The following is a 54,735-nucleotide window of genomic DNA, read 5'->3' as shown; positions in this document are numbered from 1 at the left end:
GAGTCCTCGGCGGTGACGGCGATCGCCAACGACTACGGCGTGGACGAGGTGTTCGCCCGGCAGGTCGAGGCGCACGGCCGGCCCGGTGACGTGCTGCTGCTGGTCTCGACCAGCGGGCGCAGCACGAACCTGCTGCGGGCCGCCGAGCGTGCCCGGGCCTGCGGGGTGCGGGTGTGGGCGCTGACGTCGACGGCGAACAGCCCGTTGCGCGCGCTGGCCGACGACACGCTGGGGTTCCCCGGGCCGAGCACGTCGGCGATCCAGGAGGGGCACCTGATGGCCGTCCACGCGCTGTGCGTGGCGGTCGAGGCGCACCTGCCGGCCCAGCGACCGGTTCGGCGTCCGCAGACGGTCGACCTGACGGCCGTCGAGGAGGGGGTGGTCTCGTGACCAAGCACGTGGTGGTCGTCGGGGACGTGGTGCTGGACCGGGAGGTGCTGGGTTCCTCCTCGCGGTTGGCGCCCGACGCGCCGGTCCCGGTGGTCGACGTCGCCGAGACGCGTGAATCTCCCGGTGGGGCGGCGCTGACGGCGCTGCTGGCCGCGCTCGACCCGGCCGTGTCGGTGACGCTGGTGGCTCCGGTGGCCCAGGACGAGGCCGGGGACCGGTTGCGGCAGTTGCTGTCCGGGGTGCAGGTGCACGCGTTGCCGCACACCGGGGCGACGCGTACCAAGACGCGGATCCGCACCGACGGGCACGTGCTGACCCGGTTGGACGAGGGCGGGCCGGGAACTCCGGGCGAGTTCACGTTCGACGCGGACCTGCTCGCCACGGCCGACGTCGTGCTGGTCTCGGACTACGGGGCCGGCACGACCCGGGACCCGCGGCTGCGCGCCGCGCTGACGGAGGCGGCCCGCCGGGTTCCGGTCGTGTGGGACCCCCACCCGCGGGGCGGTGATCCCGTGCCCGGCTGCGCGCTGGTGACCCCGAACCTGGCCGAGGCCGGTGGCGCGGGCCCGGAGGAGCTGCGCGAGCGCTGGGGGGTGCGCGCCGTGTGCGTGACGGCCGGGAGCGACGGGGCGTACTGCGCCTCCGGCGGCGAGGTGCTGCACCTGCCGGCCGTTCCCGCCGCGGGTGACCCGTGCGGGGCCGGTGACCGGTTCGCGGCGACGTGCGCCGTCGAGATCGCCCGCAACGGGTCGTTGACCCCGGCGCTGGACCGGGCCGTGCGCGACGCGTCGGCCTGGGTCGCCGGCGGCGGCACGAACGGGTTCTTCGCCCCCGCTCCCCTTCCCGTGCAGCGCTCGGGGCGTGAGTCGGCGGCCGAGGTGGCCGCGCGGGTCCGGGCCGCCGGCGGGACGCTGGTGGCCACCGGCGGGTGCTTCGACGTGCTGCACGCCGGGCACATCGGCTGCCTGGAGGCCGCCCGCGGTCTCGGCGACGCCCTCGTCGTGCTGCTGAACTCCGACTCCTCGGTGCGCCGGCTCAAGGGCCCGGGGCGCCCCGTGGTTCCCCAGGACGACCGGGAACGGGTGCTGCGGGCGCTGTCCAGCGTCGACGGGGTGCTGGTGTTCGAGGAGGACGACCCGCGCGCCGCGCTGGCCGAACTGCGCCCGGACGTGTGGGCCAAGGGCGGTGACTACGGCGGTGCCGAGCTGCCCGAGGCCGACCTCGTGCGCAGCTGGGGCGGCCGGGTCGTCCTGCTGCCCTACCTCGACGGCCGGTCGACGACGAGCATCCTGGCGGCGGGGCGTTCGTGACGCGTCAGCTCGGCGCGGGTGATCTGCTGGTGCTGCGGGCGCTGGGGCTGGGTGACCTGCTCGCCGGGGTTCCCGCGCTGCGCGGGCTGCGGCGGCGGTTTCCCGGGCACCGGCTCGTCCTGGCCGCACCGCAGGGCACCGGGGGTTTCCTGCAGCGCCGCGGTGTCGTCGACGAGGTGCTCGTCTCGCACTGGCTGGATCCGCTGGACGCCAAGGGGTCCGGGCACCTCGCGGTCGATCTGCACGGCAAGGGGTTCGAGAGCCGGCGGTTGCTGGCGGACACGGACCCGGCCGACCTGCTGGGTTTCGCGACCGAGGGTTTCGAGGGGCCGACGTGGGTCCGCCACGAGCACGAGGTGCTGCGCTGGTGCCGGCTCGTCGCAGCGTGGGGCGCGCGGTGCGGGCCGCAGGACCTGCGGCTGGGCGGCCGGGTGGCCACCGACGGTCCCGTGGTGGTGCACCCGGGGGCCGCGTTCGAGGCCCGCCGCTGGCCGCTGGAGCGGTGGCGCGCGGTGGTGGCCGAACTCGTCGGCTCCGGGCACGACGTCGTCGTGACCGGCACCGCGGACGAAGCGGGACTGGGTGCCGACCTGGCCACCGCGGGGGCGCGGAACCGTTGCGGCGCCTCGACCCTGGAGGAACTGGCCGACCTGGTGGCCTCGGCGCGGTTGGTCCTGTCCGGGGACACCGGGACCGCGCACCTGGCGACGGCGTTCGCCGTCCCCTCGGTCGTGCTGTTCGGTCCCACTCCGCCCGCCTGGTGGGGGCCGGCGGTCGACACCGACCTGCACACGGTGCTCTGGCACGGCGATCCGGCCGCGGAGGACTACGTGGGGGATCCGCACGGCCGCGAGGTGGATCCGACGCTGGCGCGGATCACCGTCGCCGAGGTCCTGGAGGCGGCTGACCCGTTCCTCGCGGTCACCGGCTGATGCGAGGCTGCTCCGTCGTCCGGCTGTTCAACCGGCGGAGCAGGGACGGGGCCCCCCCGAGGACCTCGTCCGGGGCCGTTCGACACCGCCGGCCGCGCCTGGAGGCCCGCTGCGCTCGATGCGGTTTCGTGCAGGGGTGGCTGTCTCGCTTCCGGGGGGGTCGAACGCGCAGGCTACTTGCGCGGAGTTCCACTGGGTGACTCGCCGTACTCGTCGCGGTGGTGCTCGACGAATCGGCTGGAGCGGCCGAAGCCACGGACCACCTCACGGTGACCAGCGGTCGCGTCCTGCGTCACCCCTCGTCGGCGCGGCCGACGCCCAGCTGCGTCCGGTTCCTGCCGGGTCTTCCTGTTCCCAGCCGGGCCACGCCGGGTGAGACTCGTCGACCGATGAACGTCCTGGTCGTCTACGAATCGATGTTCGGTGCCACCCGTGACCTCGCGGACGCCATGACGGCCGCGCTGCGCGAGCAGCCGGGCGTGCAGGTGACCTGCCTGGAGGTCGGGGCCGCACCGGAACGGGTGCCCGACGACGTCGACCTGCTGGTGATCGGTCTGCCCACGCACGCGTTCGGGTTGAGTTCCCCCGAATCCCGGGCCGAGGCCGCGCTCCTCAGCCACCGACCGCTGGTCTCCGAGGGGCCCGGGGTGCGGGAGTGGCTCGACCGCCTCAGCGCCGCGGACCCCGCGGCCGTGCGGGTCGCCGTGTTCGACACGCGGCTGACCCTGCCGGGGCGGACCGGTTCGCTGGTGCAGCACCGCCTGGAGGGCATGGGCTTCGACGTCAGTCCGGGCCGGGCCGGGTTCCTGGTCACGGCGATGACCGGTCCGCTCGAGGCCGGGGCCCTGGAGCGCGCGCGGGCCTGGGCCCGCTCGCTGGTGACCGGCGTCAGCGGCGCAACGTCTCGCGGGGAGTCACCCCGTACGCACGTCGATAGTTCTGGCTGAAGCGGTCCAGGCTCGCGAACCCCCACCGCCGGGCGATGCCCGCGACCGTGTCGCCCCGGCCCGGATCAGCCGCCCGCAGGTCCTGGTGCGCGCGCTGCAACCGCACCTGCCGCAGGTGGGCCATGGGCGTGGTGCCCAGGTGCCGGCGGAAGGCCGCCTGCAGGGCCCGGTCCCCCACGCCCGCCGCGAGCGCGACGTCGTGCACGGTCAGCGGCTGGTGGGCGTTGGCCTCGATGTGGGCCACCGCGCGGCGCACCACCGCCGGGGCCGACCACGAGGTGTCGTGCGGACTGTGCGTGAGCGTGCTGTTGGGGAACGCTGCGAGCATCGCGGTCAGCAGGACGTTCAGTTCGCCCTGCCGCAGCAACGCGTCGTCCTCGGGGGTGGCCTCGAGCATCGACTGGGTGAAGAAGGCCTGCGTGGCGTTCCAGTGCTTCGCCGCGCGCGACGAGACCGGGGTGCCCCCGGCGAACCGCACGTCGCCGGCGGCCAGCCCGGTCAGGGCCGAGCCCACCCGGCGCAGCGACTCCACGGGAACCTGGACGATCGAGGCCGACGGGGCGTGCACGCGGCCGGCGACCTCCTGGCCCACCGGCAGCATGAACGCCTCGGTGGGCCCCAGGACGACGCCCCCGGGCGAGCCGACCACGGCCCTGCCGCTGGTCAGGGTCACCACGGCGACGTCGTCGAACGGCACCGAACGCACGGCGTGCGACAGCGTGGCCCGCAGGCGGTCGACCGTCACGTGCGGGGACGCCAGCCGCACGACGTCGAACTGGAACGGGCCTTGGGAGGTCAGCGGTTCCGGGCGGTGGCCGGTGTACGTCGAGGCCACGAAGTCGTAGGCCTCGTCCAGGTCCGTGGTCGCGAACCGGTGGCGGACGGTCGTACCCGGGGGGACCACCGCGACCTCCTGCGGGCAACGCCCACGCACGCACCGTCACACGTCGACCGGACCCCCGCGGCTCATGTCCTCGGCGAGCTGGTGGAGCTTGATGTTGCGTTCCTGGCTCCACCTCGTCAAGAGGGCGAACGCCTGGTCGTCGGTCATCTGCAGGCGCTCCTTGAGCATCCCCTTCGCCTGGCCGATCACGTCACGACGGGACAGGGCCAGGGTGAGGTGCTCCTGCTTGCTGAGGGCCGTGACCGCCGCACCCGCGTGCCGCGCCAGTGCCACCGCGATGGCGTGCGCCCGGGCGTCGAAGGCGTCCGGCTGCGGCGAGCTCAGCGTCAGCGACGTCGCACGGTGGCGGCTGGAGGTCAGCCGGAGGACCAGGACGCTGCGCACGCCCGCCGTCAGGCTCCACCGGGACAGCGCGGGCCACCGGGGGTCGGCCGTCAGGTCGGGGACGCTGATCACCGGTTCGTCCAGGACCGTGTGCGCGACCGGTCCCTGGTCCAGGTCGCCCTGCACCGTGTCGAGGGCGCGCGCCGCCGCGTCGCTCGCGGCGACGATCAGCGGGCCGTGTCCGCGGTGCGTGGTGGACGTGGCCGCGTGCACCGCCGCGCCGACGAGCCCGAGGGCTGCGGCGGGTACCAGGCCCAGGACGTCGGCCGCGGTCGGCTGCTCGTGCCAGGAGGTGACGTGCTCGGCGAGCCGCAACAACTCGGACAACCCGGACAACCCGGGCAGTTCGGACAGCTCGGACAGCTCGGTCGGTCTGGTCAGTGGTTCCGTGGTCACCGTTCGCTCCCTGCGCACGTTCTCGAGGTCCCCGACCGGCCCGCTGGCTCGAGGCGTCGGCGGGCCGGTCGTGGTCTCGAAGCTAACCGTGGCGCACCTGTGCCCCACATCGTCGCGGTGGCGCTGTTCGGTTGCGGGCCGGGACGTCTCGTTTCGGGGCGCCGGGATGCGTTCGGCGCGGGGATGACCTCGTTCCGGGGCGGATCCGTTCCGCCGTCCGTGACGGTGCTACTGCGGTGCGCCGTCCCCGGCGGTCCCTGCGGCGGACGTGACGAGCTCCTCGGCGATGTCGCGCACCTTGCGGTTCCGGTGCTGCGACATCGTCGTCAGCATCTCGAACGCGCGGTCGGCGTCGACGCGGTGCCGGGCGACGAGAACGCCCTTGGCCTGTTCGATGACGGCGCGGGACTGCATCGCGATGTGCAGGTTCTGCGCCCGGTCGCCGGCCTCGGCCAGGGCCGCGGCGTTGTCGAGGGTCACGGCGACGAGCTGCGCGAACCGCACCAGGGCCGCCTCGACCTCGGCCGCGGTGCGGGGATCGGCCTCCTCGCCGCAGCAGTAGCCGGTGAGGGAACCCTGCCAGCGGTCCGAGGCGGGCAGCCCGACGCTGACGACGCTGCGCACGCCGCGGCGGACGGCCAGTTCGCAGAAGTCCGGGAAGGCGTCGTCGCGCGCGGTGTCGCCGATGCGGACCACCCGAGCCGACTGCGCGGCCGTGAGGCAGGGCCCGGAACCCGGCGCGTACTGCCGCTCGTCGAGGGTGGAGGCCAGGTCGCCGTGGAAGGCCACGGTGTGCGCGCGGCGGCCGCGCAGCAGGGCGACCGAGACGTCGTCGGCACCGGGGACGCACTGGACCGCGAGATCGGCGACCCGCTTCAGGACCGACGACAGCGGTTGCGAGAGCGGGATCTGCCCCAGCTGCAGGTGTGCCGCCTCGAGCGCCAACGGCATCGGGTTCCCCTCCTGCCCGGCCCGCCGGCGGAGCGACGGGAGGGCAGGAGTCAGTGCGGGACCAGGCAGGCAGCCCTCCTGACGCCACCGTTCCTCGTGGATCGCGCCAGGAGTCGAGCGGACGTGCGTGGTGGAGGCTGGGAGTTCAACCCGGGTACGAGAACCTACACGACCACCGTCACCCCACGATCACGCAGGGTCGTCGTCCTGGGAGTCCGTGTCGTCGGCCGCCTCGGCCTCCGCCGCGAACCCGGTGTCGTTGCCGTAACCGTTCTTCGTCGGTTCCTCGGCGGCCTGGCCGGTGCCCGGCTCCTCGGACGGTGTGGTCATCGTCGGTCCTCCTCGCGTCTGGGTGCTCCGACGACCGTAGGCGGTGCCGGCCGGGCTCGCCCGCCGGAGGCTCGGACGAGCCCGGCCGCAACCCGTCACCGGCCGGTGTCGAGGGTTCCCGTGCGCACCAGCTCCTCGGCCAGGTCGTGCAGCTTCACGTTGCGGTTCTGGCTGATCCGGGTCAGCAGCGCGAACGCCTGGTCGGCGTCGATCTTGAAGCGCTCCATGAGGATCCCCTTGGCCTGCCCGATGACGTCCCGCGTGGTCAGGGCGGTGGTCAGGTCGGAGAACTGCTGCGTGTCGGCCAGCGCGACCGCCGCGTGGGCCGCGACCGCGGCACCGACCAGTTCGGCCTCCTCGTCGAACGCCCCGGCCCGGGCCGCGAAGAGGTTCAGCCCGCCGAGGGTCCCGCGGTGCACGAACAGCTGGAAGCACAGCAGGCTGCGCACCCCCAGCTGCACCGAGCGCGTCGCCAGGACGGGCCAGCGCGGATCACCGGACAGGTCCTCGGACCGGACCACCTGCTCGCTGTACATGGCGTCCAGGCACGGCCCCTCGCCGAGCTCCTCCTGGGAGGCGTCGAAGGTCCGGGCCACCTCGTCGGTGACCGCCGCCGACCAGACCTCGCGGTGCCGGCGGACCAGGCTGATCGAGGCGTGGTCCGCGCCGACCATGGCGACGGCGCTGACCGCGATCTGCTGCATGACGTCCTGCGGCCGGCGTTCCTGCTGCAGGTCGCGCGCCAGGGCCGCCAGGTCCGCCGCGAGGGACGACTTCCCCCCGACGACGAGCGGCTCGTCCGGATCGCGCACCACGCTCAGGCGGGGCACGGCGGGCCGGGTTCTCGACTCGGATCCGGGCATGGGTTCCTCGCAGGGGCAGCGACGGCGGGCCGTCGTCTCGACCTCGCGACGCGCCCACCCTAGTCCTTCACGCGACGGGGGGAACCGCCTCGGACGGCTCGCGCAGGTCCAGCGTCCTGCTGGTCGTCCCGCTCGTCGTCGCGCTGCTGTGCGCCTCCTCCTGCGCCGCGGCGGCCAGCTCGTCGCGGAACCACTGCACGGTGCGGGCCAGCCCGTCGGCCCAGCTCACCCGGGGCTCCCAGCCGAGGACGGAACGCGCCAGGGTCGTGTCCGGCCGGCGCACCTGCGGGTCGTCGACGGGCCGGCCGACGAACTCGATCGGCGAGTCCGACCCGGCCGCGGCGATGACGTCCTGCGCGATCGCCTTGACGCTGAGCTCCCACGGGTTGCCGATGTTCATCGGGCCGGAGTGCCCGCTGGCGGCCAGCTGCAGGATCCCGGCCACGAGGTCGGAGACGTAGCAGATCGAGCGGGTCTGCTCCCCGTCCCCGGCCACCGTCACCGGCTCACCCGCCAGCGCCTGCCGGATGAACGTCGGGATGGCGCGACCGTCGGCGGCGCGCATCCGCGGACCGTAGGTGTTGAAGATCCGCACGATCGCCGTGTCGACGCCGTGGGTGGTGCGGTAGGCGGTCGTCAGGGCCTCGGCGTAGCGCTTGGACTCGTCGTAGACCCCGCGCGGCCCGACGGGGTTGACGTGGCCCCAGTAGGTCTCCGGCTGCGGGTGCACCTGCGGGTCGCCGTAGGTCTCCGAGGTGGAGGCCAGCACGAACCGCGCCTGCTTCTCCTTGGCCAGCCCCAGCGCGTGCCAGGTCCCCGTCGCCCCGACCTTGAGGGTCTCCAGCGGCAGCTTCAGGTAGTCCACCGGGGAGGCCGGTGAGGCGAAGTGCAGGACCAGGTCCACCGGGCCGGGCACGTGGACGTACTCGGTGATGTCGCACCGCCGCAGGTGGAAACCGGGGTGCTCCATGAGGTGGGCGACGTTGGCGGGGGTCCCGGTGAGGAAGCTGTCGAGGCAGACGACCTCGACACCGGCGTCGAGGAGGGCTTCGCACAGGTGCGAACCGAGGAACCCGGCGCCACCGGTGACCACGGCCCTGCGGAAGTCGAGCGGGAGGGGAAGATCGGGCACGCCCCGATGCAACCACCGCGCGGTGGTTTCCGCTCGTCGGTACCGTCCGCTGCATGACCACGCCACCCGGCCCACCACGCGTCACGGTCGTCGTGGCCACCCGCGACCGCGCCGAGGACCTGCGCTCGTCCCTGCCCCGCCACGAGGCCGAGGTGGTCGTGGTCGACAACGGCTCGACCGACGCGACGGCGTCGGTGGTCGCCGACGAGGCCGCCCGCCGGGCCGGGGCCGGGCTGCCGCAGCTGCGCCTGATCCGCCCGGGCGGCAACCTCGGCGCGACCGCGCGCAACCTCGGCGTCCGCGCCGCGCGCACCCCGTGGGTGGCCTTCGCCGACGACGACTCCTGGTGGGCGCCGGGTGCGCTGGACCGGGCGGCCGACGTCTTCGAGGCGCACCCCCGGCTGGCGCTGCTGGCCGCGCGCACGCTCGTCGGGCCGCAGCAGGACCTGGACCCGGTCTGCGAGGACATGGCCTCGGCCCCCTGGGGACGCGACGAGGACCTGCCCGGCCCGCACGTGCTGGGGTTCGTGGCCTGCGCCACCGTCGTGCGCCGCGAGGCGTTCCTGGCCACGGGTGGGTTCGACCGCGTCGTCCACTTCGGGGGCGAGGAGGAACGCGTGACCTACGACCTGGTCGCGGCGGGCTGGGGGTTGGCCTACGTCGACGACGTCGTGGCCCACCACCACCCCTCACCGAGCCGCGGCACGGCGCAGCAGCGTCGGGAGCTGCTGCAGCGCAACGCGTTGCTGACGGCGTGGATGCGCCGGCCGGTGCGGGTCGCGGCCCGCTCGACGGTGTCGGCGCTCGTGCACGGCGGTGAGCCCCGCTCCGGCGCGCTGGCCGCGGTCCCCCGCATCCCCGCCGCGCTGCGGGAACGCCGAGGACCGGACCCGCTGGTCGAACGGCGGCTGGAGGTCCTCGCCCGTGGCTGAGCCGCGAGAGATCCCCGAGGGCCCCGCGCACGAGCGGGTGACGGTCGTCCTCATCACCTGGCAGCGCCGCGAGGAGGCCCTCGTGGCGGTGCGCCGGCTGCTGGAACTGCCCGAACGCCCCCGCGTCATCGTCCTGGACAACGCCTCCACCGACGGCACGGCGCAGGCCCTGCGCGAGGCGCACCCCCGCGACAGCGCCGGCGGTCGGCGGCTCGACGTCGTCGTGCTGCCGGAGAACCAGGGCGCGGTCGCGCGCAACACCGGTGTCGCGAGCGCCACCACTCCCTACGTCGCGTTCTGCGACGACGACACCTGGTGGGATCCCGGTTCGCTGGAGCGCGCGGCGGACCTGTTCGACGCCGACGAGCGGATCGCGGTGCTCACCGCCCGCATCCTCGTCGAACCCGGCGGGGTCGAGGACGGCATCGTCACCGAACTGCGCGAATCCCCCGTGCAGGGCGCCCCGGGACTGCCCGGACCGGCGCTGGGCAGTTTCCTGGCCGGTGCCTCGGTGGTGCGCCGCAGCGCCTTCCTGCAGGTCGGCGGGTTCTCCCGCCGGTTGTGGCTGGGCGGCGAGGAGGAACTGCTGGCCGCCGACCTCGCCGCGGCCGGCTGGGAGCTGTGCTACGTCGAGGACCTGCAGATCCACCACCAGGCCTCGGTGCTGCGCGAGTCCACCCGCCGCCGCCGCAACGGGATCCGGAACACCCTGTGGTTCACCTGGTTGCGCCGTCCACTACCGGCCGCCACGCGACGCACCCGCGACCTGCTCAGGAGTCTGCCGCCGGACCGCACGAGCGCGCTGGGGGTGCTGGACGCGGTGGCCGGGCTGCCGTGGCTGGTGCGGGAACGCAAGGTGCTACCGCCGCACGCCGAAGCCCGGTTCGCGGCGCTGGAGGAGTCCCAGCGGACCTCGAAGTCCCGGAACTACTCCCGCTGAGTCCTTTCCGGTTGCCGCCCCCCGGTGTCGGTGTTGGAGTGAGCGCGCCGGGTGCAGCAGCTCGCCTGGGAATTCCGTGACTCGGGACCTCTGGAGACGTGGATGACCACTCTGACGACCGCTGTCCCGACGCCTGACGAGCTCGTCAACGACCACCTGGGGCTGGCGCGGGCGCTGGCCTGGCGGTACCGCAACCGCGGAATCCCCGCGGAGGACCTCGTGCAGGTCGCCTCGCTCGGTCTGGTGAAGGCGGCGCAGCGGTTCCGCCCCGAATCCGGCCACGAGTTCTGCGCCTACGCCACCCCGACGATCACCGGAGAACTGCGCCGGCACTTCCGCGACCACGGGTGGTTCGTGCGGCCGCCGCGGCGGCTGCAGGAACTGCGCAGCCGGTTGCTGCAGGAGGACGACGCCGCTCCCGACGAGGTCGTCGCGCAGCGGCTCGGCGCCAGCGTCGAGGAGGTGCGGGAGGCCCGGCGCGCCTCCAACGGCTACTCGGCGATCTCCCTGGACGCCCCGCAGCACGCCGAGGACGACTCCACCGTCCTCGGCGACGTGCTGGCGCCGGACGGCGACCGGACCCGGGCCGTCGACGACCTGCTGTCGCTGCGGCGGGCCGTGGCCGACCTCGGCGAGCGCGACCGCCGGATCCTGCACCTGAGGTTCTACGAGGACGCCACCCAGTCCGAGATCGCCGCCGACCTCGGGGTGAGCCAGATGCAGGTGTCCCGGCTGCTGTCGGTGCTGCTGCGCCGGCTGCGGGCCGAACTGTCCGGCGATCAGATCCCCGTGCGCGAGGTCGGGAACACGGTCCGTCCCCGCAAGGCCGCGGACGGTGCGCCCGCGTGGTCGCGCATGCCCTCGAGCAGTTCCACGAGCACGTCGCGCGCCGCGTGAGCCGGTGACCACCCGAGCTCGGTGCGGGCCCGGGTGGTGTCCATCACCGGAACCCCGTAGCCCAGGTCCAGCCAGCCCGGCTGCACCGGGTGCACGTGCGCGCGGTAGGTCAGGTCGGCCGCCGCGCGCACCAGCGAACGGTTCAGCTCGACGTAGCGCGCGGAGTTCAGCCCCAGCGCGAGGTCGCGGCCGCGCAGCACCGGTTCGTCGGCGACGTTGAACGCTCCCCCCGGAACCTGTTCCAGCACTCGCGCGATCGCGTCGGCGAGGTCGTCGGCGTGGACGACCTGGAACCGGACCGCCCGCGGCAGCGGCAGCACCGGCAGCGGCACCCGGCGCAGCGCGCGGGTCGGGACGAACGGCCCGAGGAAGTAGCGGGCGATCTCGCTGGCGTTGTCCCGCTGGAACACCAGGGCCGGACGCACCCGGGTGACGACGAGTTCGGGGTGGTCGCGCTCGACGGCGTCGAGGTGCCGCTCCACCGCCACCTTCTCCCGCGAGTACTGAGAGGGCCGGATGCCCTCGGTCGGCCAGGACTCGTCGACGCGGGCGTCGTCGCTGGGGTGCGTGGAGTAGGCGCCGATGGACGACAGGTGGACCAGGTGCGGAACTCCGGCCTGCAGCGCGGCGGCCACGACGTTCTGGCTGCCGCCGACGTTGACGCGGGTCAGTTCCTGCGGGTCGCGGGCCGGCTGGATGAGCCAGGCCGTGTGCACGACCGCGTCGACACCGCGGAAGACCTCGGCCAGCCGGGTCACGGCCCCCGGCCCGGCGATGTCGACCTGCTCCCAGCGGACCTGCTGGTAGACGCCCTCGGGTTCGGGCAGCCGCCGGCACAACCCGACGAGTTCGTGGCCGGTTCCGCTCAGCCGGCGCAGCAGTGCCGTCGAGACGTTGCCCGAAGCTCCTGTGATCGCGATCTTCATCTCACCACGCTCCCATCGTGGGCGCGTCCGGCAACCGGACGTCGGTCAGCACCACCCCGCTGGCCGGCCGCGACGGCACCGGCCGGGCCGGGCTGCGCAGGTCCTGCGGCGGCAGCCGGTACTGCGTCGTCGCCAGCACCCGCACGGCCTGCGCCAGCAACCGCACCGTCGCGGGCTCACCCGGGCAGCGGTGCCCGGTGCGGGCGTCCCCGGCGCCCTGCGGGGTGAAGGCGTGCGAGACGGGGCGCATGCCCTGGCCGACGAAGCGGTCGGGGTCGAACCGCTCCGGTTCGGGCCACTGCGCGGGGTCACGGTGGGTTCCCACGACGTCCAGCACCAGCCGGTCCCCGGCTCGCAGCCGGGTGCCCTCGACGACGGACCCGCGCCGCAGCTTCGCCGCCAGCGCCGGGACGAAGGGGTGCCGGCGGCGGACCTCGTGGGCCACGGCGACCGCGAATTCCTGGGCGCGGTCGGAACCGGCTGCGGTGCGGACCAGGTCACGCCAGCACGGTCCCCCGCTGTCGTGCTGCAGGGCCACGGCGGCCTGGGTCACCAGCCAGGCCACCGCGACCGTGGGCCGGACGACGTTGAGCAGCTCGACGGCCGCGGTCCGCTCGTCGAGCAGGTCCCCGTGCACGTCGCGGTGGGCGCTGACCTGCGCCAGCGCCGACCCCCGCGGCGGCCGGACCCGGCCGGCGCGGGCGTCCCGGACGGCCGCACGGGCCCACGCCTCGCAGCGGCGCCGGGCCGCCCGGGCCCGCACGAACCGGGGACCGGCCGATCCGAAACCGTCGACGATGCGCATGAGGTCGTGCGCCCGCCGGACGTCCAGGGCCTCGTCGGCCCCGTCGCTGACGCCCGACCAGCGCAGCACCGCCCGGCCCAGGACGTGCACGGCCTCCTCGAACAGGACCACCCGCTGCCGCCCCGGCCACCGGCTCACCGCCCGCCGCCACTCCTCACCCGTGGCCGTCAGCAGCCCGTCGACGTGCCCGGGGCCCAGGACGTCGGTGAACAGGTCCTTGCGGACCCGGTGCTCGGCGTCGTCCAGGCCGTGCACCGCGCCGCGCCCGAAGAGCACGTGGGACAGCACCGCCGGCACCGCGCCGGAGCGCTCGGTCCGCGAGGAGTCGTAGAACGTGCGGACGCCCTCGGCGCCGCGCAGCACCACCGCGCGCCGTCCCAGCAGCCGGGTCCGCGCCGGAGCGCTCGACCGGGGCAGTCCGTCGAAGCCCCGGGCGAGCAGGGTGAGCAGCACGTCCATGGTCGTCGGCTACCCGGTCACCGGAGCCGGAAACCACCGTCTCGCCGTGCGTGCGGGCCCCGGGGGGCGTACGACGGAGCCATGCCCCTGATCAGCACGCTCTTCGACGCCCCTTCGCGGTGGACCGCGCTCGACCCGGTCGCGCAGCGGGCCAAGGACGTCGCCGACCGGCTGCTGCCCGGTGGCCGGGTCCGCGCCCTGCTGCACGGCCGCCCGGCCGGTCACCCCGCCCACCCGGCCCTGGCGCAGCTGCCCGTCGGGACGTCGGTCTCGGCGCTGCTGCTGGACACCGTCTCCGTGCTCGCCCCCGGCGGTCGCGCCCTGGAGCCCGCCGCCCGCGGCCTGGCCGCCGTCAGCGTGGCCTCGGTGGTCCCCACGGCGCTGGCCGGCTGGGCCGACTACGTGGACCTGCACCCCGACCAGCAGCGCACCGCGATCGTGCACGCGGCGGGCAACGCGGTCGCCGCCACGTTGTGGACGGCCTCACTGCTCTCGCGCCGGCACGCGCGGCTGCTGCGCTCGGCGGGAACCGTCGCGGCCGGGACGGCCGGCGCGCTGGGCGGTCACCTGGCCTACCGGTGGGCCGCGGGCGCCAACCACGCCGAGCACCTGGTGCACCTGGCCGGGGACGGTCAGGAGTTCTCCGACATCGGCCCGCTGGCCGACCTGCCCGACGGCGAGCCGGCCCAGCGCTGGATCGGGAACGCTCCGCTGTGCGTGCTGCGCCGCGGCGGGCGGGTGCAGGCGCTGACCGACACGTGCACCCACCTGGGGGGCCCCCTGCACGAGGGCGAGGTGAAGGGGTCCGGGGACGACACGACCATCACCTGCCCCTGGCACGCCAGCGAGTTCCGCTTCGGCGACGGCACGGTGCACGGTGGACCGGCGACCGCGCCGCAGCCGACCGTGGAGACGAAGGTCGACGGCGGGCGGGTGCTGGCCCGGGTCGTCGGCCCGCCGCTCTGAGGTGCCCGGGCCGCTCCCGGGAGGCAGGGTGGGACCGTGCGAGCTGTGACGTGGCGGGGCAGGCGGTCGGCGGAACGCGACGGCTGCCTCGAGGTCGCGCTGCACCCCTGATGGTTTCCCGCTCCCTGCTGGGCCACCGGGTTCTCGCCCGGTGGCCCAGGCTCGGTCTGGCCGCGCGCACGGCGATCTCGGCGACGCTGGCCTGGACGATCGCCCTCGCGTTGCCCTGGCAGGTCGCCGAGACGTACCCGTACTACGCTCCCCTCGGCGCGGTCGTGAGCTCCTACTCCACCGTGCGGAGTTCCGTGGCGAACTCAGCACGGGCCGTCACGGCCATCATCTGCGGCGCCATGCTCTCCCTGCTGGCCGGGCAGTTGCTGGGGCGGGACCTGCTCGTGGTGCCCCTGCTGGTGTTCGCCGCGACCCTGCTGGCGGGCTGGCGCTTCTTCGGCGGCCAGGGCAGCTGGGTCCTGACCGTGGCGTTGTTCGTGCTGACCGCGTCGGCCGAGCACCCCGTCCAGTACGCCGCGGCCTACTGCGCGCTGACCCTGCTCGGCGGTGTCGTGGCCGTCGGGGTCAACGCGCTGCTTCCCGAGATCCCCCTGGCCCGTTCGGCGCAGGCGCTGCACGACCTGGCCACCGCCCTGGCCGACCAGCTCGCCGACCTGGCCGACGGTCTGCGCACCGACGAACCGCCCGGTCCCGACGAGTGGGCGGGACGGTTGCGCTCCGTCGCCCCCGTGCGCGAATCGCTGCGCGCCACGCGGGAGGAGACCGAGGAGTCGTTGCACGGCAACGTCCGCGCCGGCCGGAACCTCGACACGGTCCGACGGCACCACGTCGCCGGTGTCGCGCTGGAGAACGTGGCGGTACGGGTGGAGGAACTCACCGAACTGCTGCTGGAGGTGCAGAACCCCGCACAGCGTCAGGTGGCCCTCGGCGTCCCGTTGCGCGGGCAGACGGCGGAGGTGCTGGACTGCCTGGCCGCCCTGCTGCACGAGTACCCCGACACCGACGGCGGGCCCGCCCGGCGCGACGCCCTGCGCCAGCAACTCCAACGCCTGTCGGCCGCCGAGGCCGGCGCGGAGTTCGGCACCGAGCGCGACCGCCAGACCGCCGGGGCCGTCGTCACGGCGCTGCGCCGGTGCCTGGGGGCGCTGGACGTCGACGTCGAGGACGACGACCCCGAGGCCGTCGTCCCGGCACCCTGGCGCAGACCTGACCCGGAACTGCCCGCACCCCCGCGTTTGAGACCTCCCGGCAGGGGTACCTGGAGATCGTTGAGAACTCGACGACGTTGAAGGGACAACGCGTGTACCGCCACACCCGTGAACTCCAGTTCACCGCGAAGCCCGAGAAGCCCGACGCGCTGTTCGCCGCGAAGTTCCAGGAGATCCTGGGCGGTCAGTTCGGTGAGATGACCGTCATGATGCAGTACCTGTTCCAGGGGTGGAACTGCCGCGTCCCCGGCAAGTACAAGGACATGATCATGGACATCGGGACGGAGGAGATCTCGCACGTCGAGATGCTCACCGTCATGCTGGCCCGTCTGCTCGAAGGTGCCCCGGGTGAGGCGACCGAGAAGGCCGCCGCCGCCAACCCGGTCCTGGCCGCGGTCCTGGGGGGCCAGAACCCGCAGCACGCCATCGTCTCCGGCGGCGGCGCCCGCCCGACCGACTCCCTGGGCAACCCCTGGAACGCCGGGTACATCGTCGCCAGCGGCAACCTGCTCAGCGACTTCCGCTCCAACGTCTCCGCCGAGGCGCAGAGCCGCCTGATGACCAGCCGCATCGCGAACATGACCGACGACCGTGGCGTCAAGGACATGCTGGCCTTCAACCTGGCCCGCGACACCTACCACCAGCAGCAGTGGCTGCTCGGCATCCAGATGCTCATCGAGGACGGCTACGTCGACTCCCAGATCGAGCAGTCGAACGGCGAGTGGGAGAACAAGGACGCCGCCCACGTGTTCTACACCAGCACCGAGGGCAGCCAGGCCGGCCAGGGGCTGTGGGCCACCGCGAACAGCCTCGTCGACGGCGAGCCGTTCCGCACCGAGGAACTGCGGCCGCTGACCGACGACCAGGGCATCCTGCCCGCGCCGGACCCGAAGCAGTTCGTCACCTACGACGGCAGCCAGGGCCCGGGCAAGCCCGGCACGGGCGCCGGGGCGCACCTGCAGGGCGCGCAGAACGTCGTGACCAAGGTCAAGGACGCCCTGACCGGCGACGACAAGTAGTCGTTCAGGCGCTGAGGTCGCGCGCCACGCCTTCGGGCGCGCGACCCAGCAGCCGGTCGCTGGTCAGGACCGGGCACCTGGTCGAACTGCGGACCCGGACACCGGGCAGTTCGCGCACGCGGTCGGTGAGCACCCGGTCCTCGTGGGCCGGCAGCGGGGGGAATCCACCGGCGGCGACGTAGGTGGAGGCGCGGACACCGAGGTTCGCGCCGTGCACGTGCAGGTGACCCGTCCCCCACGTCCCGGCCGCGTACCGCGCCCGCCAGCCGGTGTGCGAGCCCGCCGGGCCCGGCAGCAGGACGGTGCCCAGCAGCAGGTCCACCCCGGAGTCGGCCGTCTCGACCTGGTGGCGCAACCAGCCACCGGCGACGACGGAGTCGGCGTCGGTGGAGGCGATCCACGTCGTGGCCCACTGCTCGTGCGGGACGTCGACCAGGGCCGCTGCGACTCCCGCGGCGCGGGCCGGGCCGACGGCACCGGCGGTCGAGACGACGACGCGGACCCCTGCCGCCGCGGCGGTCTGCGCGGTCGCGTCGCTGCACCGGTCGGCCACGACGGTCACGTCGACGGGAACCGGGCAGCGGTGGGTGGCCCGCTCGAGCCCGGCCAGGCACCGGCCGATCGTCTCCTCCTCGTCCCGGGCCGGGACGACCACGACGACGCGCGTGAGCCTGCGAGGGGTCGTCACGGCGTCAGGCCGCCGGCCCGGGCCACGGAGACGACCGGAGGCCGCACCAGGACGTCCAGCAGGAAGTCCTCCTCCTCGTGGTGGGCCAGGACCTCCAGGTCCGGTGCGGCCCGCAGCACCCGGTGCACCTCGTCACCGGTCAGCGGGTACCCGGCGACCAGGTGCCGCCAGTGGCAGGCGACCACCACCCCGTCCTGCGTGAGGGAGCCCCGGACCCGTTCCACCAGGTCGCGCAGGTCCTCGTGCCCGCAGTAGTACCCGACCTCCGACAGCACCACGAGGTCGAACTCCCCCGCGGGGAACTCCTGCGGCATCCGGGCGACCTGCGTGCGCACCCGGTTCGACAACCCCGCCTGCGCCACCCGCGCGGTCGCCCTGCCCAGCGCCGAGGGCGCGATGTCGACGGCCAGCAGGTCCTCGCACCGGCCAGCCAGTTCCACGGTGAAGACGCCTGCGCTGCAGCCGACCTCCAGCCCGGAACGAAAGCCGCGCCGCGGCAGCGAGGCGAGGGTCAGGGCCCGTTTGCGCTGCTCGTACCAGCGGTCCTCGAAACCCCAGGGGTCCTCGCCGCCCTCGTCGTAGAACTGCTCGAAGAACTCCACGCCGAGGCTGTCCGCCGGGGCGCTGCCGGCGGGCCGGAGGAAGAACTCCACCTCCCGTTCGAAGTGGGCCAGCACGGCCGCGCCGAGCAGGACCTCGTCACCGGGGTGCGGCGAGAGCGGACCGGTCTGCGACACGTGCTGCGCCATCGCCTCCCGCTTGCCCCGCACGGCCGCCTCGTCCAGGACCAGGTGCGTCCCCCGCTGCCAGGGCACCCGCTCGTCGCCCGGGTGGGACCAGTGCCACAGCCAGATCGGGTAGAGCAGGCAGCGGGCCCCGCTCTGCGCGGCCACCTGCGCTGCGACGGTCCCGGCGACCTCGTGGTCGGGGTGACCGTCGCCGGTCCACGGCGCCACCAGCAGCGTGCCCGGCCCGGTGAGGCGGCGGATGCGGGCCTCCAGCGCCGCGACGTCGCCGGCCACGCCGCCGTCGGGGATGCGCAGGCGGTGCACCGTGGCCGCCGGCGCCGAGGGTCTCGTCGTCGGGGTGGGCGGCGACCACGAGCACGTGCTGCACGCCGTCCCAGTCGAGTTCGGGCACATCGTGCAGTCCGGGCCAGTGGCTCCACTCCGCCTCGGCCGTTCCGGGGCTGTCGTGGGTGAACTCGACGGGTCCTGCGTTCACCACGGCCACCGCGTCTCCTCCGGCCCGGTCTTGTCGAGCAGCTCCCCCACCATCTCCCCCACGGCGGCCACGTCGCGGGCGGCGTGGTGCTGACGCAGGTAGACGGTCAGGTCGGCGACCCGCGCGGCGTGGGCCGCGTCGAAGGTCAACGGGGCCGGCCCGAGGGCGTGACCCACCTCGGTGACCACGTCCTCGCAGGCCGCGGCCACGATCGAGCGGGTCCGGGCGGCGAGCAGTTCACCCGCGGCGCCGACGGCCCGGCCGGTGTCCACGGCCGACGCGGCGGCGTCCAGCGCGAGTCGGGCCACCTGCAGGCGCAGGTCGACCAGCCCCCGGGAGCGCCGGGTCAGCGGGTCGTCGCGGTCGGAGGTGAGCAGGGGACGGGCGACGCCGACGGCGCCGCCGAACCAGCAGGCGGCCACCCCGATCCCGCCGTGGGCGAACCCGGGGCGCTGCAGGTACCAGCCGACCTCGCCGACGGGCTCGGCCGGGGCACCGCGGAAGTGCACGGGGCCGCTGGGCACGTCGACCAGGCCGCGGCTGTGCCAGGTGCCGGTCTCCACCTCGACCGTGCCGGCGGCGCGGCCGGCGGCGAGGTCGACGGCGAACAACCGGCGGCCCGCGGGGGTGTGCGCGGTCACCAAGGCGTGGCTGAGGTCGTCGGCCAGGGAGCACCAGGGTCCGGTCCCCTGCAGCACGCCGTCGTGCTCCTCGAGCCGGGCGGCCGGCGCCTCGGCGGCGAAGACGCCCCAGGTCGTGCCCGCGGGAACGGACGTGCCGGCCTCGGCGAGGATCGCGACGGCGTCCAGGTGGGCCTCGGTGACGCGGGCGAGGGTCAGGTCCCGTTCGGCCAGGGTGGCCAGGACCTGCCAGCGCCGTCGCGTCTCCCCCCGGCCCGGCAGCGGTGCCTGGTGGGTGAGGTGACTGGCGACCTGCAGCGCAGCGGTGATCGACACCGGGCCTCCGTGGGTTCGAAGGTTGCCCGTTCAAGCGACGGACGGCTCGCCCGGAGGCCAACCGGGCCCCGGGCCCCGGTCCCTCTGCACGTCAGACGATCAGACGGCTCCAGACGGTCTTCCCACCGGGCCGGGTGCGGACTCCCCACTCGTCGCTGAGGACCTCGACGAGGTTGGTGCCGTGGGCCTCGTCCGGGCCGACGGTGCGGAACCGCGGGCCGTTGGGGTCGCCGTCGCTGACGGCGATCATCACGCCGTCGAGCCCTTCGCACTCCACCTTCAGCACGACGGGCGCCTTCCCGTGCTGCACCGCCTCGGTGACGAGTTCGCTGACGACCAGGTCGGCGTGGCCACGCAGCAGAGCGGCGTGCTCGACGCACCAGTGGTCGTCGAGGAACCGCCGTGCGTGGCGGGCCGCGGACCGGTCGGCCACGACGGCGGACTCGGCACTCGGGAACCACTCGCACATGGATCCTGATCGTCGCCGACGATCAGGATCCGCGCGCGTCAGAACGCGTCCGGTGTCCCCGGCGCGACGTCGAGGACGTCGGCGAGGCGGGTCAGGTCCATGAGGAAGGCGACGGGCTGGCTGGGGTGCACCGTGACCCGCGCGGGGCGCACGGCCACGGCGAGGCGGGCCAGGAAGGCCGCGCCGGTGGAGTCCATGAACGTCACGCCGGTGGCGTCGACGTGCACGGGGACCGCGTCCCGGCGGTGCCGGCGGCCGACCTCGGCGGCCGCGTCGTCGAGGTCGAGGCGCAGCTCGTCGTCGATCTCACCGTCCATCCGGACGACGAGACGCTCGGGTGCCCCGACGACGGCGACCCGTCCCAGGGGGCGTTCGGCGTCCGCGCCGGGTTCGTGGGGGGTGGACTCTTGCGGAGACGGCGTCGACACGCTGCTCCCTCCTGCCACCGGTGCTGCCGGTGATCTGGTCGTCCTGCTGGTCGGCGTGCGGCTGGTTCCCAACCCTGTGCTCGAGCCGGCCCCCCGACCGTACCCCTCCGGCCGCGTGTCGATCGAGGGTGATCGCGCGAGGCGGGACCACCGACCCGGTCCGGGCGTCGTCCCGGTCACTACGCTGGCCGCCATGTCCACCCGCGACGTCGTCCTGGTCGGCGCGAGCGCCGGCGGCGTGGAGGCGTTGCGGACGCTCGTCGCCGGGCTGCCCGTCGACCTTCCCGCCACCGTGCTCGTGGTGCTGCACGTCCCGCCCACCGGCGCCGGCGCGCTCGCCGCGATCCTGGACCGGGCCGGGCCGCTGCCCGCCCGGTCGGCCCGGCACGGGGAGCACCTCCAGCACGGCACCGTCCTGGTCGCGACCCCCGACCGTCACCTGCTGCTGTCCGGCGACCACGTCGTGCTCAGCAGCGGTCCGCGGGAGAACGGGCACCGGCCCGCGGTCGACACGCTGTTCCGCTCGGCCGCGCGGGCGGTCGGGTCGCGGGCGATCGGGGTCGTGCTGTCCGGAGCCCTCGACGACGGGGCGGCCGGGCTGGTCGCCGTGCGCGCCCAGGGCGGGATCGGCGTCGTGCAGGACCCCACCGACGCCCTGTACGACGGCATGCCCCGGGCGGCGGTGGAGGCGGCCGGGCCCGAGCACGTGGTGCCGCTGCCCGAGGTCGCGCCCCTGCTGGTGCGGCTGGTCCGGCAGGAGGCGCCGCCCTGGGAGAGCGACCCCGACGACGAGCGGATCCAGGAGGAGGAGACCGCGATGGCCGAGTTCGACCTCGGGCCGGTGGAGTCCGGCGAACACCCCGGGGAACCGTCCGGGTACTCCTGTCCCGACTGCTCGGGGGTGTTGTGGCGGATCGAGGACCACGGTCTGCTGCGGTTCCGCTGCCGGGTGGGGCACGCGTGGAGCCCGCAGAGCCTGCACGAGCAGCAGTCCGCCGAACTCGACAGCGCGCTGTGGGTCGCCCTGCGCAGCCTGGAGGAACGCGCGGCACTGGCGCAGGAGATGGGCGACCGGGCGCTCGAGTCCGGGCACCGGATCACCGCCGAGCGGTTCCTGGACCGGGCCCTGGAGACCGGTGAGGCGGCGGCGACGATCCGCCGGCTGCTGACCTCCCGGGCACTGCGCGGTCCGCACGAGGGCCGTGACCCCCAGCCCACCCCGACCGACGAGACGAGCAGCTGAGCCCGTGGACGACCAGGACGAGAACCAGGAGCAGGAACAGGAACACGCGCCGGAGCCCGTCCGCGGCAGCGCCCAGGACTTCGAGGAGCTCATCGAGCACCTCAAGGAGGCGCGGGGTTTCGACTTCACCGGGTACAAGCGGGCCAGCCTGCTGCGGCGCGTGCACCGGCGGATGGACGACGTCGGCGTCACGGGGTACGACGAGTACCGCGACCGCCTCGAGGTCGACGCCGACGAGTTCACCGCGCTGTTCAACACCATCCTCATCAACGTCACGTCGTTCTTCCGCGACATCGACGCCTGGGACCGTCTGCGCGCCGAGTTCCTGCCGCAACTGCTGGCCGCCCGCCCGAGCGGGCCGATCCGGGCCTGGAGCGCGGGCTGCGCCTCCGGGCAGGAGGCGTACACCATCGCCATCTGCCTGGCCGAGGCGCTGGGGACCGAGGAGTTCCGGCAGCGGGTCAAGATCTACGCCACCGACGCCGACGACGACGCGCTGACGCACGCCCGCACCGCGACCTACAGCGAGCGTGAGATGGGCAGCCTGCCGAAGGAGCTGCGGGAGAAGTACTTCGAGCCCAACGGAGCACGTTTCACGTTCCGGCAGGACCTGCGGCGGTCGGTGATCTTCGGCCGGGCCGACCTGGTGCAGGACGCGCCGATCTCGCACGTCGACCTGCTGACGTGCCGGAACACGCTCATGTACCTGACCGCCGAGACGCAGGCCCGGATCGCCGAGCGGCTGCACTACTCCCTCAGACCCGACGGGCTGCTGTTCCTGGGCAAGGCCGAGATGCTGCTCAGCCAGGCGTCGCTGTTCACCCCCGTCGACCTCAAGAACCGGTTCTTCCGCCGGGTGGGCGGCAGCCGCGCCCCGCACCGGCCCAGCGCGACGGTGACGCCCACGGTGTTCCCGGCCGCCGCCGACGACGCGACGAGCCTGCGCGCCGAGGCGCTCGCCGCCAGTCCCGTCGCGCAGATCGTGCTGAACCAGAACGGCAACGTGGTGCTGTCCAACCACCGCGCGGACACGCTGTTCGGGTTGTCCCCCTCCGACGTGGGCCGGCCCTTCCAGGACCTGGAGGTCAGCTACCGGCCGGTCGAACTGCGCTCGGCCGTGGAGCAGGCCCACACCCAGCGCCGCACGGTGTGGATCCGGGACGTGGAGTTCTCCCGGCCGCGCTCGGACCGGCAGTGGTTCGACGTCCAGGTCGTGCCGCTGCGCAACACCCAGGGCCACGTCCTGGGCACCGCCGTGGTGTTCATCGACGTCAGCCGGTCGCGGCAGCTGCAGGACGAGCTCGAGGAGGCGCACCGCCAGCTCGAGACCGCCTACGAGGAACTGCAGTCGACCAACGAGGAGCTGGAGACCACCAACGAGGAGCTGCAGTCCACGGTCGAGGAGCTGGAGACCACCAACGAGGAGCTCCACTCGACCAACGAGGAACTGGAGACCATGAACGAGGAGCTGCAGTCGATGAACGACGAACTGCAGAACTCCAACCAGGAGCTGCGGTTGCGGACCGACGAGGTCAGCGCCCTGAACGCCTACATGGAGGGCGTGTTCGCCAGCCTGCGCGTGGGGGTCGCGGTCGTGGACGCCGACATGCGGATCACGGTGTGGAACGCCTGGGCCGCGGACCTGTGGGGGATCCGGGCCGACGAGGCCGCCGGCGAGCACCTGCTGAACCTGGACATCGGGCTGCCCCTGCACGAGGTCGGCCCGGCCCTGCGGGCCGTCCTCGCGGGTGAGGAACCGCCCGCGGGCGGGTCGTTCGTGCTGGACGCCGTCAACCGCCGCGGCCGCGGCATCCGGGTGCAGGTCACGGTCAGCGCGCTGGACGGGGCTCCCGCACACGGCGGCGCGCTGGTCGTCATGGACCAGCTGGGCGGCGGCCGGCCCTAGCGGGACCGCAACCGGGCGTGGGTCTGCTCCAGCAGGGGTTCCAGGTCGTGGCGTGAGGGGTCGGCGACGACGAGGGCGGCCAGGTCGCGCAGCTTGACGTTGCGGTCCTGGCTCAGCCGGGTGAGCGTGTCGAACGCCTCCTCGACGCTGCAGCCCAGCCAGCCGGCGATGAGCCCCTTGGCCTGCTCGATCGTCGCCCGCGACTTCATGGCGATCGTCAGGTTCTCCGCCGTCGAGCGCAGTTCCTCGATGCGGTGCAGGTCCGCCAGCACGGCGGCGGCGGCCTCGGCGAACACCAGGGCGCGGTCCAGCTGCCGGTCGCCGCCCAGCGCGCCGGTCTCCTCGCCGTACAGGGTCAGGACGCCGACGACGTCCTGGTGCGAGCGGATCGGCACGGCCAGGGCGCTGCGCACCGGGCTGTGGGCCATCGCCTGGGCCAGCCGCGGCCAGCGCTCGTCGGTCGACAGGTCGGCCACCACCACGGGTACGTCGTCCTGGTGGGCCGTGGTGCTCGGGCCCTCGCCGGCGTTCCACTGCGCACCGTCGACGCCCTGCGCGACCTCGGAGTCCGCGGCCAGTTCCTGAGGTTGGACGGGGTCGCCCAGGACGACGCTGGTCCAGGTCGCACCCCGGACCGCGGTGGTCGCCAGCGCGGCGATGCGGGTCAGCAGCTCGTGCGTGCTCAGCTCCCCCACCGGCAGCGTCGTCAGCCCGGCGACGGCGTGCAGGGCGGGGTCGTCCGGAGCGTCCAGGTCCGTCAGCCCCGCCGGGACGTCCGAGCTGTCCGGGGCCAGGACCCACGTCAGGCTGGGGCGCCCGCCGGTACGGCGCGGGTCGGACGTGACCACGACGCGGACGGGGCGGGGGGCGCCGTTGCGCGGAACGACGAGCAGCACCCCCTCGGCGTTCCCCTCCAGGCTGCTCCGGGAGACCAGCTCCCGCACGTCGCCGCGGTCGTCGGGGTGGATCAGCGCCTGGACCGGCTTGCGCAGCAGGCGCCCGACGGCCAGACCCAGCAGGGTGGCCGCGGCCTGGTTCGCCTCCCGGATCCCCCCGGCCGCATCGGTCACGAGGACGGGCACGGGCACGGTGGCGGTGACGGCGCTCAGCGCCTGCCGGGCCTCGAGTTCCCGCGTGATCAGGTCGTCGATCTCGCGCTGCTGGGCGGCGAGCTCGTCGTCGGCGACGGCGAGCTCCTCGGAGACGACCTCCAGCCGCTGGGTCAGGACGTCGACCTCGACGGCGGGATCCGCTTCCTCACGGGTCACGGCCGGGCGCATGCTGACTCCCCACGTCGCAGTCCACACCGCGGGTTCGATGCTTGGGCCAATCGTGTCACTCCCGACGCCCCGCGCAAACTCAGCGACGCATGTCAGCCGACCGTGTCAGGGACCCGGTTCCCGGGGCGGGCGCGCGGCGGCGACGGCCCGCAGCGCGGCCAGCACGTCCGGCGGCAGCCCTCCGCCCCGGCCGACGCGTTCGGTGAGGGCGTCGGCCACCGTGCGGACCTTGACGTTGGTCTGCTGCGACAGCCGGCTCAGCACGTCCCAGGCCGTGTCACGGTCGCAGCCGAGGGCGTGCATGACGACGCCGACGGCGTGCTCGATGTGCGGGCGGTTGCGCAACGCGGTGCGCAGCTGGTCGGCCTCCTGCTCCAGCGCGACCGTCCGGTCGCGGGCCTCGTCCCGGGCGCGCCGGGACTCCTGCACGCGCCGCAGCGCCTCGGCGGCCAGCTGCTCGGAGCGTGCGGTGACGGCCCGGGCACGGGCCACGGTCTCCCGGCTGCGCTCGCCCGCCGTCCGCGCCCGCAGCCTGGTGACGGCGAGGTCCTCGGCCAGCGACCGGACCGCGGCCCCGACCTCGGACGGGGGTGCGAGCGGATCGCCGAGCAGCAGCTCCTCGACGCGGTCCGCGTCCACCCAGCCGAGGTCGAGGAGGGCCTCCAGCACCGAGAGGGCCTGCTCGACGCGGTCGACCACCTCGCCGTCGTCCTCGGTGGGCGACACGACCCAGCGCGTCCCCAGCGCGGAGCGCACCTGGTCCCCGAGCACCGCCGACCGTCCGGTGTTCACCTGCACGCCGACCTCCTTCCCTCCGGCGCCGATCGTGCCCCACCGTGCGTCGTCGCGCACGGTCCGGGGGGCGCGACTAGCGTCCGCAGTGGTCGAGACGCGGCTGGCACCGACGACGACAGGAGCAGCCGTGAGCGACGACGCGCGGGTTCGGGCCGGCGAGCTCACCGAGGCCCTGGTGCACCACCTGCGGGACTGCTTCGCGCAGTACCCCGAGGCGACGGTGTTCGTGCCCGAGTTCCAGGAGGAGTTCCAGACCGACGGCGACGAGCAGTTCCGGCGCTGGCTGGCCTCGGCGCCCGGTTTCCCGGACCGGCTCCCGGTCGGGATCTGCTCGCGCGCCGCGCTGGAGGGCAAGCTGGCGCACGCGCTGGAGCAGGTGCGCGACGAACACGCCGTCCTCGTCGTGTGCGACCTCGGGGGAGGTCACGCGGAGGGGTTGTCGTGCCCGGACCACGTCGACCTGGTGGAGGTCCGCCACGCCTCCGAGATCGCCGGGGCGGTCGTCGAGGCCCTCGCCGGTGACGTGCCGATGGTCGTCGACGTGCGGTTGACCGAGCAGCAGGGCGCGGGGCTGCTCGGCTGAACCGCCCGGTCCGAGTTGCGGCACGCGCAGGAGCACCTACCGTTGCCCACGGGTCCAGCCCGGGCGCCTGCAGCCGCGCCGAAGGAGGGCGGATGCACTTCCTGTTCTCGATCTCCCGGTTCCCCCTGCTGTCGCTGATCCACGCCCGCGGCGAGATGGACGACCGCGGCGCGCACCTGCTGCTCGAGGGTGGTGAGGGCGAACTGCAGAACTCCCGCTACCTCGTCGTCGACGTCAGCCGGGTGACCGCCATCGCCGGGCCCGGCCTGAAGACCCTCGTCTCGCTCGGGGCCACCGCCACCCGCCGCGGCGGGTGGACGTGGACCACCTCGCCGTCCCCCGCCGTGCGGCGGGCCCTGGCCGAGTCGGGACTCGACGGGAGCCTGAGCGCCGGGTTGAGCACCCGGACGGTGTGCCGGGAACTCGCCGGTGGGTGGTACCGCCCGGTCTGAGGCCTCAGGGGCGCGGGTTCGTCCGTTCCCACCGGCGTTCCCGCCGCCGCTGCCCGGTGGCCGCCAGGCACTTGGGGCAGGTCCACCGGACCTCGTCCCCGCTGCCGCCGGTCAACTGGTCCAGGTCGGCGAAGTCGACGTGCGGGAACCGCACCAACCCCGCGCGCCGCAACGGAACCCCGCAGGCCGTGGAGTTCTGCCCCGGCTCCCACGCGTGCGCCTCACCCGAGGGCAGACGCGATCCCTCGTCCGGGTACCACGTTCCGCTGGCTGCCGTCTTCACCGCGATCTCCCTCCCGCTCCTGCCCTCTCCGCCACTGCGCGACGAGCACGGCCGTGTCGTCCTGCACGAGCCCGTGCCGGGGTTCCAGGATGCCACGCACGACCCTCGCGCCGTCCCGGCCGGGGCGGGACCCGTCCGCCGGGTGAGTTCGTCCAGGCGACACCTCGACGGTCGGTGGGACGGCAGCGGGACGGCGGAGCGCCCGCACCGCCGGCGTGGTTCCATGGGGCCGGGTCCAGGCGCGCGGCCCGGATCCCCGCAGCGGAGGTCACCGATGACACCCGGATCGCCGTCCGACCAGGAGCTCGCCGCCGTGCGCGACCACGCCGTCCGGCACCGCGACGAACTCCTCGAGCACCTGATCGGCTGGGTCCGCATCCGGTCGGTCTCCAGCAACCCCGGCAACTCCCCCGACATGATCCGATCGGCGCACTGGCTGGCCGGGACGCTGCGCGACACCGGGTTCCCCGAGGTGGAGGTCTGGCGCACCGAGGGGGCGCCGGCCGTCTTCGCCCGCTGGCACGCCGCGCCCGGGGCCCCGACCGTGCTGGTGTACAGCCACCACGACGTGCGCCCGGCCAAGGACGACCACTGGGAACAGACCCCGCCGTTCGAGCCGGCGGTGCGCGACGGCAAGGTGTGGGGCCGTGGGGCCTCCGACGCGAAGGGGCAGGTGCTGGCCCACGTGTGGGGGCTGCGGGCGCACCTGACCGCCGGGAACCGCGCGGCGCCGGCGGTCAACCTGACGTTCCTCGTCGAGGGCGAGGAGGAGTCCAGCTCGGTCCACCTGGCCCAACTGCTCGAGGAGCACCGCGCGGAACTGGCCGCCGACCTGATCGTCCTGTCGGACACCACGACCTGGTCCAAGCAGGCGCCCGCCGTCTGCACCGGGGTACGGGGATCGATCAGCGCGGTGCTGGAGGTGCTGGGGCCCTACCGCGACGTGCACTCCGGCGCCGTCTCCGGCCCGGCGCCGAACCCGGTGCTGGAACTGGCCCGTGTCCTGGCGGCCCTGCACGACGACGCCGGGCGCATCGCGCTGCCGGGTTTCTACGACGACGTGGAGGAACCCGGCCCGGCCGAGCGGCGGGGGCTGGCCGAACTCCCCTACGACGAGGCCGACTGGCTGGAACGCAGCAGCACCCGGTCGGTCGGCGGCGAACAGGGGTGGTCGGTGCCGGAACTGCTGTTCGTCCGGCCCTCGCTGGAGGTGGCGGCCCTGCTGGCCGGTGATCCCGTCGGCCCGTCCCAGGGCGCCATCCCCTCCGTCGCGATGGCCGACATCAGCATCCGGACCGTCCCCCGGCAGACGGTGTCGGCGGTGGCCGACCAGGTGCGCCGCTTCGTCGCCGACCACCTCGGCGAGCGCGTGGCCTACCGGCTGCAGATCGTCGAGGAACAGGGCCAGGAACCCTACGTGACCCCCGAGGACCTGCCCGCCCTGGAGGTGCTGCGCACGGCGATGACGGAGGGTTTCGGCCGGCCCGTCGGCCGGATGCGCAACGCCGGCGGCTCCCCGGCCCACCTGCTGGCCACCACGCTGGGAGTTCCGCTGGTGTTCTTCGGCACGGGACTGCCCGAGGACAACTGGCACGACAGCGACGAGTCGCTCGACGTCGACGTCCTGCTCGCCGGTGTCGTCACCACCGCCCGCCTCTGGTCCCGGCTGGGCGCGGGGTGACGCCGCACCCACCGGCGGGCACGACGCTGGGGGTGGAACAGGAGTTCCACGTCGTCGACGCGGTCTCGCTGCGCCTGCTGGACTCCTCGCCGCTGAACGCCGAGGCGCTCGCCGGACGCCTGGGGCCGGGGATCACCGCCGAGATCGCCTCGGCCCAGCTGGAGACCGCCACCGGGATCTGCCGCACGCTCGGGCAGGTGCGCGCGGAGGTCGTCGCCGGCCGGCGCGAGGCCGCTGCCGCCGCGGCCCGGTACGACGCCACGATCCTGCCCGCCGCCACGCACCCGTTCGCCCGGTGGGACGAGCAGCACCTCACCCTGCGCCCGCGCTACGTGGGCCTGCTGGAGCGGTGGGGGCTGCTGGCGCTGCAGCAGAACATCTGCGGGTGCCACGTCCACGTCGGGGTTCCCTCGCTGCAGGAGGCGGTGCAGGTGCTGGACCGGGTCCGGCCCTGGCTGCCGGTGCTGCTGGCCCTGACGGGCAGCTCGCCGTTCCACGAGGGGTCGGACACGGGCTACGACAGCTACCGCACCGAGTGGTTCGCACGCTGGCCCTGCACCGGCCCGCCCGAGGAGCTGGGTTCCGCGCAGGCCTTCGACACCCTGCTGGCGGACCTGCGCCGCGCCGGCGTCGCCGACAGCGTCGCGGACCTGTATTGGGACGCGCGCCCCTCCGACCGGTTCCCGACCCTGGAGTTCCGCATCGCCGACGTGTGCCCGCGGGTGGACGACGTCGTCCTGCACGCGGCGCTGTGCCGGTCGCTGGTGCGGGTGCTGTCGGCGCGGGCCGTCGCCGGGGACCCCGTGCCCCGGGTGCGGCCGGCGGTGCTGCGCGCCGCCCGGTGGCGCGCGGCGCGCTCGGGCGTGAGCGACGTCCTGCTGGACCCGCAGGACGGCGCCCCGCGCCCGGCGGCCGAGGTCGTGCGCGGGCTGCTGGCCGAACTGCGCGACGACCTCGAGGACGCCGGGGAGTTCGAGGAGGTCTCGGCCCTGGTGGACCGGGTGCTGGTGGACGGGACCTCCGCGACCCGGCAACGCGCTGCGCTGCACCGCTCCGGCGACCTCGTGGAGGCCGCGCGCAGCGTCCTGCGCGACGCGGGACGGGGCTGACGCCGTCCGCCCGGTTGCGCCCGGGAACCCGGGGGGGCATGTTCGTCGGACAGGTTCAAACCCGGAGCCGCGCCACCTGCAAGCACCCGCGGAGGTCCACCCGTGAGCGCCGACGAGCACGCCGCCCTGCCGATCCCCGACTACGACCACCTCCCGGTGGCGAGCCTGGCCCACCGCGTCCGGTCCCTGGACACCGCCGGACTGGACGCGCTGATCGAGTACGAGGAGGAGCACGGCGCACGCGAGCCCGTGCTGACCGTCCTGCGGGCGCGGGCCGAGCAGCTGGCCGCGGGGGCCCAGCCCTCCGGTGGCGACCCCACCGCACCGCAGCCCGAGCACGCGCCCCCGGCCGACCACCAGGGCCCCTCCAGCGTTCCCGGGCCGCCGCAGAACCCACCGTCGCACGGCGACCCCACGAACCCCTCGCAACCCCGGGGTTGAGGGGGCCCGCGGTGGTGGAGCCCCAGGCCGGAGTCGAACCGGCGACCATCCGCTTACAAGGCGGGCGCTCTGGCCTCTGAGCTACTGGGGCGGGCCGTGCGGCGACGAGTCTGCCACACGGTCGCCCCCGGGCGGGGGCGCCGCGGGCGTGCCCGGGCAGCGCCGGGAGGCGGGGTTCAGCGCAGCCAGCGGTGCAGCCGCTTGGCCTGCACCGAGTTCCACACCTGCTCGAAGTCGGCTTCGGTGGTGACGGCGTGGGTCTCCTCGCGCGCGAACAACCGCCCGTAGGCGAAGGCGACCTCCGGGCGGGCGGACGCAGCCAGGTCCCGCAACCGCTGCCGGGTCACCACCGAGTCCTGGTGCTCGCCCAGCACCTCCTGCACCTCGGTCACGGCGCGGGCGAAGCGGGTCGCGTCCTTGCCGAAGACGACGCTGACCGCCTCGGCGGCGTAGCGGACCTGCTTGGCCGCCTTGCGCGCCTCGTGCAGCAGCTCGTCGCGTTCGGCGCCGGCCGGGGCGTGGTGAGCGCGCTCGACGAGGTCGGCCAGCGTCCCGAACGTCTTGGCCACGCGCCGGGGCAGCACCTGGTCGGCCCGGCGCCGCCCGCGGGAGGAGAACCCGGGGCGTTCCACGAGGTCCTGCAACGCGTCCAGCAGCCGCCGGTAGCGCTCGGAGTCCAGTTCGGCCAGCACCTGCTCGTGTGCGGCGCGGTAGGCCGATCCCAGCTGGTCGGCCACCAGGGCGGGAACCGCGCCGGCCGCTGCCGGATCGGCCGGCTGCAGTTCGTCGGGAACGTCCAGGGCGGCCACCGATGCCACCAGGCGGTCGCGCAGCACCTCGGCGTCGCGGGCGGCGCCCAGTTCGGCGGCCAGCCAGCGCAGTTCGTCGCGCAGGGGCTTGGTCGGACGGGTCAGCAACGGCTGGAACGTCTTCAGCGCGCTGCGCAGGCGGCGGGTCGCCACCCGCATCTTGTGGATGCTGTCGGCCTCGTCGGCGCGCACCCGGGAGTCCTGGTCGAGGACCTGCTGCACCTGTTCGGCCAGGTGCACCACCAGCACGTGACCCGCCCGGGAGCGGGGGCCGAGGTCGGCGCGGCCCGGGCCGGCGTGCTCGACGACGCGGTCGGCGGGCGCGGCAGCCGGCGCCGTGGGCGCGGGTCCGGGTCCGGGTTCGAATCCGGGCTCGGATCCGGGTTCGGGCTCGGGTTCGGGTTCGGCCGAACCGTCGGCCAGGACACGGCCGAGCTTGGAGCCGCTGGCCGAGACCTGCAGTCCGGCGGCGCGCAGCCCCGCGTCCACGACGTCGAACAGCGACCGGTCGCCGTCGGCCAGTTCGAGTTCGACCTCGCGCCAGTCCTGCACCGCGGCGGCGGCCTGACCGGCCCCCTCCAGCGGCAGCAGGCGGCGGGCCTGCACGACGTCGTCGGCCAGTTCCAGCAGGCGGGTTCCCGCCGCGTCCAGCACCGACCGGACGTGCCGGCGCGTGTTCACCTGCGCGACCGGGACCAGCGCCGCCCCACCGGTGTGCTCCTCCACCAGCCGGCGCAGCGCCGCGGGCACGGTCTTGACGGCCCGCCCCAGCGGCACCCGCTGCTCCAGCCGGGCGCCGTCCCGGCCGGGGGTCTTCAGGTGCCAGCCGGCGTCGGGGCCACCGGTGCGGCGGCGCAGCGTGATGCGGGCCGCGCTCAGCGCCAGCCCGGCGGTGTCGAAGTAGGTCGCCTCCAGTTCGTGCTCGCCGAGGTCGCCCTCGCGGTAGCCGCGTTCGGCGGCGCCGGGGACCTGCTGCAGCAGCGGCCCCAGGGGCGGTAGGTCAGCGCCGGGCGGCAGGTCGTACTTGACTTCGATCTCTTCGTGGGTGCTGACCATGCCCTCTCTTCTACCGTCGGCCGGGCGCCGGCGCGCGTCGTCGGGCGAACGCCGCGGTTCGACGCGACACACCTCACGTCGCACAACTGTTGCATCCGTGGGTGCCCGATCCATATCCTGTGAGTCTTCCAGTGGAAGGTATTCGCGGCTGCCTTTCGGCCGCAGTGCAACTCGATGGCGAGGAGGACTGGTGCAGGCGAGCAGTCGTGCGGTACGGCGACGAAGTGTGCTGGCGGGGGTGGGAGCGGGAACGCTCGCCCTCAGCGGGTGTTCGGTCGGGGCGGCGGCCCGCTCGGTGAACTCCGAACCCGTGCTTCCCCGCGCGGACGGACCGGTGCGGTTGACCTACTGGTCCTGGTTGAAGGACCTGCAGTCGGTCTGCGACCTGTGGAACGCCGACCACCCCGACGTCCAGGTCGACGCCGTCTGGAGCGGTTCGGGCAACAACGGCGGTTACGCCAAGATGTTCGCCTCGCTCACCGCGGGTGGCGGGGCGGACATCGCCCAGGTCGAGTACCGGATGATCCCCAGCTTCCTGCTGCAGAACGGGCTCGTCGACCTGGGCCGCTACGGTTTCGGCGACATCGCGGGCGACTACCGCGACAGCGACCTGGCGGCGGTCTCGCTCAGCGGCGGGGTGTTCGCCGTACCGCAGGACACCGGCCCCGCAGGGTTCTTCTACCGGCGCGACATCCTGCAGGAGATCGGTGCCGTACCGCCCGCCACCTGGCCCGAGTGGCTGGACCTGGCGCGCGCGGTGAAGGACTCCGACCCGGCCCGGCGGCTGGAGGCCTGGAACATCAACGACCCGGGGAGTTTCACCAGCTACTGCGCCCAGGCCGGTGCCCGGTGGTTCACGACGGACGGGGACACCTGGGTCGTCGACATCGCCGGCGAACCGTCGCGGATGGTGGCGCAGATGCTGGACACCGCCTTCGACGAGGACTTGTACGACACCTCGTTCGGCGCCTTCACCTCCGGGTGGTTCGCCGCGGCCGGGGCCGGGAACATCGCCTCGGCCATCACGGGGTCGTGGGGTGACGCCCTGCTGACCGGGGTCGCGGGGACCGAGGGTCTCTGGGGTGTCGCGCCGTTGCCCGTCTGGCCGGACACCGGCTACGGGTCCACCACGCTCGGCGGGTCCTCGGCGGCGGTGCTGGCCACGTCCGAGCACCCGGCCGAGGCGCTGGAGTTCCTGCACTGGATGACCACCGACCCGGCCGCGATCGACGCCCAGATCGAGAACAGCGGCACCGGCTGGTCGGTGAACCCGGACTACATCGGCCGCACCCGCGAGGAACCGTCGGAGTTCTTCGGTGGGCAGAACTACAACGAGGAGGTCTTCGTCGAGGCCTCCGAGGCGCAGAACCCCGACTGGATCTGGTCGCCCATCTACCTCGAACTCAACGACGCCCTGTCGACGGTGTTCCGCGAGCGCGGGGCCGGTGGCCGCTCGCTCGTCGACGCCCTCCCCCAGGTGCAGGAGGACACGATCAGCATCATGACCGACAAGGGACTCACCGTCCGCGCCGGAGGTGACGTCTGATGGCGGCACCCGCCCAGAGGGCACGGACCCGGAGGGCCGGGCGGGTCCAGGGCGCTCAGCGCCGGGCCCCGTGGATCCTGCTCAGCCCCTTCCTGCTGCTGTTCCTGCTGACCATGGTCCTACCGGTCGTCTACGCGATCGGGCAGAGCCTGACCCGTGTGGAGCGCGGCGGGCTGCTCGGCGAGACCGGCATCTCCTCCTCCTTCGCCGGCCTGGCCAACTACCAGCGGGCCCTGGCCGACACCGCGTTCCTCGACTCCGTGGGCCGCGTCCTGCTCTTCGGCCTCGTCCAGGTGCCCGTGATGATCGTCTCGGTGACGGTCCTGGCCCTGCTGCTGGAATCGGCCAGCGCCCGCTGGCCGGGACTGTTCCGGGCCGCGTACTTCATGCCCTACGGCATCCCGGGCGTCATCGCCTCCATCCTGTGGTCGTTCCTGTACCTGCCGGGTTTCTCGCCCGTCGTGGCGGGTCTGGCCCGGCTGGGTCTGGACGTCGACTTCCTCGGGGCGAGCACCGTCCTGTGGTCGATCGCGAACATCGTCACCTGGACCTACGCCGGCTACAACATGCTCATCGTCATCGCCCAGCTCAAGGCGATCCCCGGTGAGGTGTACGAGGCCGCGAAGGTCGACGGCGCCGGTCCGCTGCGCGTGGCCTGGTCGGTGCAGCTGCCGCTCATCCGGCCCGCGCTGGTGCTGACGACGGTGTTCTCGATCATCGGCACCCTGCAGCTGTTCGCCGAACCGCAGGTGCTGCGCGACGTCTCCCCGGCCATCGACGTGAAGTACACGCCGAACTTCGCCGCCTACTCCTCCGCCTTCTCCTACAACGACTACGGCGTCGCCTCGGCCCAGGCCGTGCTCATCGCGGTCGCCGCCTTCGTCCTGTCGTTCACGTTCCTGCGCCTCACCGGGAGGAAAGAGCCGTGAGCACCCTCACCTCCGAACAGCGTCAGGCGCCCGCCCCCGCGACGTCCGGGACCGGCAGCGCCACGAGACCGCCGGCGGCCCGCCGCATCATCGTCACGGCGGTCCTGGTCGCCGTCGCGGCCTACTTCCTGGTGCCCGTCTACTGGGTCGTCGTCGCGGCCACGAAGTCGACGGGGGAACTGTTCAGCACCAACGGCTTCTGGTTCACGTCCAACGCGGTCGGCCAGCTGGTCGAGAACGTCACCTCGGTCTTCAGCTACGACGGCGGGATCTTCCTGCGCTGGTTCGGCAACAGCGTGCTCTACGCCGGTGGCGGCGCGCTGGTGGCCACCTACCTGGCCGCGGCCGGCGGGTACGCCCTGGCGGTGTACGACTTCCCCGGCAAGAACGGCGTCTTCGGCCTGGTCCTGGGTGGCGTGCTGGTGCCCGCGACGGCGACCGCGCTGCCGCTGTTCCTGATGTTCAGCCGGTTCGGGCTCGCCGACAGCTACCTCGGGGTCCTGCTGCCGAGCTTCGTCTCGCCGTTCGGGTTCTTCCTGTGCCGCATCTACGCCCAGTCGACCGTGCCGCCCTCGCTCGTGGAGGCCGCCCGGATCGACGGCGCCGGTGAGCTGAAGATCTTCCACACCTTCGGCCTGCGCCTCATGACGCCGGCCCTGGTCACGGTGTTCCTGTTCCAGTTCGTCGGGATCTGGAACAACTACCTGCTGCCGCTGATCATGCTGGCCGACCAGAAGCTGTTCCCCATCACCCTCGGGCTGGTGAACTGGCGCGCCCAGACCGACCGGCTGCCGGAGTTCTACCAGCTCACCACCGGCGGCGTGCTGGTCTCGGTCGTCCCGCTCGTCGTCCTGATGATCGTCCTGCAGCGGTTCTGGCAGGGCGGCCTGACCGAGGGCTCCGTCAAGAGCTGAGCCTGGGGTCGTGCCGGAGCCGGGTCGCTGTCGCAGCGGCCCGGCTCCCGCACGAGACCCGTCAGCACACCGGGGGCACCGCGGGGAGCACTGAGGCCGCTCACCGCAGGAGCTCCTCGACGTCCCGCGCGATGCGCTCCGGCTCCTCGCCGGTGACGGCCTGAACGCGCGGCGCATCGTCGAGGCGGGGATCGCCCAACCGACGCCGACGCCGACGCCGACGCCGAGGTCGCTGTACCGGCACGTCGCGGGCGAGGCCGAACTCCTGCAGGCCGTGGTCGACCTCGTCAACGCCGGGTCGCCCGACCTGGACCAGGTCGAGGGCGACTGGCGGGCCAGGCTCGAGGTGGCCGCCCGGGAGGAGTACGAGCTGCCCCACCGCCATCCGTGGGTCCTGGGGATCCCGTGGACGCGCGGCCCGCTCGGGCCCCACTCGCTGACCGCGTTCGAGAGCGCACTGCGGGCCGTGGCCGGCACCGGACTCGACGACGCCCACCGCGTCCAGGTCGTCACCGCGGTCATGCGCTACGTGCGCGGCGCCGCCCGCGAATCCGCCGACGCCCGCAGCAGCTTCGAGTGCGGCTTGGCGCGGCTGCTCGACGGCGTCGCCCGGCTCGTGGAGCGGTCCTGACGCCGCGGGCGCCGATCAGGCGGCCGAGCGGACCCGTCCCCGGCGCCCGGAGCCGGCGGCCGCCTCCTGCGTGAGGTAGGTCCACGTCCAGCCGGCCGCGTCGCGGGTGGTGCGGATCGGCCCGGAGCGCAGGGGCGCCCCCGCGGGCCCGTCGAACAGTGCGGCGGCGCCGAGGCGCTCCGCCTCGGCGACCACCCCGCAGCAGCCGGCGTCCACGAGCAGGTGGGCGTGGTCCCGGTCCTCGCACCCGAGTTCGTCCAGGCACGTCTGGCGGCAGGAGCCGCCGACGTCGTCCAGGCACGTGATCCGGCCGGCCACCACTCCGCCCGGTGCGTGCTCCCAGGTGATCTCGTGCGTCGCTCCGGCACGGTCCGTCACGTCCGGCTCCCTTCCTCGTCCGCTGCGCCCGGGCAATCATCACCCCGCGGGCCGGCGGATGCCCCACGACCCGCCGGGGCGGCCCGGCGCGCACCGTCGGTACCGGCCCCAGCTGTCCCGTTCGACCGGTCCACCTGCTGCCCGGTGGGCGGGCACGGGAAACCTCGCACAGGTCCGCCGCGGGCGTACCGTTGCGCCGCAGCGGGTTCAGCGCGCCGGACCGCGTTCCGCCACCTACCGTGGCCGCGTGCACCACCCGGAACTCCACCGCTTCACCCCCGACGCACCGCTCGCTCAGAGCGCTCACCACCTGGCGCAGGAACTGCTCGGGCCCGACGGCGCCCGTTGGATCCACAGCAGCGCGGTGGCCGCACGCGCCGGCGAGGCGGCCGGGACGTTCCCGGTGCCGCAGCGTCCGTTGCTGCTGGCCGCCGGCTGGCTGCACGACATCGGCTACTCCCCCACAGTGCAGGACGCGGTCGCCGACTCGGGCCCCGCGCGGTTCCACCCCCTCGACGGCGCCCGGTTCCTCCGGGCGCGGGGCTGGCCCGCCGAACTCGCCGCACTGGTCGCCCACCACTCCGGCGCCGTGCACGTCGCGGCGGTGCTCGGCCTCGCCGGACCCGTCCGCGCCCACGTCGTCCCGGCCGGGCTGCACCCGGTCGCGGACGCGCTGACGTGGGCGGACCAGACGACCGGACCCGCAGGACAGCCCTGGACGCTGGCGCAGCGGTTGACGGACGTGCTGGACCGGCACGGGCCGGACAGCCCGAACGCCCGGGCCCACGCCGCACGGCTCCCCGACCTGGTGGGCGCGGTGGAGCGGACCGAGCAGCGCCGGCGCAGCCTGCTGCGACCGGCGGCACGAGGTGCGGGGACCGCCTGACCGGGCGAGGCTTGCCGGGTGCCGGTCCTGCTGCGCCCCACGCGCCCGAGGGAACTGACCGCACGCGTCCGCCGCAGCTTCCGGTCCCGGGTCTCCGACGATCCCACGGGGGCGCCGGACTGGGTCCGTGACATCGCGCTCGTCGGTCAGGGACCGGGGTGGTTCGAACCCGACGGTGTCGTGTGGCGCGTGCACGGGGACCTGTCCACCCTCGTCGGCGGGATCGCCGCGCTGCTCGGGCAGGGCGCGCACCCGCTGGCGCTGGCCGGGGTGCGACGGCACTCCTCCTACCGCACCGACCCGTGGGGCCGGCTGGCCGGCACCGCCCGCTGGCTCGTCGTCAGCACCTTCGGGTCGGCCGAACTCGCCGACCGGGAAGCGGCCCGGGTGCGCGGGATGCACGAGCGGGTTCGCGGCCGCACCGGCGCCGGCCGCGCCTACTCGGCCTCGGACCCCGAACTCCTGCGGTGGGTGCACCTGGCGTTCACCGACGCCTTCCTCGCCGCCCAGCAAGCCGTCGGACACGACCTCACCGGGCGCTTCGGGCGCGACTGGCCCGACGCGTACGTGGCGCAGTGGTCCTGCAGCGCAACGGCCCTCGGCGCGACCGACCTGCCCACCACCCGCCGGGAACTCACCGACGCGCTGCGGGCGCTGGAACCGGACCTGGAACCCGTGCCCGCCGACCTGCTGGGGTTCATCGCCGCACCGACCGGGCTGAACCCGACCGAGCGGAGGTTCTACGCCGAACTCGCCGCGGCGGGCGCCCTGGTGCTGTCGCCGTCGATCGCGCGGTTCGCCGGGCTGCCCGGACGGGACGACCGGTCGGCGTCGGCGCGCGCACGTCTGCGGCGCACCCGCTGGCTGCTGCGCAGCTTCCAGCTGGCCCTCGGGCCGTACAGCCCGAGCGAGGAAGCCGCGCGGTACCGGCTCGGCCTGGCCCCGGCCCCCGAGTGGCTGGGAGCGCCGGCCCACTGACCGAGCCGTTCAGCTGCGCCGTGACTACGGTGCCTGACTGTGAGCAGTGGTGACTCCGAGAGGACGCTGGCGATGGTGCGCACGATGCTGGACCGCGCCCACCTGGCCACCACGGGGCAGATCCCCGACGCCGTGCAGGAGGCGGCCCGCACGCTGGGCTGGACGGCGGTGCTCTACCTGGTGGACCACGAGCAGCGCCTCCTGCTGCCCTCCCCGGTGACCGGACTGCCTCCCCGCAGGCCGCTGGCCGTCGACACCACCCTCGCCGGACGCTGCTTCCGCACGATGGAACCCACCCCGTCGCCCGCGGGGGTCGCGGGGGTGTGGCTACCGGTGGTGGACGGCGCCGATCGGCTCGGTGTGCTCGAGGTCACCGTTCCGGAGGGACCCGACCTCGACGACGAGCTCTTCCTGGACCGCTGCCGGATGCTCAGCCACCTGTGCGGGCACCTCGTCGCGGCCAAGAGCCCGTACGGCGACGGCCTGGACCACCTGCGCCGCTTGAGGTCACGCACGGTGGCCTCAGAACTGCTGCACCAGGCGCTGCCGCCGCTGTCGTTCGCCTGCGAGGGGCTGGTGATCTCCTGCCTGCTGCAACCCGCCTACGACGTGGCCGCCGACGCCTTCGACTACGGGGTCGGGGACGACACCGCTCACCTCATGGTGCTGGACGCCACCGGGCACGACCTCGAGGGCACGATCCTGGCCACGCTGGCCCTGGCGGCCTACCGCAACAACCGCCGCAACGGCCAGGGGCTGGCCGAGAGCGTCCCGGTGATCGACCGGCTGATCGCCGAGCACGGTCGCGGCGAACGGTTCGCCACTGGCGTGCTCGCCGAACTGGACCTGTCGACGGGCCGGCTGCGCTACCTGAACGCCGGGCACCCGGCTCCCCTGCTGATGCGCGAGGGGCGGGTGGTCAAGGAACTCGACGAGGGACACCGGGTCCTGTTCGGGCTGGGCCAGGGGGAGGTCACGCTGGCCGAGGAGTGGCTGCAGCCGGGCGACCGCATCGTCCTCTACACCGACGGGGTCGTCGAGGCCCGCGACGACGGCGGGGAGTTCCTCGGCCAGGAACGTCTGGAAGAACTCCTGCAGAAGGCCGCCGCCGCCGGCCTGCCGGCCCCGGAGACCCTGCGGCGCATCGTGCACGACGTCCTGGCCCGGCAGGGCGGGGTCCTGCAGGACGACGCGACGCTGCTCATCGCGGAGTGGGCCTCCACCCGCGAGCACACGTTCTCCGCCGTCGGCGGCGTGTCGCAGCACGACCTCTCACCTCACGACCAGACCGGCGGGGAGAACGGTCACTCGCTACGGCGGTGACGTGTCAGCCGGCGGCGGGATCGCGTTCGACGAGGTAGGTGTGCCCGCCGACGGTGACGCGTTCCCACTGCGCGTACCCGCTGCGCGCCTCCTGCTCGGTGCGCGGGCCGCGCTGGGGGCCTTCGTACTGGCCGACCTGGGCCGGTCCGGTGAAGGAGAACGCGGCGTCGAGGAAGAGGTCGACGAACTTGTTCCTCGACCGGGGGCGCTGGAGGGTGCGGGGCAGGCCACGGCTGTCGTCGACGGGCACGACGGTCTCCGATCTCGCTTCGTTCGCGAATGCTTCGTGCATTAAGTGTCGCTCCCACGAGCTTCCACCTCAAGTTCCCGGGCGACTTCGTGACGCACTGCACACCGGCTGCGCCGTGGCGGCGACCGCCGGCGGCCGGCACCGACCCGCAGCCGCAGGGTGTGGAGGTCCGGCTCGTCGAGGAACTCGCCGGGCAGCTGGGCGCTGAGGTGACGTGGACTTCCGGAGCCACCGCGGAACTGGTCTCCGGCCTGCACGACGGTGCGCTGGACCTGGTCGTCGGCGGGCTGACCACCCAGGACTTGTGGACCGGTGAGGTGACCTTCACCCGTCCCTACGTCACCGTCCGCACCGTCGTGGCCGTACCGCGCGGCGAGCCCGCTCCGGACGACGTGCAGGACCTGCCGGTCCGCCTGGAGGCCGACCCGCAACTGGAAGGCCTCCTGCGTGCCGCCGGCGCCGAACCGCAGATCGTCCCCGATGCCGGTGAGGGGGCCGGACCGGTGGCGGTGCAGGACTGGGAGTTGGACCTGCACAGTCTGGAGGCGACCGGGATCGAACTGCAGTCCGCCGAGCACGTCTGGGCCGTGCGCTCGGGCGAGAGCGGGTGGCAGGTGGAGGTCGAACGTTTCCTGCTGGGTCTGGAGCCTGCCCACGTGCAGGAACTGCTGGACGAGGAAGGCGCATGAGGACCTACTCCGAGCACGAGATGCCGCCCGAGGTCGAGCGGCTGTACCGACGGGCGGTCCGTCTGGAACGGTGGACGCTCGCCTACCTGATCAGTGCGATCGCCTTGATGGGTTTGGTGCTGGGACAGTCGCAGGCCATGAAGGCCGCCTGGGTGGAGGACCTGCTCAGCCTGCTCCCGGCGATCGCGTTCCTGGTGACCACCCGCTTCCGCGAACGCCCGGCCAGCCAGCGTTTTCCGTACGGTTTCCACCGGGTGGTCAGCGCCGCCTACCTGATCGCCTCCTTCGCCCTGCTGGTGATGGGTGTGCTGCTCTTCGCCGACTCGGGCTGGCGGCTGGTGACGCGTGAGCGGCCCTCCATCGGACTGATCGAGGTGTTCGGGTTCCAGTTGTGGCTGGGTTGGCCGATGATCGCCGCGCTCGTCTGGAGCGCGGTGCCGGCAGTCGTCCTGGGCCGCAGGAAGGTGCCCATGGCCTCCGAACTGCACGACAAGGTCCTGTACGCCGATGCGGAGATGAACCGGGCGGACTGGCTCACCGCGGTGGCCGCCATCGTCGGCGTCCTCGGCATCGGAGCCGGGTTGTGGTGGGCCGACGCGGTCGCCGCCATCGTCATCTCCCTGGACATCACCCGCGACGGTCTGCGCAACGTCAAGGCCGCCTTCGCCGACCTCATGGACCGCGTCCCCACCAGCCCCGGTGCGCAGGAGCCGCTGGAACTCATCGAGGAGGTGGAGCAGCACGTCCGGTCCCTGGCCTGGGTGCGGGAGGCGGAGATCCGGCTGCGTGAGCACGGCCACCTCATCACCGGCGAGGTGTACGTCGTCCCGGCGGCGACGACGTCCCTGCCCGAACTGGTGCAGGACGCCATGGACGACCTGCAGCGACTGGACTGGAGGCTGCGCGAGGTCACCATCGTCACCGTCGCGCAACTGTCCACCGCGACCGGTCGGACACCCTCGGTCCCCTGACCACCCGAAGCCCCAGTCGATCGCGAGCCACCGCGGCCGAGTGGAGCGGACAGCGAGCACGCCGCATGATCGAACGGCCGGCGGTCGAGCCACCGGCCGTCCGATCCGCGTTGTCGTGACGTCGTGGTGGTGAGGCGAGGAGGGTGGTCGTGGCCGAGGCAGACGACAGCGAGGGCAGCACCCTCGTCCGCGGCATGCGCAGCACCGTGGGGCGTGGGAACGTCGTGGGAGCGACTTTCTGGGGACACTCACGGCTCACTTCACGAGGTGACACCGATGGGTGCGACAGCGTGGTCATCGCCAAGACCGCGAGGGCGACGACCTCCTGTCTGCGGAATGACCGGACGGTGGCATCAGTGGTGCTACCTGGGTAGCATCGAATTGTGAAGCTCAGCATCAGCCTCTCCGACGCCGACGTCGCCGCCCTCGACGAGCACGTCCGCCAGGCCGGTCTGCCGTCTCGGTCGGCGGCGGTCCAGCGGGCCATCCGGGCACTGACCCACCAGCAGCTGGAACAGGACTACGCCGCCGCCTGGAAGGAGTGGGACGACTCCGGAGACCGTGAAGTGTGGGAAGGCGCCACCGCTGACGGCCTGCGCTGATGCGCCGCGGAGAAGTCCGCCTCGTCGACTTCGATCCCGTCCAGGGCAGTGAGGCGAACAAGCGCCGGCCCGCGATCGTGGTCAGCAACGACCAGGCCAATGCGGTCGCCGAACGCCTCGGACGGGGTGTGGTCACCGTGGTCCCGGTGACCAGCAACATCGCCAGGGTGTTTCCCTTCCAGGTCCTGCTCCCTGCCCAGGACACCGGACTGCACGTCGACTCCAAGGCCCAGGCCGAGCAGGTCCGCGCCGTGTCGGTGGACCGGTTGGGGCCGGCGTTGGGGCGGTTGCCGTTCGAGGCGTTGGACGCTCTCGACGATGCCTTGCGGCTGCATCTGGCCTTGTGAGGCCGGTGGCGAGAATGACCCTCATCGCGGGATGACCGGCAGGTCGTTGCGGGTTGCTGTCGTCGACTGCGCCGTCCGGAACAGGCCAGGGTGAAGATCAGGGACTTCCCTGATGCTGCGGGTTCACGCTCTCGGCATCCTCATCGCACGTCACGATGGAGGAGGACGAAGTTGAACGCTGACAGCTTGTCCCGAGAGCACCTGGGGTCTCGCGTACGGATTACCCGACAGTACGGCTACGGGCCGCACAGCGTGCTCGGGGAGTTGAAGCGTGTCGTCCACGGCCAAGAGACGACCGGACTGGACCTCAACGTCTTGGGTGAGGACCTGCACGTGGATGTCCAGACAGACGATGAGGTGGAAGTCCTGACGTCAGCCAGCTGATCGGCCGGCGGCGCCGGGGTAACGGATGTGGTCTTGGTCCACGCGAGCGTAGTTGCGGCGTTGCACGGAAGACGGGATGACCGTGAGGTTGGGGCAGCTGAGTCAGTAGTGCCTCAGCCCTTCCTCGGGGACGTCGTCAGCGCTCTGCACCTGTTGTTGCTGAACGAGGTAGGTCGCAGGTTCGACGTGCAGCTGCAGCGTTCGAACGCTCAAGTCGAACCGGGCGCTTCCCGCTGGTCTATGCGGATCGGGTCCGGACGTTGAGCAGCGCACGGCCGAGGGCCAGATCCCTCGGGACGGTGATCGTCAAAAGCGTCCCGCCCGCCTGCAGGACCAGATCAGTCACCCCCGAGTACACCGCATGCGGCTGTTCGTGGACCCAGCTGAGTGCCTGCAGCGGGATCGACAGCCGAGAAGCGGAGTGCACCGGTTGCCGCCCGCGCGCCAGCCTTTCTCGACGCCCGAACACGTCCAGGTGGGAGCCGTCACTGGTCACGACGGCGGCGTGCACCGTCGCCGGCGACAGCCAGTGGCCGATGAGGGACACCGCGGTGGCCGCTCCCCGCAGCCGAGGACGCACCAGCGCACGGCCGTGCCAGGCCAGTGGTACGAGGTCGGGTTGCCTTCGCTGCGCCTCGAGGACGTCGGAGAAGACCGCGGCATCGCGCGGTCCGAGCGAGGAGCGGGTCAGCGGAACGTCGGTGCTGATGGGCTGAGAACCGAGGACGGCGGCGGGAGGACGCATCGTGGCCATGAGGCGTTGCACCTGGTCCCGCGTCGAGCCGTTGTAGTCGATGGTCAGGACGTTCCCGTCCCAGGTGTAGACCTGGAACCGTCCCTGGAGGAGATCGACTTCGTCGAGCACCGCCACGACGTCGGCGAGCTCGATCCGGTGCGTCGTGTACCCGCTGCCTGGTTGTCCGGTCCGGCCCTGGCAGCGGCTGAGCACGGTCAACCGGTCCGCCTGCAGGATCAACAGGTGGTCGTAGAGGTCCGTGACCTCAGCGGCGTCACGGCGGGCGATTGGACGAGGCACCTTCAGCACCAGACGAGCAGCGGACAGGTCCAGCTCGTGGTCGCGGTAGAGGCGAGGGACGTCGGCTGCCGTGCGCACTTCGTCGATCCACGGGCCGAAGGTGTCGTACTCGCTGGAGTCGGTGCTCATCGCCCAGCTTCCTCCCACGGCGTCGGTCTTGGGCAAGTCTGCGGCAGGGCCGTCCTGTGGATGTGGTCGGGTCAGCGACCCAGGGCGAGCTCGTGGCGCTCCGGGCCGCGCTTTCGCGCACACCGCGGGATGACCGTGACGTCTACCCAGCGCACTGGGCGGTTCGGCGTCTGGCCCACGGTGTTCGCGAACAAGATCAGGGTCGAGTCAGGGCCGTCCCTGGTACCGCCGATCGTCGCGTCAGCGCGACTTTTGATCATCGGAGCCAAGGAAACTCCGCAGCGGCGCGCTGAAGTGTCGGCCAAGCTGAGTTCGTCGGCGAGGGGGACAACGTGAGTGGTGCGGACGAGTGGATCCAGCAGCGGGTCAACCCCGGCGGCGAGGGCTTGCCGGTGACGCCTGAGAGCCTGGCGGAGCTGCTGGTGCGTGTGGCGATGTACGGCATCGCAGTGCGCGACGGGGAAGACGCAGTCATGGGCGGCATGTGGGGGCACGTGACAACGCTGGTGGACATGCTGGGCAGGGCGGCCGGCCTGGAAGTCAACGCGGTCAACGACATCTTCCGCGCCGAGGTGGCCAGGCCGGGCCTTCCCCTGGCTTGACATGCCAACTCCCTCGGGAGGCGCAGGATGCCTTCAAGGAGCTGCATCGCCCGCCGGAAGTCACCCACCTTCAGCACGACCGCGCGATGTCTGGGGGATGACCGGTAGATCCACCGATGGGACTGCCGCCTGTAGCAACTCGCTGCTACGCTGGTGGCATGAGGACGATCAGTCAGCGCGAGCTACGCAACGACAGCGGCAAAATCCTCCGCGAGCTGCGTGACGGCGAGGAGTTCGAAGTCACCATCAACGGCGAAAGCTTCGGCATCCTGAAGATGACCCCACCTCCGGCCAAGCCCCAGCGGTTCGTCCGTGCCGACACCCTCCGAGCTCTCTACGCCGACGCGCCCCTCAGCGCCGAGCAGGCCGACGCCTGGAAGCGGGACGTCCGCGAGGTCTTCGACGACGAGGTGGACGACCCGTACACCCGCGCGTCCCGTCCTCGGGAACGGTGACCTCGCCCGTGGCCGTGCTGATCGACAGCAACGTGCTCATCGACGGGATCGTCGTCGAAGGCGCCTCCATCTCCATCCTGACCATGTTCGAGCTGGCCGGCGGGATCAACAGCGTCGCCGACCCCGAGGTTCGGGCGGCGCGACAGCGCCGGTATGACGTCGCCGCAGCCGTCTTCGACCCCTTCCCCGTGTCCCGACGGGTTCTGGACGCCTACCACGACATCGACTCGGCCGTGGTGGCGATCGGTCGCAAGCCCAGGCCCCGGCGCTTGGACCTGATGATCGCGGCGACCGCTCGAGCGCACGACCTTCCGCTCATCACCTCCAACCTCGACGACTACCGAGGGTTGAACGCGCTGCTCGACGTGAGGAGCCCTTGACGCGCTGCTGAGATGGGCCGGTGATGGTTGAGGTGCGCCCCTGTCGCGCCCTGACCGAGCGCAGCGCGGAACGCGGGATGTGCGGACGGTCGTCCCGTGGAGTGGATCGGCCGTGGAGGGAGGCGTGGGTGTCCCGGGAACGTCGTGGGAGCGACCTTCTGGGGACACTCACGGCTCACTTCACGAGGTGACACCGATGGGTGCGACAGCGTGGTCATCGGCACGTCCGTGACGTCCGTGATCGTGAATTCGGGCGGTGCGGGTGAGCCGCTGACGGCTCCGGTGGTGCTGCTCGCCCTGGCCGTTCCCGCCTGCCGGCCGCGCACTCATCCCGGGCGCGTCGCCTGGCGCACAGGTGAGGTCCGCGCGCTGTGCGGTGACCGGCGGAGTGCAGCGGGGCGGGGTCGGAGGACCGGGAAGTGTCACCACCACGACGGCCGGAAGCGTCACCGATGTCCTGCGGCACGACGCGGGGCAGAGTCTGGATCCACCTCTCGAGTCGAACACCCGTTCGATTCCTGCTACCGTCGTCCACGGCGGGCCGGAGAGGGGAAGCTCCGGCCCGCCGACCTTCGCTGGTCGGCGAGGCGGCGCTGGAACGTCCGCCCTCTGTGCACCCCGAGCCGCCGCTGATGCCGCACCGTGGACGCACGACCGCGAGGAACCGTCTCCCGTCCGTGCGGGACGTCGCGCAGGACCCGACGTTCGCCCCGATGCCTCCCGGTACGCCGCCGGCGTACCGGAGCCACCAGGCGTGGGTACGCGCGGGAGCCGGACGGGCGGCCCGCCTGGAGGGAACCGCCGCGCGTCAGTGGCTGGTGGTTCCCCGCCGCGATTCCAGCACCGGGTCGACGAGCAGTTCGACGACCGCCCCGGTCGCCAGCGCCGCCACGGCGGCGTGCAGGACCTCGGCCACGCCCTCCCCCGTGCGCCACGTCCGCGGCGGTGCGCCGACTCCGGTGGCGTTCTCCAGCGTCTGGTCCACGATCACCCGGGTCAGGGTCTGCGCCACGTCGGCGCGGGGGAACACCAGCCCGGTCGCGCGCCACACGCCGCGCAGGGCACCGAGGGCGGCACTGGTCGCGACGACCATGACCAGCGTGGCGGCCGCGGGCTGCTCCTGGTCACCGATCGGCCGTCCGGCCAGGGCGAGCAGCGTCCGCCCCGGGACGTAGGAGGGCGCGCGACCGGTCACCGCCCGCTCGAGCCGCTGGCTGCCCGTCATCGCCGCGGCACCGACCAGTCCCCCGACGAGACCGCGGGCGGCCGCACCGCCCAGCACCGCGCGACGTCCCGACGTGCTGGTCACGGATCTGCACCTCTCGATCGGCTTGCTGGGCAGGGACATCCTGCGGGGCGCCCGGTGGCACCGCACGGCGAAACCCGCTCGCGCGACGGCCCCGGTCGGCGTCGGTGGACACGACGTGGAGGTGGAGACGTGGAGGTGGAGACGTGGAGGTGGAGCCGGGTTCGGGAGTCGAGGTTCCGTTCCGGTGCGAGCACCGACGAGAACACCGGGAGGACCGACCACGTCCCGCACCCACCGCCCCGCAGACCTGTACGGCACCACCGCGGTGGCCGAACGACGGCGAGGAGATCGACGAGGTCGAAGACGTCCACCGGACGACGTCTGCGGCACGCCGAGGCCGGCGCAGCGGCGAAACCCTGACGGTTCCGTTCGGCGGGACCACCGCCGACGTGGTCCCGCCGGCGGAGCGGCCGGACGGGCGGCCGGTCGCGCGCCGTGTGATCGTGTCCCCGTGGGACGTGGAGCTGAACCCGGCCGCGCTGAGCTGGTCGACCTGTACGGACGCTACCTGGCCTGTTGCAACGAACGCCGTTTCGACCAGCTGGGTGAGTTCGTCTCCGAGCAGGTGAGCGGATCGGGACCGGTCGACGGGCTGGCCGCCTACGTCGACGGGGTCAGGGCCGTGTGCACGGCCTTCCCCGACTACCGCTGGGAGTTGCAGGAACTCCTGGTCGACGGCGACACCCTCGCCGCCCGGTTGACCGGCGAGGGGACCCACACCGGCCCCTTCGGCGACCTCGCCCCCACCGGGCGGCGGATCAGGATCCAGGAACTCGTCGTCTACCGCGTCGCCGACGGCAGGATCGTCCGGTGCTGGGGCGACCTCTTCCCCGTCGCGCGCGACGCCCTGACCAGCCCCCGGTGACGGGCTGGACCGGCGGCCACCTCACCGGGGCCCCGGCAGCGCGCCGCCACGGACGATCCGGGTGACGACCACGGCGATCTCGTCCAGCGGCAGCGACAGGTCGGCTCCCGCCTCGAGGGCGGCCTGCGGCATCGGCGGGTGCTCCGCCTCGCTCTGAGCCAGGACGACCGCGCCCGCCTGCTCCAGCGCCCGGACCCCCGCCGCGCCGTCACGGCCCGCGCCGGTGAGCACCACCCCCAGCACCCGGGCGCCGCAGGACACGGCCAGCGAGGTCAGCAGACCGTCGTGGGGAAAGCCCCGCGCGGCGTGCCCGTCGGGGAGCAGGCGGCACGTGCCGTCGGGCACCACCTCCAGCCGCTGCCCCGGAGGGGTGACCAGGACGCGGCCCGCCCGCAGGGGCATCCCGTCCTCGGCCCACACCACCTCCTGCCCCGTGCGCCGGCGCAGGATCGGGGCGAGCTGGCTGCTGTGACCACCCAGGTGCTGCTGGACGACGACGGCCACCGGCAGGTCGGTCGGCAGGTCGCCCAGCACGACGGTCAGGGCGCCGAGTCCTCCCGCCGAGGCGACCAGGGCCACCACGTCGACGCCGCGCCCCCGCGCGAACCGCTGCTCGTCCGTCCCGTCCGCCTCCTGCCCGCTCGTCCGCACCGCTGCCCCGCTCGTCCCCCAGCGTCCCACCACCGACGGCGCTGCGGAACGGCCTCAGTACGTCGAGCGGCGCACGGTCCGCGGGTGCAGCACCAGACGGACGTAGGGCGCGGCCAGCAGGGCGGCGAGGTCCTCGGCGCGGGAGGGTTCGCCGGGTCCCCAGTACCGCGCGGCCAGCCGCTCGGCCAGTTCGCGGGCGCCGTCCGGTTCCACCGTCGTGGGCCCGCTGACCGACACCCAGCGCTCCCGTTCCCCGACCGGTGCCGCGACGACGAGGGAGGCGCGCGGATCAGCCTGCAGGCGCCGCACCTTCGGCGAGTCCGGTGGGGTGAACAACTGCAGCGTCCCGTCGGCCGTGGCCTCGAACCACACCGGCCGCGGTTGCGGCGGTACCGGGCCGGCGGCGGGGCTGAAGAAGCCGTGCAGCGGGCGCCGGAGGAACTCCAGGTCCTCGACGGTCAGCGACGTGCGGTCGGTGGTCACGTGGTCCCCTCCGGTCGTGCTCGTGTCGGTCGTGGGCTGTCGCCACGACCTCGATCCAAGCGGCGGCAGGCGGACGAATCCATGGGTCAGACGCCGGAAGACCTCGGTGATCGTCCAGGTGCTCGGCTAGCGTGGTGCGGGTGGACCCGTTCGGTGAACTGTTCCGGGGTGTGCGGGCCCACGGCTCGCTGTTCGGCCGGTCGACCCTCACGCCGCCCTGGTCGTTGCTCTTCGTGGACGGGGCACCGCTGACCCTGTGCACGGTCCTGACCGGCTCGGGGTGGATCGTGGCCGAGGGCCGCCCGCCCGAGCACCTCGGCACCGGGGAGGTGGTCCTGGTCCGCGGCCCGGCGCCGTTCTCCTTCGTCGACGAGGTCGGCACGGCGGCCGAGCCGGTCGAGTGCGGCCAGGACTGCGCGGTGCCCGAACTCGGCGGAACCCGGTACCGCCTCGGCTGGGACGACGGCCCCGGGGCGGCGACGGGCACGACGACGCTCGTCACCGGCGCCTACCCCGTGCGCGGGGAGATCGGGCGGCGGTTGCTGGACGCCCTGCCCGACGTGGTGCGCGTCGACGCCGGCGGCGCCGCGGGTCCCGTGCGCGACCTGCTGGCCGCCGAGGTCGCCGTCGACGCTCCGGGCCAGCAGGTCGTGCTGGACCGGCTGCTGGACTGGATGCTGGTGTGCGCGCTGCGCGAATGGTTCGACCGGCCCGGCGGGCGTCCGCCCGCCTGGTGGGCCGCGCACCGCGATCCGGTGGTGGGGCACGCGCTGCGCCTGCTGCACGCCGAACCCGCCGCCCCCTGGACGGTGTCGTCGCTGGCCGCCCGGGCGGGCGTGTCCCGGGCGACCCTTGCGAAGCGCTTCACGGACCTGGTCGGGGAACCTCCGCTCACCTACCTCACCCGCTGGCGGATGAGCTTGGCGGCCGACCTGCTCACCGGAGGCGGTTCCCCGACGATCGCCGACGTCGCCCGCGCCGTGGGGTACTCCGACCCGTTCGGCTTCAGCGCGGCGTTCAAACGGGTCCGCGGCGCCACTCCCAGCGACGTCCGGCGCACCGCCGGCGCGAGCTGAGCACCCCCGGCGGTCGGCCTCGGAATCCCCGGACCCGCGCTAGGGTGGTGGCGTCCAGACCAGGGCGAGGTGCTCCAAGAGCGGGCGCGAAGGAGCTACCCCGGACCTGGGAGCCCCTGTGGACTTCTCCGTTCGACAACACGCCGACGACGACGACGTCGTGACCGTCGAGGTCAGTGGTGACCTCGACGCCGAGACGGCCGGCGTCTTCACCTGCTCCATGACCACGGCGCTGGCGCGCTACCGGTTCGTGGTGCTCGACCTGACCCGCACGACCTTCCTGGACTGCCGGGGGCTGGCCTGCCTGCTGCAGGCCGGCCGCACCGCGCGCCGCCGCGGGATCTGGTTGCGTGCCGCCGGGGTCGACGGCGCGGCCCGCATCGTCTTCGACGCCTTCGACGCCCGGTGCGCGCTGGGCGGTGACGCGTCCGTGGACGAGGAGGTGCGCCGGGCCGCCGCACAGGTGGCGGCGAGCTCACCGCCGTCGAACCTCACCCCCGCGTGAGACCGGTCGAGGTCGGAGGAGCAGTGCGAGAACCGTCGCTGGTGGCCGCCCTGGCCTCCCTGGCCGAGGTCGCGGCCGGTGACGTCGGCGGCGACGAACTGCTGAGGCGACTGGTGGACGCGGTGGCCACCCACCTGGACGTCGACGGCGCCGGCGTCATGGCCTGCGACGCGGGGTCCCTGCGACTGGTCCACGTCAGCCACTCCGGCATCGAGGACGCCGAGTCCGTGCAGGACCTCGCGCAGGAGGGGCCGTGCCACGACGCGGCGACCTTCCGGACCGCGGTGGTCGTCGACGACCTCACCGACCCGGTGCAGACGGCGTGGCCCGAGTACGTGGCCCGGGCGCTGCAGGCCGGTTTCCGGTCGGTGGTGGCGGTTCCCCTGGTGATCGGGGACCGGGTCTGGGGTTCGCTGGACCTGTACCGGCGCCGGGAATCGGCGTGGCAACCGGAGGAACTGGCCCTGATCCGGGTCCTGGCGCACGTCGCGACCTCGTACCTGGTGATCTCCGCCGACCGGGACGCCGCCCGGCGGGCGCAGCGTGAACTCGCGCACGCGAGCACGCACGACGCCCTCACCGGTCTGGCCAACCGCGTCCTGCTCTTCGACCGCCTCCAGCACGCCCTGGACGCCGCCCGCCGGCACCGGACGGTGGTGGCGGTGCTGTTCATCGACCTCAACCGGTTCAAGGCCATCAACGACACCTTCGGCCACGCCGCCGGCGACCTGGTGCTGACCACGATCGCCGAGCGGATGAGCACCACGCTGCGCCAGGAGGACACCCTGGCGCGGTTGTCGGGCGACGAGTTCGTCCTGCTGTGCGAGAACCTGCCGCAGGGCGACGCCGGGGAACTGGAACACCACGTCGGAACGGTGGTCAGCCGCCTGCGCCGGTCCCTGACCGAGCCCCTCCGCATCGGCTCGGTGGACCTGGTCGTCACGGCCAGCATCGGCGTCGCCTACAGCGACGACGGCAGCAGCGCCGAGGAACTGCTCGCCGAGGCCGACGGCGCGATGTACCGGGTCAAGCACGGAACGGGCGGCGCCTCCGCCGAGCTCGCTGCGCGGAACGGCAGCAGGGACGACGGCGAGGCACCCCGCGTCCGTCCCTCGGCGCGTCAGCTCCGGCGCGACCTGACCGACGCGTTGCCGCAGGGACGGTTGCGGGTGCACTACCAGCCCATCGCCGACGCCCACGGGGTCGTGCACGCCGTCGAGGCCCTGCTGCGCTGGGCCCACCCCGTGCTCGGCCTCCTGCCCGCCGCCGAGTTCGTGCGGCTCGCCGAGGCCGGCGGCCAGATCGTCCGCATCGGTCACTGGGTCATCGGCGAGGTCTGCGCCCAGATGGGCCGCTGGCACGCGGACCTGGGCGACCGCGCGCCGGAGACCGCCTACGTCAACCTCAGTCCCCGCGAACTGGCCGACCCCGACCTCAGCGTGACGATCGTGACGGCGCTGGACGAGAACGCGCTCGAACCCGCCCGCCTCGGACTCGAACTGCTCGAGCACAGCTTCCTCGACCCCGCGGTCGTGACCGGCCTGACCGAACAGCAACGCCGCGGCCACCCGCTGTCCGTCGACGACTTCGGCACGGGGTACTCCTCGCTGTCCCGCCTGGTGGAACTTCCGGCACGGCTGGCGAAGATCGACAAGTCGTTCGTCGCGGGGATCCCCGACGATCCGCGCCGCCGGTCGCTGGTCGAGGCCGTGGTCACCGTCGCGGCCGGCCTCGGGCTGGACGTCGTGGCCGAGGGCGTGGAGTCGGCGGCCGAGGCCCGGACGGTGCTCGACGCGGGGTGCCACCTCCTGCAGGGGTACCACTGCGGCAGGCCGCAACCGGCCGAGGCGCTGACCGGGATCCTGGCCGGAACCCTCACCGGGAGCCGGCCGGGCGGCTGGGCCGGCTGACCCGCGGGGGCCACGGCGACGACCCGTTCGCCGGGAACCACCGGGTCCCACGACGCTCCAGTCCCGGTCGTCGTGGCCGGCGCGACCGCCGTCCAGCGGTGCGGCGACCTCAGGCGCGGGAGGAGTCCAGCCGGAACCACACGGCCTTCCCGTCGTCCTCCGGCCGGACGCCCCAGGCGTCGGAGATCAGGTCGACGAGGGCGAAACCCCGTCCGGACTCCGCCCCCTCGTCGGCCGACCGCGGGCTCGGCGGGTTCGGATCGCCGTCACGGACGGAGACCTGCATGCCGAGTTCGCCCTCGCACGAGACACCTAGGACGATCGGCGGGGCGCCGTGCCGCACACCGTTGCCGACGAGTTCGGAGACCAGCAGTTCCGCCTCGTCCTCCACCGAGGCGTGGTGTTCCTCGCACAACCGGTCTCGCAGGAAACGCCGCGCGAGCCCGGCGGCCCGGGCGTCCAGCGGCATCTCGATCTGAGCCGGAGGCGTCACGTCGCACACCCCGCCACTGTGCCCGACGGACGTCGTCCGGGCTCGTCGCAGCGAGCCGCGGCGGGTCTGCGGCCAGTCTGCGGTTGCGGTGGCCGCCGATCCCCGCCACCGTGAGCGTCGTCGGCCGAGCCGGCGCTCGTGTCAACCGTCAGGCCGGTCCCCGGCTCGTCGTGGAGGGGACCTGATGGCGACAGCCTCGCTGGACCTGCCTGTCCAGCTGTCCGCGGTGGGCACGACACGCCGCTGGGCCGTCGACCAGTGCCGCGAGCACCTCACCGACACCGCGCGGGACCTCCTGGAGCTGCTGGCGAGCGAGCTGGTGGCCAACGCCGTCGTCCACGGGACCGGCCCGCTGCGCGTCCAGGTCGAGTGCGCGCCCGAGCACGTGTGCGTCGCCGTCTTCGACGGCAGCAGCGAACCGCCCACGGTGCGCTCGGTCGGGCCCGAGGCGACCGGCGGGCGCGGGGTGGCGCTCATCGCGCGGCTGTCCAGCGCGTGGGGTTACCGGATGTGCGCCGACGGCGCGGGCAAGGTCACGTGGTTCCAGCTGGGGACCGCGGCCGGATAGGTCCGGACCCCGCACCGCCGGCGCCCCGCCCGGCGCTGCCCGGACGTCGGTGGCAGGCTGCGGTCGTGGCACCCGGGAACCAGTCCGCCCAGCGCAGCGTCGACCTGCGCGGTCTGCGCCGTCGCTACTCGCGGGGAGTCGGCGACGGTGTGCGCCGGCTGCTGCTCCTGTGCCTCGGTGTGGTCGTGGCCTCCGGGGTGTGGCGGCTCCTGACCGCCGACGGTGCGTGGGCCGTCGTCGTGGTGCTGGCCGAGACCGTGGGGCTGTGCGCAGCTCTCGTCCTGCCGCTGCAACTGCCCGCCGCCGTCCTGCTGCGCCCCTCCGGCATCGCCTTCCGGCACCGCCTGCGCACCACGCCCACCACTGCCTGGACGCAGGTGGCGGAGATCCGCGTCCAGGGACGGTGGGACACCCACTCCTCGGTGGTGTTCCGCGACGGCCGGCAGCGGGAACTCGTGGCCATGCCGGCCGGCGACGCCGAACGGCTCGCCGAGGCCCTCATCGACTCCCGCAGCTGACCCTCACACGGACAGGACGACCGGGCCGACGAGCCCGGAAACCCTGCCCGCCCCCTCGTAGTGGTTGACCGGGGAGTTCGAGACGACGACCTCGAGGAGGTTGTCGCCCGTCCGCAGGAGCTCGCGGGGAACCTCGAACCGGAACGGCGCCCACAACCGGCTGCCCAGGCGCCGGCCGTTGCAGGACACCGTGGCCGCCTCCCCCACCACGCCGAGGTCCAGCACGGCGTCCACCACGCCGACCGGCAACTCGACCGTGCACCGGTACCGGACGGTCCCGGAGGTCCGGGGCCGGTCGAGCGCCCAGTTCCCCAGGGGGACCTCGCCACCGGCCCCGGCCCCGCCGAGGGTGTCCGTGAACTCCCCGGTCCAGGCCGTGAGGTTCCGCTGGACGCCCAGGGCCACCTGCGGGGCGCGCCGGTCCGGGGCCTGCCCGCCGAGCTCGACGACCAGCGATCCCCGGCGCTCCAGGTCCAGCGGCAGCCGGCCCCCCGCGACCGCGGTTCCCCACGTCCGCCCGGTGAGCGGGTCGTGGCAGGCGACCGTGGACACCTCCCCCACGACCAGCCGCGTGCGCAGGTCCGACTCCCCCTCGTTGCAGCACAACAGCACCGCCGAGCCGTCCGCACGTTCCCAGCGGCTGATCCGCAGGTCGGGAACGGGTGGGTCGGCGCGCACCAGGTCCACCCCGCCCGAGACGAGCAGCTCGACGAGGTGGTCCACCTCGACGTCCGCGCCGAGGACGGGCACGCCGGTTCCGGCCAGGAGACCCGAGGCGTCGAACCCGGGAACGTCGATCACGACGGCGCGGAACGCCTGAT

General features: G+C 73.6%; 62 protein-coding genes and 1 tRNA gene (2 of these 63 cut by a window edge). 37 read left to right on the top strand and 26 right to left on the bottom strand.

Translation table 11 applies throughout. The features are described from left to right. The 4 genes from ACRYR2_RS00895 to ACRYR2_RS00880 form a co-directional block, all read left to right on the top strand. On the top strand, positions 1-390 hold the final stretch of the coding sequence (locus ACRYR2_RS00895) for a glycosyltransferase (RefSeq protein ID WP_432560923.1). It extends 1,470 nt beyond the left edge of the window; 390 of the gene's 1,860 nt are visible here — the last part of the coding sequence; its start codon lies off the left edge, out of view; its stop codon occupies positions 388-390. Further along, positions 387-1,700, top strand: a complete 1,314-nt coding sequence (locus tag ACRYR2_RS00890) for a PfkB family carbohydrate kinase (RefSeq protein WP_432560922.1) — start codon at positions 387-389, stop codon at positions 1,698-1,700. Before ACRYR2_RS00895 ends, ACRYR2_RS00890 begins: the two co-directional genes overlap by 4 nt. Continuing rightward, the gene (locus ACRYR2_RS00885) at positions 1,697-2,632 is read left to right on the top strand and encodes a glycosyltransferase family 9 protein (protein WP_432560921.1); all 936 of its coding nucleotides are present in this window, start codon (positions 1,697-1,699) and stop codon (positions 2,630-2,632) included. Before ACRYR2_RS00890 ends, ACRYR2_RS00885 begins: the two co-directional genes overlap by 4 nt. A gap of 389 nt (positions 2,633-3,021) precedes the next feature. Beyond that, on the top strand, positions 3,022-3,579 hold the full coding sequence (locus ACRYR2_RS00880) for a flavodoxin family protein (RefSeq protein WP_432560920.1): 558 nt from the start codon (positions 3,022-3,024) through the stop codon (positions 3,577-3,579). On the opposite strand, the gene ACRYR2_RS00875 is transcribed toward ACRYR2_RS00880, so the two are convergent. From ACRYR2_RS00875 to ACRYR2_RS00850, 6 genes are all read right to left on the bottom strand, one after another. Further along, positions 3,521-4,483 carry a helix-turn-helix transcriptional regulator gene (locus tag ACRYR2_RS00875; RefSeq protein ID WP_432560919.1) on the bottom strand — a complete coding sequence of 321 codons (963 nt, stop codon included), beginning with the start codon at positions 4,481-4,483 and terminating at the stop codon, positions 3,521-3,523. The two genes, ACRYR2_RS00880 and ACRYR2_RS00875, sit on opposite strands and share 59 nt — an antisense overlap. A gap of 36 nt (positions 4,484-4,519) precedes the next feature. Then, positions 4,520-5,263, bottom strand: coding sequence for an ANTAR domain-containing protein (locus ACRYR2_RS00870; protein ID WP_432560918.1), 744 nt, complete (start codon positions 5,261-5,263; stop codon positions 4,520-4,522). Between the two features lie 228 nt (positions 5,264-5,491). Continuing rightward, entirely contained in the window at positions 5,492-6,214 is a 723-nt protein-coding gene (locus ACRYR2_RS00865; protein ID WP_432560917.1) for a GAF and ANTAR domain-containing protein, read from the bottom strand. Between the two features lie 189 nt (positions 6,215-6,403). Continuing rightward, positions 6,404-6,544: a hypothetical protein gene (locus ACRYR2_RS00860; RefSeq protein WP_432560916.1), complete on the bottom strand. Its 141-nt coding sequence runs from the start codon at positions 6,542-6,544 to the stop codon at positions 6,404-6,406. Positions 6,545-6,639: 95 nt separating this feature from the next. Beyond that, a complete protein-coding gene (locus ACRYR2_RS00855; RefSeq protein ID WP_432560915.1) occupies positions 6,640-7,374 on the bottom strand; it encodes a GAF and ANTAR domain-containing protein in 735 nt (244 codons plus the stop codon). A 100-nt stretch (positions 7,375-7,474) separates the two neighbouring features. Further along, positions 7,475-8,539, bottom strand: a complete 1,065-nt coding sequence (locus ACRYR2_RS00850) for a UDP-glucuronic acid decarboxylase family protein (RefSeq protein WP_432560914.1) — start codon at positions 8,537-8,539, stop codon at positions 7,475-7,477. 53 nt (positions 8,540-8,592) lie between these two features. Between ACRYR2_RS00850 and ACRYR2_RS00845 the strand changes: the two genes are divergently transcribed. From ACRYR2_RS00845 to ACRYR2_RS00835, 3 genes are all read left to right on the top strand, one after another. Continuing rightward, positions 8,593-9,471: a glycosyltransferase family 2 protein gene (locus tag ACRYR2_RS00845; protein WP_432560913.1), complete on the top strand. Its 879-nt coding sequence runs from the start codon at positions 8,593-8,595 to the stop codon at positions 9,469-9,471. Further along, positions 9,464-10,411 carry a glycosyltransferase family 2 protein gene (locus ACRYR2_RS00840; RefSeq protein ID WP_432560912.1) on the top strand — a complete coding sequence of 316 codons (948 nt, stop codon included), beginning with the start codon at positions 9,464-9,466 and terminating at the stop codon, positions 10,409-10,411. Before ACRYR2_RS00845 ends, ACRYR2_RS00840 begins: the two co-directional genes overlap by 8 nt. 102 nt (positions 10,412-10,513) lie before the next feature. Further along, the gene (locus ACRYR2_RS00835) at positions 10,514-11,308 is read left to right on the top strand and encodes a sigma-70 family RNA polymerase sigma factor (RefSeq protein ID WP_432560911.1); all 795 of its coding nucleotides are present in this window, start codon (positions 10,514-10,516) and stop codon (positions 11,306-11,308) included. Here ACRYR2_RS00835 and ACRYR2_RS00830 read toward each other — a convergent pair. After that, complete coding sequence (locus ACRYR2_RS00830) at positions 11,191-12,234, bottom strand: NAD-dependent epimerase/dehydratase family protein (RefSeq protein ID WP_432560910.1); 1,044 nt, start codon at positions 12,232-12,234, stop codon at positions 11,191-11,193. The genes ACRYR2_RS00835 and ACRYR2_RS00830 overlap by 118 nt on opposite strands. A gap of 1 nt (position 12,235) precedes the next feature. After that, positions 12,236-13,498, bottom strand: a complete 1,263-nt coding sequence (locus ACRYR2_RS00825) for a cytochrome P450 (RefSeq protein WP_432560909.1) — start codon at positions 13,496-13,498, stop codon at positions 12,236-12,238. A gap of 81 nt (positions 13,499-13,579) precedes the next feature. On the opposite strand from ACRYR2_RS00825, the gene ACRYR2_RS00820 reads away from it, so the two are divergent. From ACRYR2_RS00820 to ACRYR2_RS00810, 3 genes are all read left to right on the top strand, one after another. Continuing rightward, on the top strand, positions 13,580-14,464 hold the full coding sequence (locus ACRYR2_RS00820) for a Rieske (2Fe-2S) protein (protein WP_432560908.1): 885 nt from the start codon (positions 13,580-13,582) through the stop codon (positions 14,462-14,464). Between the two features lie 110 nt (positions 14,465-14,574). Continuing rightward, complete coding sequence (locus ACRYR2_RS00815; RefSeq protein ID WP_432560907.1) at positions 14,575-15,765, top strand: FUSC family protein; 1,191 nt, start codon at positions 14,575-14,577, stop codon at positions 15,763-15,765. An 11-nt stretch (positions 15,766-15,776) separates the two neighbouring features. Next, entirely contained in the window at positions 15,777-16,703 is a 927-nt protein-coding gene (locus tag ACRYR2_RS00810) for a manganese catalase (RefSeq protein ID WP_432560906.1), read from the top strand. A 4-nt stretch (positions 16,704-16,707) separates the two neighbouring features. Here ACRYR2_RS00810 and ACRYR2_RS00805 read toward each other — a convergent pair whose 3' ends face one another. From ACRYR2_RS00805 to ACRYR2_RS00785, 5 genes are all read right to left on the bottom strand, one after another. Then, entirely contained in the window at positions 16,708-17,391 is a 684-nt protein-coding gene (locus tag ACRYR2_RS00805) for a glycosyltransferase family 2 protein (protein ID WP_432560905.1), read from the bottom strand. Further along, positions 17,388-18,443, bottom strand: a complete 1,056-nt coding sequence (locus ACRYR2_RS00800) for an SAM-dependent methyltransferase (protein ID WP_432560904.1) — start codon at positions 18,441-18,443, stop codon at positions 17,388-17,390. The genes ACRYR2_RS00805 and ACRYR2_RS00800 overlap by 4 nt, the downstream gene beginning before the upstream one ends. 168 nt (positions 18,444-18,611) lie before the next feature. Further along, positions 18,612-19,571, bottom strand: coding sequence for an acyl-CoA dehydrogenase (locus ACRYR2_RS00795; RefSeq protein ID WP_432560903.1), 960 nt, complete (start codon positions 19,569-19,571; stop codon positions 18,612-18,614). Between the two features lie 91 nt (positions 19,572-19,662). Beyond that, on the bottom strand, positions 19,663-20,040 hold the full coding sequence (locus ACRYR2_RS00790) for an ATP-binding protein (RefSeq protein ID WP_432560902.1): 378 nt from the start codon (positions 20,038-20,040) through the stop codon (positions 19,663-19,665). 38 nt (positions 20,041-20,078) lie between these two features. Further along, positions 20,079-20,468, bottom strand: coding sequence for an STAS domain-containing protein (locus ACRYR2_RS00785; RefSeq protein ID WP_432560901.1), 390 nt, complete (start codon positions 20,466-20,468; stop codon positions 20,079-20,081). 193 nt (positions 20,469-20,661) lie between these two features. Between ACRYR2_RS00785 and ACRYR2_RS00780 the strand changes: the two genes are divergently transcribed. Then, complete coding sequence (locus ACRYR2_RS00780; protein WP_432560900.1) at positions 20,662-21,711, top strand: chemotaxis protein CheB; 1,050 nt, start codon at positions 20,662-20,664, stop codon at positions 21,709-21,711. Between the two features lie 4 nt (positions 21,712-21,715). After that, positions 21,716-23,617, top strand: coding sequence for a CheR family methyltransferase (locus ACRYR2_RS00775; RefSeq protein ID WP_432560899.1), 1,902 nt, complete (start codon positions 21,716-21,718; stop codon positions 23,615-23,617). Here ACRYR2_RS00775 and ACRYR2_RS00770 read toward each other — a convergent pair. Together ACRYR2_RS00770 and ACRYR2_RS00765 are read right to left on the bottom strand one after the other, a co-directional pair. Beyond that, positions 23,614-24,897: an ANTAR domain-containing protein gene (locus ACRYR2_RS00770; protein WP_432560898.1), complete on the bottom strand. Its 1,284-nt coding sequence runs from the start codon at positions 24,895-24,897 to the stop codon at positions 23,614-23,616. The genes ACRYR2_RS00775 and ACRYR2_RS00770 overlap by 4 nt on opposite strands. 105 nt (positions 24,898-25,002) lie before the next feature. Beyond that, the gene (locus ACRYR2_RS00765; protein ID WP_432560897.1) at positions 25,003-25,695 is read right to left on the bottom strand and encodes an ANTAR domain-containing protein; all 693 of its coding nucleotides are present in this window, start codon (positions 25,693-25,695) and stop codon (positions 25,003-25,005) included. 124 nt (positions 25,696-25,819) lie between these two features. Between ACRYR2_RS00765 and ACRYR2_RS00760 the strand changes: the two genes are divergently transcribed. Both ACRYR2_RS00760 and ACRYR2_RS00755 read left to right on the top strand, forming a co-directional pair. Beyond that, positions 25,820-26,275, top strand: a complete 456-nt coding sequence (locus ACRYR2_RS00760) for a hypothetical protein (protein ID WP_432560896.1) — start codon at positions 25,820-25,822, stop codon at positions 26,273-26,275. Between the two features lie 92 nt (positions 26,276-26,367). Beyond that, the gene (locus ACRYR2_RS00755) at positions 26,368-26,727 is read left to right on the top strand and encodes an STAS domain-containing protein (protein WP_432560895.1); all 360 of its coding nucleotides are present in this window, start codon (positions 26,368-26,370) and stop codon (positions 26,725-26,727) included. Between the two features lie 4 nt (positions 26,728-26,731). On the opposite strand, the gene ACRYR2_RS00750 is transcribed toward ACRYR2_RS00755, so the two are convergent. Beyond that, positions 26,732-27,010: a hypothetical protein gene (locus ACRYR2_RS00750; protein ID WP_432560894.1), complete on the bottom strand. Its 279-nt coding sequence runs from the start codon at positions 27,008-27,010 to the stop codon at positions 26,732-26,734. A 274-nt stretch (positions 27,011-27,284) separates the two neighbouring features. Between ACRYR2_RS00750 and ACRYR2_RS00745 the strand changes: the two genes are divergently transcribed. The 3 genes from ACRYR2_RS00745 (at position 27,285) to ACRYR2_RS00735 (ending at position 30,241) form a co-directional block, all read left to right on the top strand. Beyond that, on the top strand, positions 27,285-28,691 hold the full coding sequence (locus ACRYR2_RS00745) for a M20/M25/M40 family metallo-hydrolase (RefSeq protein WP_432560893.1): 1,407 nt from the start codon (positions 27,285-27,287) through the stop codon (positions 28,689-28,691). A gap of 32 nt (positions 28,692-28,723) precedes the next feature. Beyond that, on the top strand, positions 28,724-29,800 hold the full coding sequence (locus tag ACRYR2_RS00740; protein WP_432560892.1) for a carboxylate-amine ligase: 1,077 nt from the start codon (positions 28,724-28,726) through the stop codon (positions 29,798-29,800). A gap of 102 nt (positions 29,801-29,902) precedes the next feature. Beyond that, the gene (locus ACRYR2_RS00735) at positions 29,903-30,241 is read left to right on the top strand and encodes a hypothetical protein (RefSeq protein WP_432560891.1); all 339 of its coding nucleotides are present in this window, start codon (positions 29,903-29,905) and stop codon (positions 30,239-30,241) included. 15 nt (positions 30,242-30,256) lie between these two features. On the opposite strand, the gene ACRYR2_RS00730 is transcribed toward ACRYR2_RS00735, so the two are convergent. Both ACRYR2_RS00730 and ACRYR2_RS00725 read right to left on the bottom strand, forming a co-directional pair. Next, positions 30,257-30,332 (bottom strand) — tRNA-Thr (locus ACRYR2_RS00730). Between the two features lie 85 nt (positions 30,333-30,417). Further along, the gene (locus tag ACRYR2_RS00725; protein WP_432560890.1) at positions 30,418-32,106 is read right to left on the bottom strand and encodes a CYTH and CHAD domain-containing protein; all 1,689 of its coding nucleotides are present in this window, start codon (positions 32,104-32,106) and stop codon (positions 30,418-30,420) included. Positions 32,107-32,440: 334 nt separating this feature from the next. Between ACRYR2_RS00725 and ACRYR2_RS00720 the strand changes: the two genes are divergently transcribed. From ACRYR2_RS00720 to ACRYR2_RS00705, 4 genes are all read left to right on the top strand, one after another. Then, positions 32,441-33,652 carry an extracellular solute-binding protein gene (locus ACRYR2_RS00720; RefSeq protein ID WP_432560889.1) on the top strand — a complete coding sequence of 404 codons (1,212 nt, stop codon included), beginning with the start codon at positions 32,441-32,443 and terminating at the stop codon, positions 33,650-33,652. After that, positions 33,652-34,581: a carbohydrate ABC transporter permease gene (locus tag ACRYR2_RS00715; RefSeq protein WP_432560888.1), complete on the top strand. Its 930-nt coding sequence runs from the start codon at positions 33,652-33,654 to the stop codon at positions 34,579-34,581. The genes ACRYR2_RS00720 and ACRYR2_RS00715 overlap by 1 nt, the downstream gene beginning before the upstream one ends. After that, the gene (locus tag ACRYR2_RS00710; RefSeq protein WP_432560887.1) at positions 34,578-35,495 is read left to right on the top strand and encodes a carbohydrate ABC transporter permease; all 918 of its coding nucleotides are present in this window, start codon (positions 34,578-34,580) and stop codon (positions 35,493-35,495) included. The genes ACRYR2_RS00715 and ACRYR2_RS00710 overlap by 4 nt, the downstream gene beginning before the upstream one ends. Before the next feature lie 274 nt (positions 35,496-35,769). Next, complete coding sequence (locus ACRYR2_RS00705) at positions 35,770-36,126, top strand: TetR/AcrR family transcriptional regulator C-terminal domain-containing protein (RefSeq protein WP_432560886.1); 357 nt, start codon at positions 35,770-35,772, stop codon at positions 36,124-36,126. 15 nt (positions 36,127-36,141) lie between these two features. Here ACRYR2_RS00705 and ACRYR2_RS00700 read toward each other — a convergent pair whose 3' ends face one another. Then, entirely contained in the window at positions 36,142-36,504 is a 363-nt protein-coding gene (locus ACRYR2_RS00700) for a hypothetical protein (RefSeq protein ID WP_432560885.1), read from the bottom strand. 247 nt (positions 36,505-36,751) lie between these two features. Here ACRYR2_RS00700 and ACRYR2_RS00695 point away from each other — a divergent pair, with 247 nt between their 5' ends. The 3 genes from ACRYR2_RS00695 to ACRYR2_RS00685 are packed head-to-tail and all read left to right on the top strand — an operon-like array spanning position 36,752 to position 39,691. Next, positions 36,752-37,390 carry an HD domain-containing protein gene (locus tag ACRYR2_RS00695; protein ID WP_432560884.1) on the top strand — a complete coding sequence of 213 codons (639 nt, stop codon included), beginning with the start codon at positions 36,752-36,754 and terminating at the stop codon, positions 37,388-37,390. A gap of 18 nt (positions 37,391-37,408) precedes the next feature. Beyond that, on the top strand, positions 37,409-38,368 hold the full coding sequence (locus ACRYR2_RS00690) for an oxygenase MpaB family protein (protein ID WP_432560883.1): 960 nt from the start codon (positions 37,409-37,411) through the stop codon (positions 38,366-38,368). A 39-nt stretch (positions 38,369-38,407) separates the two neighbouring features. Then, entirely contained in the window at positions 38,408-39,691 is a 1,284-nt protein-coding gene (locus ACRYR2_RS00685; protein WP_432560882.1) for a PP2C family protein-serine/threonine phosphatase, read from the top strand. Between the two features lie 4 nt (positions 39,692-39,695). On the opposite strand, the gene ACRYR2_RS00680 is transcribed toward ACRYR2_RS00685, so the two are convergent. Further along, complete coding sequence (locus tag ACRYR2_RS00680) at positions 39,696-39,941, bottom strand: hypothetical protein (RefSeq protein ID WP_432560881.1); 246 nt, start codon at positions 39,939-39,941, stop codon at positions 39,696-39,698. An 89-nt stretch (positions 39,942-40,030) separates the two neighbouring features. On the opposite strand from ACRYR2_RS00680, the gene ACRYR2_RS00675 reads away from it, so the two are divergent. From ACRYR2_RS00675 to ACRYR2_RS00660, 4 genes are all read left to right on the top strand, one after another. Continuing rightward, complete coding sequence (locus ACRYR2_RS00675) at positions 40,031-40,630, top strand: substrate-binding periplasmic protein (protein WP_432560880.1); 600 nt, start codon at positions 40,031-40,033, stop codon at positions 40,628-40,630. Then, on the top strand, positions 40,627-41,601 hold the full coding sequence (locus tag ACRYR2_RS00670) for a cation diffusion facilitator family transporter (RefSeq protein WP_432560879.1): 975 nt from the start codon (positions 40,627-40,629) through the stop codon (positions 41,599-41,601). Before ACRYR2_RS00675 ends, ACRYR2_RS00670 begins: the two co-directional genes overlap by 4 nt. Before the next feature lie 383 nt (positions 41,602-41,984). After that, on the top strand, positions 41,985-42,203 hold the full coding sequence (locus tag ACRYR2_RS00665) for a ribbon-helix-helix domain-containing protein (RefSeq protein ID WP_432560878.1): 219 nt from the start codon (positions 41,985-41,987) through the stop codon (positions 42,201-42,203). Next, positions 42,203-42,550, top strand: a complete 348-nt coding sequence (locus ACRYR2_RS00660) for a type II toxin-antitoxin system PemK/MazF family toxin (RefSeq protein ID WP_432560877.1) — start codon at positions 42,203-42,205, stop codon at positions 42,548-42,550. Before ACRYR2_RS00665 ends, ACRYR2_RS00660 begins: the two co-directional genes overlap by 1 nt. A gap of 622 nt (positions 42,551-43,172) precedes the next feature. Here ACRYR2_RS00660 and ACRYR2_RS00655 read toward each other — a convergent pair. After that, positions 43,173-44,099 carry a hypothetical protein gene (locus tag ACRYR2_RS00655; RefSeq protein ID WP_432560876.1) on the bottom strand — a complete coding sequence of 309 codons (927 nt, stop codon included), beginning with the start codon at positions 44,097-44,099 and terminating at the stop codon, positions 43,173-43,175. 332 nt (positions 44,100-44,431) lie between these two features. Here ACRYR2_RS00655 and ACRYR2_RS00650 point away from each other — a divergent pair, with 332 nt between their 5' ends. The 3 genes from ACRYR2_RS00650 (at position 44,432) to ACRYR2_RS00640 (ending at position 45,536) form a co-directional block, all read left to right on the top strand. Beyond that, on the top strand, positions 44,432-44,701 hold the full coding sequence (locus ACRYR2_RS00650; RefSeq protein WP_432560875.1) for a hypothetical protein: 270 nt from the start codon (positions 44,432-44,434) through the stop codon (positions 44,699-44,701). Positions 44,702-44,859: 158 nt separating this feature from the next. Then, positions 44,860-45,156, top strand: a complete 297-nt coding sequence (locus ACRYR2_RS00645; RefSeq protein ID WP_432560874.1) for a type II toxin-antitoxin system Phd/YefM family antitoxin — start codon at positions 44,860-44,862, stop codon at positions 45,154-45,156. Between the two features lie 8 nt (positions 45,157-45,164). Beyond that, complete coding sequence (locus ACRYR2_RS00640; protein ID WP_432560873.1) at positions 45,165-45,536, top strand: PIN domain-containing protein; 372 nt, start codon at positions 45,165-45,167, stop codon at positions 45,534-45,536. An 808-nt stretch (positions 45,537-46,344) separates the two neighbouring features. On the opposite strand, the gene ACRYR2_RS00635 is transcribed toward ACRYR2_RS00640, so the two are convergent. Next, the gene (locus tag ACRYR2_RS00635) at positions 46,345-46,845 is read right to left on the bottom strand and encodes a hypothetical protein (RefSeq protein ID WP_432560872.1); all 501 of its coding nucleotides are present in this window, start codon (positions 46,843-46,845) and stop codon (positions 46,345-46,347) included. 451 nt (positions 46,846-47,296) lie between these two features. Here ACRYR2_RS00635 and ACRYR2_RS00630 point away from each other — a divergent pair, with 451 nt between their 5' ends. After that, positions 47,297-47,710, top strand: a complete 414-nt coding sequence (locus ACRYR2_RS00630) for an ester cyclase (RefSeq protein ID WP_432560871.1) — start codon at positions 47,297-47,299, stop codon at positions 47,708-47,710. 21 nt (positions 47,711-47,731) lie between these two features. Here ACRYR2_RS00630 and ACRYR2_RS00625 read toward each other — a convergent pair whose 3' ends face one another. Together ACRYR2_RS00625 and ACRYR2_RS00620 are read right to left on the bottom strand one after the other, a co-directional pair. Further along, entirely contained in the window at positions 47,732-48,361 is a 630-nt protein-coding gene (locus tag ACRYR2_RS00625) for a chemotaxis protein CheB (protein ID WP_432560870.1), read from the bottom strand. A 54-nt stretch (positions 48,362-48,415) separates the two neighbouring features. Then, positions 48,416-48,844: a pyridoxamine 5'-phosphate oxidase family protein gene (locus ACRYR2_RS00620; RefSeq protein WP_432560869.1), complete on the bottom strand. Its 429-nt coding sequence runs from the start codon at positions 48,842-48,844 to the stop codon at positions 48,416-48,418. Positions 48,845-48,984: 140 nt separating this feature from the next. On the opposite strand from ACRYR2_RS00620, the gene ACRYR2_RS00615 reads away from it, so the two are divergent. From ACRYR2_RS00615 to ACRYR2_RS00605, 3 genes are all read left to right on the top strand, one after another. After that, complete coding sequence (locus ACRYR2_RS00615; protein ID WP_432560868.1) at positions 48,985-49,920, top strand: cupin domain-containing protein; 936 nt, start codon at positions 48,985-48,987, stop codon at positions 49,918-49,920. 118 nt (positions 49,921-50,038) lie between these two features. Continuing rightward, positions 50,039-50,425, top strand: coding sequence for an STAS domain-containing protein (locus ACRYR2_RS00610; RefSeq protein ID WP_432560867.1), 387 nt, complete (start codon positions 50,039-50,041; stop codon positions 50,423-50,425). Positions 50,426-50,448: 23 nt separating this feature from the next. Beyond that, positions 50,449-52,335 carry a putative bifunctional diguanylate cyclase/phosphodiesterase gene (locus ACRYR2_RS00605; protein WP_432560866.1) on the top strand — a complete coding sequence of 629 codons (1,887 nt, stop codon included), beginning with the start codon at positions 50,449-50,451 and terminating at the stop codon, positions 52,333-52,335. A 109-nt stretch (positions 52,336-52,444) separates the two neighbouring features. Here ACRYR2_RS00605 and ACRYR2_RS00600 read toward each other — a convergent pair whose 3' ends face one another. Next, the gene (locus tag ACRYR2_RS00600) at positions 52,445-52,828 is read right to left on the bottom strand and encodes an ATP-binding protein (protein ID WP_432560865.1); all 384 of its coding nucleotides are present in this window, start codon (positions 52,826-52,828) and stop codon (positions 52,445-52,447) included. A gap of 184 nt (positions 52,829-53,012) precedes the next feature. On the opposite strand from ACRYR2_RS00600, the gene ACRYR2_RS00595 reads away from it, so the two are divergent. Further along, the gene (locus ACRYR2_RS00595; RefSeq protein ID WP_432560864.1) at positions 53,013-53,396 is read left to right on the top strand and encodes an ATP-binding protein; all 384 of its coding nucleotides are present in this window, start codon (positions 53,013-53,015) and stop codon (positions 53,394-53,396) included. A gap of 65 nt (positions 53,397-53,461) precedes the next feature. Further along, a complete protein-coding gene (locus ACRYR2_RS00590; protein WP_432560863.1) occupies positions 53,462-53,914 on the top strand; it encodes a hypothetical protein in 453 nt (150 codons plus the stop codon). Between the two features lie 3 nt (positions 53,915-53,917). On the opposite strand, the gene ACRYR2_RS00585 is transcribed toward ACRYR2_RS00590, so the two are convergent. Further along, positions 53,918-54,735, bottom strand: partial view of a glycosyl hydrolase family 2 protein gene (locus tag ACRYR2_RS00585; protein WP_432560862.1) — the final stretch only. 1,513 nt of this gene lie beyond the right edge of the window; 818 of the gene's 2,331 nt are visible here — the last part of the coding sequence; the start codon falls outside the window, past its right edge; it ends in the stop codon at positions 53,918-53,920.

This window comes from Kineococcus deserti (assembly GCF_050871945.1).
Taxonomy (GTDB): domain Bacteria; phylum Actinomycetota; class Actinomycetes; order Actinomycetales; family Kineococcaceae; genus Kineococcus.
Note: the sequence above shows the minus strand (reverse complement) of the source record. Positions and strands in the feature narration are given on the sequence as shown.

Bases quoted from the DNA above. Each gene is read 5' to 3' on its own strand.
- ACRYR2_RS00880 (WP_432560920.1), top strand. From the start codon at position 3,022: ATGAACGTCCTGGTCGTCTACGAATCGATGTTCGGTGCCACCCGTGAC.
- ACRYR2_RS00865 (WP_432560917.1), bottom strand. From the start codon at position 6,214: ATGCCGTTGGCGCTCGAGGCGGCACACCTGCAGCTGGGGCAGATCCCG.
- ACRYR2_RS00860 (WP_432560916.1), bottom strand. From the start codon at position 6,544: ATGACCACACCGTCCGAGGAGCCGGGCACCGGCCAGGCCGCCGAGGAA.
- ACRYR2_RS00845 (WP_432560913.1), top strand. From the start codon at position 8,593: ATGACCACGCCACCCGGCCCACCACGCGTCACGGTCGTCGTGGCCACC.
- ACRYR2_RS00835 (WP_432560911.1), top strand. From the start codon at position 10,514: ATGACCACTCTGACGACCGCTGTCCCGACGCCTGACGAGCTCGTCAAC.
- ACRYR2_RS00830 (WP_432560910.1), bottom strand. From the start codon at position 12,234: ATGAAGATCGCGATCACAGGAGCTTCGGGCAACGTCTCGACGGCACTG.
- ACRYR2_RS00825 (WP_432560909.1), bottom strand. From the start codon at position 13,498: ATGGACGTGCTGCTCACCCTGCTCGCCCGGGGCTTCGACGGACTGCCC.
- ACRYR2_RS00820 (WP_432560908.1), top strand. From the start codon at position 13,580: ATGCCCCTGATCAGCACGCTCTTCGACGCCCCTTCGCGGTGGACCGCG.
- ACRYR2_RS00815 (WP_432560907.1), top strand. From the start codon at position 14,575: ATGGTTTCCCGCTCCCTGCTGGGCCACCGGGTTCTCGCCCGGTGGCCC.
- ACRYR2_RS00790 (WP_432560902.1), bottom strand. From the start codon at position 20,040: ATGTGCGAGTGGTTCCCGAGTGCCGAGTCCGCCGTCGTGGCCGACCGG.
- ACRYR2_RS00780 (WP_432560900.1), top strand. From the start codon at position 20,662: ATGTCCACCCGCGACGTCGTCCTGGTCGGCGCGAGCGCCGGCGGCGTG.
- ACRYR2_RS00770 (WP_432560898.1), bottom strand. From the start codon at position 24,897: ATGCGCCCGGCCGTGACCCGTGAGGAAGCGGATCCCGCCGTCGAGGTC.
- ACRYR2_RS00755 (WP_432560895.1), top strand. From the start codon at position 26,368: ATGCACTTCCTGTTCTCGATCTCCCGGTTCCCCCTGCTGTCGCTGATC.
- ACRYR2_RS00745 (WP_432560893.1), top strand. From the start codon at position 27,285: ATGACACCCGGATCGCCGTCCGACCAGGAGCTCGCCGCCGTGCGCGAC.
- ACRYR2_RS00725 (WP_432560890.1), bottom strand. From the start codon at position 32,106: ATGGTCAGCACCCACGAAGAGATCGAAGTCAAGTACGACCTGCCGCCC.
- ACRYR2_RS00715 (WP_432560888.1), top strand. From the start codon at position 33,652: ATGGCGGCACCCGCCCAGAGGGCACGGACCCGGAGGGCCGGGCGGGTC.
- ACRYR2_RS00670 (WP_432560879.1), top strand. From the start codon at position 40,627: ATGAGGACCTACTCCGAGCACGAGATGCCGCCCGAGGTCGAGCGGCTG.
- ACRYR2_RS00660 (WP_432560877.1), top strand. From the start codon at position 42,203: ATGCGCCGCGGAGAAGTCCGCCTCGTCGACTTCGATCCCGTCCAGGGC.
- ACRYR2_RS00655 (WP_432560876.1), bottom strand. From the start codon at position 44,099: ATGAGCACCGACTCCAGCGAGTACGACACCTTCGGCCCGTGGATCGAC.
- ACRYR2_RS00645 (WP_432560874.1), top strand. From the start codon at position 44,860: ATGAGGACGATCAGTCAGCGCGAGCTACGCAACGACAGCGGCAAAATC.
- ACRYR2_RS00595 (WP_432560864.1), top strand. From the start codon at position 53,013: ATGGCGACAGCCTCGCTGGACCTGCCTGTCCAGCTGTCCGCGGTGGGC.